At 70.2% G+C, this 55793-nt stretch carries 61 protein-coding genes and 1 pseudogene (2 of these 62 cut by a window edge); 44 read left to right on the top strand and 18 right to left on the bottom strand.

The features are described 5' to 3' along the window. The 15 genes in view from ABZW30_RS12415 to ABZW30_RS12345 are tightly spaced (at most 56 nt apart) and all read left to right on the top strand, a layout consistent with a single transcriptional unit that may run on beyond the window. On the top strand, positions 1-484 hold the 3' portion of the coding sequence (locus ABZW30_RS12415) for a hypothetical protein (protein WP_355671020.1). It extends 86 nt beyond the left edge of the window; only the last 484 of its 570 coding nucleotides appear in the window; the start codon falls outside the window, past its left edge; the stop codon is at positions 482-484. 12 nt (positions 485-496) lie between these two features. After that, positions 497-1102 (top strand): hypothetical protein, encoded by a 606-nt coding sequence (locus tag ABZW30_RS12410; protein ID WP_355671019.1) that lies wholly within the window; start codon positions 497-499, stop codon positions 1100-1102. After that, on the top strand, positions 1102-1596 hold the full coding sequence (locus tag ABZW30_RS12405) for a hypothetical protein (RefSeq protein WP_355671018.1): 495 nt from the start codon (positions 1102-1104) through the stop codon (positions 1594-1596). Before ABZW30_RS12410 ends, ABZW30_RS12405 begins: the two co-directional genes overlap by 1 nt. A 9-nt stretch (positions 1597-1605) precedes the next feature. Then, the gene (locus tag ABZW30_RS12400; RefSeq protein ID WP_355671017.1) at positions 1606-1824 is read left to right on the top strand and encodes a hypothetical protein; all 219 of its coding nucleotides are present in this window, start codon (positions 1606-1608) and stop codon (positions 1822-1824) included. After that, positions 1824-2789, top strand: a complete 966-nt coding sequence (locus ABZW30_RS12395) for a phage tail tube protein (RefSeq protein ID WP_355671016.1) — start codon at positions 1824-1826, stop codon at positions 2787-2789. Before ABZW30_RS12400 ends, ABZW30_RS12395 begins: the two co-directional genes overlap by 1 nt. Next, entirely contained in the window at positions 2786-3247 is a 462-nt protein-coding gene (locus ABZW30_RS12390; RefSeq protein WP_355671015.1) for a hypothetical protein, read from the top strand. The genes ABZW30_RS12395 and ABZW30_RS12390 overlap by 4 nt, the downstream gene beginning before the upstream one ends. A 17-nt stretch (positions 3248-3264) precedes the next feature. Next, on the top strand, positions 3265-3453 hold the full coding sequence (locus ABZW30_RS12385) for a hypothetical protein (protein WP_355671014.1): 189 nt from the start codon (positions 3265-3267) through the stop codon (positions 3451-3453). Next, on the top strand, positions 3443-3928 hold the full coding sequence (locus ABZW30_RS12380; RefSeq protein WP_355671013.1) for a hypothetical protein: 486 nt from the start codon (positions 3443-3445) through the stop codon (positions 3926-3928). Before ABZW30_RS12385 ends, ABZW30_RS12380 begins: the two co-directional genes overlap by 11 nt. A gap of 34 nt (positions 3929-3962) precedes the next feature. Continuing rightward, on the top strand, positions 3963-6554 hold the full coding sequence (locus ABZW30_RS12375) for a phage tail tape measure protein (RefSeq protein WP_355671012.1): 2592 nt from the start codon (positions 3963-3965) through the stop codon (positions 6552-6554). Positions 6555-6567: 13 nt separating this feature from the next. Beyond that, a complete protein-coding gene (locus ABZW30_RS12370) occupies positions 6568-9390 on the top strand; it encodes a hypothetical protein (RefSeq protein ID WP_355671011.1) in 2823 nt (940 codons plus the stop codon). 14 nt (positions 9391-9404) lie between these two features. Continuing rightward, the gene (locus tag ABZW30_RS12365) at positions 9405-9938 is read left to right on the top strand and encodes a hypothetical protein (protein ID WP_355671010.1); all 534 of its coding nucleotides are present in this window, start codon (positions 9405-9407) and stop codon (positions 9936-9938) included. Continuing rightward, on the top strand, positions 9935-10240 hold the full coding sequence (locus ABZW30_RS12360) for a hypothetical protein (RefSeq protein WP_355671009.1): 306 nt from the start codon (positions 9935-9937) through the stop codon (positions 10238-10240). Before ABZW30_RS12365 ends, ABZW30_RS12360 begins: the two co-directional genes overlap by 4 nt. After that, positions 10240-11202: a glycoside hydrolase family 25 protein gene (locus ABZW30_RS12355; protein ID WP_355671008.1), complete on the top strand. Its 963-nt coding sequence runs from the start codon at positions 10240-10242 to the stop codon at positions 11200-11202. Before ABZW30_RS12360 ends, ABZW30_RS12355 begins: the two co-directional genes overlap by 1 nt. A 3-nt stretch (positions 11203-11205) precedes the next feature. Next, the gene (locus tag ABZW30_RS12350) at positions 11206-11535 is read left to right on the top strand and encodes a hypothetical protein (protein ID WP_355671007.1); all 330 of its coding nucleotides are present in this window, start codon (positions 11206-11208) and stop codon (positions 11533-11535) included. A 56-nt stretch (positions 11536-11591) separates the two neighbouring features. Further along, complete coding sequence (locus ABZW30_RS12345; RefSeq protein WP_355671006.1) at positions 11592-11798, top strand: hypothetical protein; 207 nt, start codon at positions 11592-11594, stop codon at positions 11796-11798. Positions 11799-11852: 54 nt separating this feature from the next. Here ABZW30_RS12345 and ABZW30_RS12340 read toward each other — a convergent pair whose 3' ends face one another. Then, a complete protein-coding gene (locus tag ABZW30_RS12340) occupies positions 11853-13199 on the bottom strand; it encodes a transcriptional regulator (protein WP_355671005.1) in 1347 nt (448 codons plus the stop codon). Between the two features lie 136 nt (positions 13200-13335). Here ABZW30_RS12340 and ABZW30_RS12335 point away from each other — a divergent pair, with 136 nt between their 5' ends. Continuing rightward, positions 13336-13920: a hypothetical protein gene (locus tag ABZW30_RS12335; protein WP_355671004.1), complete on the top strand. Its 585-nt coding sequence runs from the start codon at positions 13336-13338 to the stop codon at positions 13918-13920. Between the two features lie 417 nt (positions 13921-14337). Here ABZW30_RS12335 and ABZW30_RS12330 read toward each other — a convergent pair whose 3' ends face one another. Further along, positions 14338-14952, bottom strand: a complete 615-nt coding sequence (locus ABZW30_RS12330) for a GntR family transcriptional regulator (protein WP_355671003.1) — start codon at positions 14950-14952, stop codon at positions 14338-14340. 494 nt (positions 14953-15446) lie between these two features. On the opposite strand from ABZW30_RS12330, the gene ABZW30_RS12325 reads away from it, so the two are divergent. Continuing rightward, positions 15447-16313 carry a Bax inhibitor-1/YccA family protein gene (locus ABZW30_RS12325; protein ID WP_355671002.1) on the top strand — a complete coding sequence of 289 codons (867 nt, stop codon included), beginning with the start codon at positions 15447-15449 and terminating at the stop codon, positions 16311-16313. A gap of 80 nt (positions 16314-16393) precedes the next feature. Continuing rightward, a complete protein-coding gene (locus ABZW30_RS12320; RefSeq protein ID WP_355671001.1) occupies positions 16394-16762 on the top strand; it encodes a hypothetical protein in 369 nt (122 codons plus the stop codon). A gap of 92 nt (positions 16763-16854) precedes the next feature. Here the strand turns inward: ABZW30_RS12320 and ABZW30_RS12315 are convergent, their stop codons facing one another. From ABZW30_RS12315 to ABZW30_RS12305, 3 genes are all read right to left on the bottom strand, one after another. Continuing rightward, positions 16855-17796: a hypothetical protein gene (locus ABZW30_RS12315; RefSeq protein WP_355671000.1), complete on the bottom strand. Its 942-nt coding sequence runs from the start codon at positions 17794-17796 to the stop codon at positions 16855-16857. Between the two features lie 289 nt (positions 17797-18085). Then, positions 18086-19306 carry an acetyl-CoA C-acetyltransferase gene (locus tag ABZW30_RS12310; protein ID WP_355670999.1) on the bottom strand — a complete coding sequence of 407 codons (1221 nt, stop codon included), beginning with the start codon at positions 19304-19306 and terminating at the stop codon, positions 18086-18088. Positions 19307-19369: 63 nt separating this feature from the next. Then, on the bottom strand, positions 19370-20452 hold the full coding sequence (locus tag ABZW30_RS12305) for an SGNH/GDSL hydrolase family protein (protein ID WP_355670998.1): 1083 nt from the start codon (positions 20450-20452) through the stop codon (positions 19370-19372). A gap of 212 nt (positions 20453-20664) precedes the next feature. Here ABZW30_RS12305 and ABZW30_RS12300 point away from each other — a divergent pair, with 212 nt between their 5' ends. The 5 genes from ABZW30_RS12300 (at position 20665) to ABZW30_RS12280 (ending at position 25844) form a co-directional block, all read left to right on the top strand. Further along, positions 20665-22065, top strand: coding sequence for a cystathionine beta-synthase (locus ABZW30_RS12300; RefSeq protein ID WP_355670997.1), 1401 nt, complete (start codon positions 20665-20667; stop codon positions 22063-22065). Positions 22066-22554: 489 nt separating this feature from the next. Next, on the top strand, positions 22555-22890 hold the full coding sequence (locus ABZW30_RS12295; protein ID WP_355670996.1) for a hypothetical protein: 336 nt from the start codon (positions 22555-22557) through the stop codon (positions 22888-22890). 187 nt (positions 22891-23077) lie between these two features. Next, positions 23078-24352, top strand: a complete 1275-nt coding sequence (locus tag ABZW30_RS12290) for an Ig-like domain-containing protein (protein WP_355670995.1) — start codon at positions 23078-23080, stop codon at positions 24350-24352. 65 nt (positions 24353-24417) lie between these two features. After that, positions 24418-24969, top strand: a complete 552-nt coding sequence (locus ABZW30_RS12285; RefSeq protein WP_355670994.1) for a SigE family RNA polymerase sigma factor — start codon at positions 24418-24420, stop codon at positions 24967-24969. Next, a complete protein-coding gene (locus tag ABZW30_RS12280) occupies positions 24966-25844 on the top strand; it encodes a hypothetical protein (RefSeq protein WP_355670993.1) in 879 nt (292 codons plus the stop codon). Before ABZW30_RS12285 ends, ABZW30_RS12280 begins: the two co-directional genes overlap by 4 nt. A 15-nt stretch (positions 25845-25859) precedes the next feature. On the opposite strand, the gene ABZW30_RS12275 is transcribed toward ABZW30_RS12280, so the two are convergent. Next, the gene (locus ABZW30_RS12275) at positions 25860-26222 is read right to left on the bottom strand and encodes a cupin domain-containing protein (protein ID WP_355670992.1); all 363 of its coding nucleotides are present in this window, start codon (positions 26220-26222) and stop codon (positions 25860-25862) included. Between the two features lie 129 nt (positions 26223-26351). Further along, a complete protein-coding gene (msrA, locus tag ABZW30_RS12270; protein ID WP_355671076.1) occupies positions 26352-27014 on the bottom strand; it encodes a peptide-methionine (S)-S-oxide reductase MsrA in 663 nt (220 codons plus the stop codon). Between the two features lie 106 nt (positions 27015-27120). Here msrA and ABZW30_RS12265 point away from each other — a divergent pair, with 106 nt between their 5' ends. Beyond that, entirely contained in the window at positions 27121-28275 is a 1155-nt protein-coding gene (locus tag ABZW30_RS12265; RefSeq protein WP_355670991.1) for a cystathionine gamma-synthase, read from the top strand. A 112-nt stretch (positions 28276-28387) separates the two neighbouring features. Here the strand turns inward: ABZW30_RS12265 and ABZW30_RS12260 are convergent, their stop codons facing one another. Next, entirely contained in the window at positions 28388-28870 is a 483-nt protein-coding gene (locus ABZW30_RS12260) for a MarR family transcriptional regulator (RefSeq protein WP_355670990.1), read from the bottom strand. Positions 28871-29211: 341 nt separating this feature from the next. On the opposite strand from ABZW30_RS12260, the gene ilvA reads away from it, so the two are divergent. The 3 genes from ilvA (at position 29212) to ABZW30_RS12245 (ending at position 32593) form a co-directional block, all read left to right on the top strand. After that, entirely contained in the window at positions 29212-30423 is a 1212-nt protein-coding gene (ilvA, locus tag ABZW30_RS12255; RefSeq protein ID WP_355670989.1) for a threonine ammonia-lyase, read from the top strand. Between the two features lie 231 nt (positions 30424-30654). After that, the gene (locus tag ABZW30_RS12250; protein WP_355670988.1) at positions 30655-31734 is read left to right on the top strand and encodes an ATP-binding cassette domain-containing protein; all 1080 of its coding nucleotides are present in this window, start codon (positions 30655-30657) and stop codon (positions 31732-31734) included. A 37-nt stretch (positions 31735-31771) separates the two neighbouring features. Then, complete coding sequence (locus ABZW30_RS12245; RefSeq protein WP_355671075.1) at positions 31772-32593, top strand: ABC transporter permease; 822 nt, start codon at positions 31772-31774, stop codon at positions 32591-32593. Positions 32594-32728: 135 nt separating this feature from the next. Here ABZW30_RS12245 and greA read toward each other — a convergent pair whose 3' ends face one another. Together greA and ABZW30_RS12235 are read right to left on the bottom strand one after the other, a co-directional pair. Further along, positions 32729-33229, bottom strand: coding sequence for a transcription elongation factor GreA (gene greA, locus ABZW30_RS12240; protein ID WP_355670987.1), 501 nt, complete (start codon positions 33227-33229; stop codon positions 32729-32731). A 275-nt stretch (positions 33230-33504) separates the two neighbouring features. Then, positions 33505-33918: a DUF4307 domain-containing protein gene (locus ABZW30_RS12235; protein WP_355670986.1), complete on the bottom strand. Its 414-nt coding sequence runs from the start codon at positions 33916-33918 to the stop codon at positions 33505-33507. Between the two features lie 240 nt (positions 33919-34158). On the opposite strand from ABZW30_RS12235, the gene mca reads away from it, so the two are divergent. The 4 genes and pseudogenes from mca to ABZW30_RS12215 all read left to right on the top strand — a co-directional run. Further along, positions 34159-35064: a mycothiol conjugate amidase Mca gene (mca, locus tag ABZW30_RS12230; RefSeq protein ID WP_355670985.1), complete on the top strand. Its 906-nt coding sequence runs from the start codon at positions 34159-34161 to the stop codon at positions 35062-35064. Between the two features lie 49 nt (positions 35065-35113). After that, positions 35114-35305: a hypothetical protein gene (locus ABZW30_RS12225; RefSeq protein WP_350515052.1), complete on the top strand. Its 192-nt coding sequence runs from the start codon at positions 35114-35116 to the stop codon at positions 35303-35305. Positions 35306-35452: 147 nt separating this feature from the next. Beyond that, positions 35453-35575 carry a hypothetical protein gene (locus ABZW30_RS12220; protein ID WP_355670984.1) on the top strand — a complete coding sequence of 41 codons (123 nt, stop codon included), beginning with the start codon at positions 35453-35455 and terminating at the stop codon, positions 35573-35575. 24 nt (positions 35576-35599) lie between these two features. Next, positions 35600-35761, top strand: a pseudogene (locus tag ABZW30_RS12215) (DUF255 domain-containing protein); the annotation flags it as partial. A gap of 30 nt (positions 35762-35791) precedes the next feature. On the opposite strand, the gene ABZW30_RS12210 reads toward ABZW30_RS12215, so the two are convergent. From ABZW30_RS12210 to ABZW30_RS12200, 3 genes are all read right to left on the bottom strand, one after another. Then, positions 35792-36199, bottom strand: coding sequence for a PIN domain-containing protein (locus ABZW30_RS12210; RefSeq protein WP_355670983.1), 408 nt, complete (start codon positions 36197-36199; stop codon positions 35792-35794). After that, positions 36196-36468, bottom strand: a complete 273-nt coding sequence (locus tag ABZW30_RS12205) for a hypothetical protein (protein ID WP_355670982.1) — start codon at positions 36466-36468, stop codon at positions 36196-36198. Before ABZW30_RS12205 ends, ABZW30_RS12210 begins: the two co-directional genes overlap by 4 nt. A gap of 118 nt (positions 36469-36586) precedes the next feature. After that, complete coding sequence (locus tag ABZW30_RS12200) at positions 36587-36856, bottom strand: hypothetical protein (RefSeq protein WP_355670981.1); 270 nt, start codon at positions 36854-36856, stop codon at positions 36587-36589. 123 nt (positions 36857-36979) lie between these two features. On the opposite strand from ABZW30_RS12200, the gene ABZW30_RS12195 reads away from it, so the two are divergent. Then, positions 36980-37192, top strand: coding sequence for a hypothetical protein (locus tag ABZW30_RS12195; protein ID WP_355670980.1), 213 nt, complete (start codon positions 36980-36982; stop codon positions 37190-37192). A 148-nt stretch (positions 37193-37340) separates the two neighbouring features. On the opposite strand, the gene dnaN is transcribed toward ABZW30_RS12195, so the two are convergent. The 5 genes from dnaN to ABZW30_RS12170 all read right to left on the bottom strand — a co-directional run bounded on the left by dnaN (position 37341) and on the right by ABZW30_RS12170 (position 44489). Further along, a complete protein-coding gene (dnaN, locus tag ABZW30_RS12190; protein WP_355670979.1) occupies positions 37341-38477 on the bottom strand; it encodes a DNA polymerase III subunit beta in 1137 nt (378 codons plus the stop codon). Between the two features lie 102 nt (positions 38478-38579). After that, positions 38580-39341 (bottom strand): SDR family oxidoreductase, encoded by a 762-nt coding sequence (locus tag ABZW30_RS12185; RefSeq protein ID WP_355670978.1) that lies wholly within the window; start codon positions 39339-39341, stop codon positions 38580-38582. A gap of 170 nt (positions 39342-39511) precedes the next feature. Continuing rightward, positions 39512-42691, bottom strand: coding sequence for an amino acid adenylation domain-containing protein (locus ABZW30_RS12180; protein ID WP_355670977.1), 3180 nt, complete (start codon positions 42689-42691; stop codon positions 39512-39514). A gap of 69 nt (positions 42692-42760) precedes the next feature. Then, a complete protein-coding gene (locus ABZW30_RS12175) occupies positions 42761-42988 on the bottom strand; it encodes an acyl carrier protein (RefSeq protein ID WP_355670976.1) in 228 nt (75 codons plus the stop codon). Positions 42989-43004: 16 nt separating this feature from the next. Next, positions 43005-44489 (bottom strand): amino acid adenylation domain-containing protein, encoded by a 1485-nt coding sequence (locus tag ABZW30_RS12170; protein ID WP_355671074.1) that lies wholly within the window; start codon positions 44487-44489, stop codon positions 43005-43007. Positions 44490-45182: 693 nt separating this feature from the next. Between ABZW30_RS12170 and ABZW30_RS12165 the strand changes: the two genes are divergently transcribed. The 12 genes from ABZW30_RS12165 to ABZW30_RS12110 all read left to right on the top strand — a co-directional run. After that, positions 45183-45458 (top strand): phosphopantetheine-binding protein, encoded by a 276-nt coding sequence (locus ABZW30_RS12165; protein WP_355670975.1) that lies wholly within the window; start codon positions 45183-45185, stop codon positions 45456-45458. Further along, positions 45455-46225 carry an alpha/beta fold hydrolase gene (locus ABZW30_RS12160; protein ID WP_355670974.1) on the top strand — a complete coding sequence of 257 codons (771 nt, stop codon included), beginning with the start codon at positions 45455-45457 and terminating at the stop codon, positions 46223-46225. Before ABZW30_RS12165 ends, ABZW30_RS12160 begins: the two co-directional genes overlap by 4 nt. Positions 46226-46344: 119 nt before the next feature. Beyond that, a complete protein-coding gene (locus ABZW30_RS12155) occupies positions 46345-46560 on the top strand; it encodes an MbtH family NRPS accessory protein (RefSeq protein WP_355670973.1) in 216 nt (71 codons plus the stop codon). Between the two features lie 42 nt (positions 46561-46602). Further along, positions 46603-47877 (top strand): MFS transporter, encoded by a 1275-nt coding sequence (locus ABZW30_RS12150; protein ID WP_355670972.1) that lies wholly within the window; start codon positions 46603-46605, stop codon positions 47875-47877. Then, entirely contained in the window at positions 47874-49415 is a 1542-nt protein-coding gene (locus tag ABZW30_RS12145) for an amino acid adenylation domain-containing protein (RefSeq protein WP_355670971.1), read from the top strand. The genes ABZW30_RS12150 and ABZW30_RS12145 overlap by 4 nt, the downstream gene beginning before the upstream one ends. Continuing rightward, entirely contained in the window at positions 49412-49711 is a 300-nt protein-coding gene (locus tag ABZW30_RS12140) for an acyl carrier protein (protein ID WP_355670970.1), read from the top strand. The genes ABZW30_RS12145 and ABZW30_RS12140 overlap by 4 nt, the downstream gene beginning before the upstream one ends. Positions 49712-49785: 74 nt before the next feature. Next, positions 49786-50838, top strand: a complete 1053-nt coding sequence (locus ABZW30_RS12135) for an N-acetylneuraminate synthase family protein (RefSeq protein ID WP_355670969.1) — start codon at positions 49786-49788, stop codon at positions 50836-50838. Continuing rightward, positions 50835-51611, top strand: a complete 777-nt coding sequence (locus tag ABZW30_RS12130) for an SDR family oxidoreductase (RefSeq protein WP_355670968.1) — start codon at positions 50835-50837, stop codon at positions 51609-51611. The genes ABZW30_RS12135 and ABZW30_RS12130 overlap by 4 nt, the downstream gene beginning before the upstream one ends. A gap of 44 nt (positions 51612-51655) precedes the next feature. Further along, a complete protein-coding gene (locus tag ABZW30_RS12125; RefSeq protein ID WP_355670967.1) occupies positions 51656-53563 on the top strand; it encodes a transketolase C-terminal domain-containing protein in 1908 nt (635 codons plus the stop codon). Between the two features lie 44 nt (positions 53564-53607). Further along, entirely contained in the window at positions 53608-54282 is a 675-nt protein-coding gene (locus tag ABZW30_RS12120) for an RraA family protein (RefSeq protein WP_355670966.1), read from the top strand. Continuing rightward, positions 54279-55190: a dTDP-4-dehydrorhamnose reductase gene (rfbD, locus tag ABZW30_RS12115; protein ID WP_355670965.1), complete on the top strand. Its 912-nt coding sequence runs from the start codon at positions 54279-54281 to the stop codon at positions 55188-55190. Before ABZW30_RS12120 ends, rfbD begins: the two co-directional genes overlap by 4 nt. After that, on the top strand, positions 55187-55793 hold the beginning of the coding sequence (locus tag ABZW30_RS12110) for a D-arabinono-1,4-lactone oxidase (RefSeq protein ID WP_355670964.1). The gene runs 734 nt beyond the window's last position; only the first 607 of its 1341 coding nucleotides appear in the window; its start codon is at positions 55187-55189; its stop codon lies beyond the right edge, outside the window. The genes rfbD and ABZW30_RS12110 overlap by 4 nt, the downstream gene beginning before the upstream one ends.

Genomic DNA, 55793 nt, shown 5'->3' with positions numbered 1-55793 from the left:
CCCGCGCCCGCTCGTCCTCAACGACAGCGCCATCATGACGAGCGGCATCATGCTGGCCACCGCTTTGCCGCTGTACGCCGGCGACACCGTCACCAGCCTCACGTTCGCCTCCGGCGCCACTGCGGCCGGCACCCCCACGAACTGGTGGGTCGCCCTCTACGACACCGCTGCGACGCCCAACCTGCTCGGGCAGAGCGCCGACCAGCTCACCGCGGCATGGGCGGCGACGACCTCGAAGACGCTGCCACTCTCGAGCCCAGTGCAGATCACGCAGACCGGCATCTACTACGCGGCACTCATGGTCAAGGCCACCACCCCGCCCAGCCTGGTCGGTCTGGCCACCCTGACCGGCGCCGTCACCGGCATGGTCACCGGCGACAAGACCCTGACCACCGTCAGCGGGTCCGGCCTGACCGGCACCGCGCCGGCCACGATCGCCACCCCGTCCGCGAGCGCGTTCGTGCCGCGCGTGGTCGCCACGTAGCGAGGAGGTCCGGTGAGCATCGTCGACCTCGCCTCGGTCAAGCTGCACCTGAACATCCCCAGCACCGACACCCGGCAGGACACCGAGCTCGCCCGGTTCATCTCCACCGCCGACGACCAGGCCCGGTACGTTTGCGGGCCAATCACGGCGGAGCTGCACACCGAGTGGCACGACGGCGGCCGGCCGGTGATCTCCCTCGACTGGCAGCCCGTCTCCTCGGTGACGAGCGTGACCGAGTACGTCGCCTCGTCGACGTGGAACTTGACCGAGCAGCCACTCGGCGGCGGGGGGATGGACTCGTACGGCTACACCACGGATCTCGACCGGGGGACGATCACCCGGCGGGCAGTCGGCATGGACGTGCCGTTCCCTGCTGGGCGCAAGAACGTCAAGGTCGTTTATACGGCGGGCACGGGCGCTGTGCCGCCGACCGTGTTCCTCGGCGCCCTCGAACTCGTCCGACATCTCTGGCAGATGACCCAGCAAGCGGGGCGCCCGCGGTTCGGCTCCGCGGGTGGCCTCGATGCCGACGGCGCCCTCGTGCCGATGGGATTCGCGCTCCCGGCGCGGGTGCTGGAGTTGTGGGCGCCGTTCCGCCGGCCGCCGGGGGTGGCCTGATGGCCATCCCCTCCAGCTCCGTCCCAGCCGCCCGGCTGTGGCTGTTCAACTCCCTCAAGGCCGCGCTCACTCCCGACCCGGGCGTCGCCTCGGGCCAGGGCTCGTACGGCGACGCGAACGCGTCGCTGCTGGTGTGCCTGGACGCTCCGGGCACCTACCAGCCCGAGGATATTGTCGCCGTTGGCAAGGTCGACCGGACCATCAGCATCTCCTCCATGGTCGGCAGTGGTGGCGCTGGCTGGCTCCAGGAGCACTACACCATCGAGATCACCGTCGAGTGTGCCCGCGCCACCGACGACAGTCAGTCCGCGTTCGAGCGCGCCGCTGCCCTGATCGACCAGACCACCGCTGTCGTCCGCACCGACCCCACCCTCGGCGGCATCGTCCTGTGGTCCCGGCCGACGCGTTCCGACCTGGAGACCGTTTGGGCGGACGACCACTCCCACTGGGTCGCCACTGGCACCCTCACCGTCGAGTGCAACCAACGCATCTAGGAGGCTCCCTTGCCCCGTCTCACGTATCAGGGCGAGGAGGGCCGCTACTACCCCTCCCTCGCCCTGACCCCTAACCCCGGCACCACGTACGACCTCGACGCCGATCCCTGCGACGGCCGGTGGACGCCGGCCACCGACGCCGGAGCGTGGACGATGCAGCCCGGGTTCGAGCCCGGCGTCGCCGCACCCGTCGAGGCCGAGCCCCACGACACCACCGGAGGTGAGTGATGCCCCAGCCCACCGCCCGCTCATTCCTCGGCATCGCCAAGGAGGCGACGTTCGGCACGCCGGTGGCCGCGACCGCCTTCCTTGCGGTGCGCGATCTGAAGCCCAAGGAGAAGCTGAGCCTCCTCCCGGACAAGGGCTACCGGGGCTCCATGGTCGAGATCTACGACGAGATCTCCGGCCCGATCTGGGCCGAGTACGAGTTCGGCGGCGACGTCTTCCCTGACACTCTCGGCTGGGTGGCGACCGGCGTCCTCGGCGACCTCGCCACCACCGGTGCGAGCGCCCCGTTCACGCACACGGCGGCCGTCCTCAACGCCGGCACCGCCCAGCCGCCGTCCTACACGCTCTCCGACTACTACGCGATCAGCACTAGGCAGTTCGCCGGCACCAAGTTCTCCGAGCTGGGCCTGAAGTTCAACGGGGATGGGCTGTTGGAGTACTCGGCCAAGGCGGTGACGCTCGCGTCCGCGACGACCTCCGCGCCGACGCCGTCCTACACCGCGGTCACGCCGATCGCCGCGTGGCAGGGCGCTGTCACCATCGGCGGCACGACGGTCACGACCCTGATCGACGGCGAGTGCACCATCAAGCGGCCCGTGACGCCGATCCACACCGCCGACGGCACTCAGGCCCCGGCCGCCCTGTGGTCCGGCCCGGTCAGCGTCAGCGGCAAAATGACGCTGATCATGGAGGACGACTCCCAGCTGACCAACTACCTGACGAACGCGAAGCCGTCGCTCGACTTCAACTTTGCCCAGGGGAGTGGCGCTTCGGCGGTACAGGTCAAGCTCCACATGTCCAAGGTCGCCTACTCCAGCGCCGAGATCAGCCGCGGCAAGGACTACATCGAGCTGTCCGTCAACTACGAGGCGCTCGCCAACACCTCGGACGTCGGAACCTCCGGCGGCTACAGCCCCATCAAGGTCACCCTCCAGAACGCCATCACCTCCGGGACGTACAAATGACGATCGACATCACCACCGCCAGTCGTATCCCGCTCCCCGGGGGCGCCTGGGCCGACCTGCGGCCTGTACAGGACATCACCGAGCGGCACCGGCGTCCGATCCGCAAGCTGTCCACCGGTCTGCTCGGGCACGCGGACTTCGCGGCCGCCGTCGCCGAGATGCAGGCCTCGGGCAAGGACCCGTCCTCGCTGTCTCCGGATGAGCAGCTGCGCGTCGCAGCTGGCATGGGCAGCGCGTTCGACGACCTGGAAGCCATCCAGGACCTCCTCGTCGTCGCCGCCGTGCGCGGCTGGTCGTTCGACGCGATCCCGGTGTCGGTGGACAGCCTCCTCGACCTGCCGGGCCCCGCACTGGACGCCCTGCGCGCCGCCGTCGCCCCCTACCAAGGCGCCCTCAACCCGAACCTCCGCGAGCCGAGCCCGGACCCGCAGTCCCCTACCGAGCCCTCCAGCGCCTGAAGAACGCCCTGGAGGGGATGGCGGTCGACCCGGCCCGGATCCCGGCCGAGGAGTACCGCATCTGGCGGCTGTGCACCCTGCTGCACTGCACGCCGTCGCAGCTCGACGACGAGGCGGCGCTCACCCTCGACTGGCTCATTGCCGTCGACGACACCGTCGCCAAGGCGAGGGCCACCCTGGAGAGGAGGGCGGCCGATGCCCGGTGAGATGCGCGCCGTCGTTCGCGGCGTGAAGGAGGCCGAGGCGGCGCTGGTGAAGATGGACGCGAACATCGACGTCGCCACCCTCAAAGCACTGAAGGCCTGCCAGGGGCTTGCGAGGAAGTCCATCAAGGGGCAGCTGCGCGGTCGGCCGCGTTGGGACCACCGCGGCAAGTCCAGCCGGACCGGCGACACCGTGCGGCTCAACCTGAACCCGCACGTCGTCGCGAAGTCGGGCGGCCCCGGTCGTCTGACCGGGGCCCTGTCCCGGTCGATCCGCTCCAACAAGAAGCCGATGCCGCTGCCCGGCGGAGGCTTCAACGGCGTCGTGTTCGCCGGCGGCCGAGGCGGACCCCAGAACCTCTACAAGGGCCAACTCGAGGGACAGTTCCCGTACTTCAAGCCAGGCGTGGACAAGGCCGAACCGAAGATGGCTGGCATCTGGGCTGCGGCATGGGGCCGAGCCACCGAGAAATTGTGACCCATCTGAACAACTGAAGCAGGAGGTGGCATGGATGGCCGGGCTGCCTCCCGTCTTTATCGAGTTCATCGGCTCCAGCAAGGGCGTCAAAACAGCCATCGCCGACACGAAGGCTGCCCTCGCCGAGGCCGACTCCGCCGGGGCGGGCGCGTTCGCCAAGACCGGCATGCTCGGCAAGGCCGCCCTCGCGGGCCTCGGCCTGGCGGCGTTCGAGGCCGGCAAGCACGCCATCGAGGCCGCCGGCGACTTCCAGGCGCAAATGACTCGCGTCCGCACTGGTGCGGGCGAGGCTGCCGAGAACATGCAGATGGTCTCGAACGGCGTGCTGGCCATGGCCGGCCAGGTCGGCCAGAGTACCGAGCACCTCACTGCCGGCCTCTACCAGATCGAGTCTGCGGGCTACCACGGCTCCGCCGCCCTCGAGGTTCTGCGCAACAGCGCGATGGGCGCGAAGGTCGGCGCCGCTGAACTCGGCACTGTTGCCGATGCGGTGACGACCGCGATGAACGCCTACAAGATGAGCGCGGACCAGTCGGCCCAGGCTACGAATGCGCTCATCGCGACCGAGTCCGAGGGCAAGACCAACATGGAGGCCCTCGCCGGGTCCATGTCGAAGATCCTTCCGACGGCTGCCGCCGCGCACGTCGGCCTCAACGAAGTCCTGGGCGCGATGGCCACCATGACCGCGCAGGGCACCAGCGCCGACGTGGCCGCCACCTACCTGCGCCAGACCATCGGCAACCTCTCCAACCCCTCGGGCAAGGCAGCCCAGGAGATGAAGTCCTTGGGCCTCTCCTCGGTCGAAGTCTCGCAGAACCTCGGCAAAAACGGCCTGGCCAGCACGCTGGAGATGCTGACCGACGCCATCCAGTCGAAGATGGGCCCGGCCGGGACGGTGCTGATCGAGCACCTGCGGGCGGCAGCGAAGGACACCAACGCCTACCAGAAGGTTCTGGCCGGGCTGAAGCCCGACCAGCAGACCTACATCGGCGCGCTGGCGGACGCGGTCGGCGGCACCAAGTCGATGATGGCCGCGCTCGAGCTGACCGGCCCGCACATGCAGGACTTCAAGAACAATACGGCGGGCATCAACGAGCACGTCAAGGCCGGTGGGAAGTCGATCGAGGGCTGGGCGGACGTCCAGCAAAACTTCAACCAGAAGCTCGACTCCGCGAAGGCGAGCGCAGGTGCTCTGGCAATCCAGATCGGCCAGTACCTCATGCCCGTCGCCCAGAAGGTGGCCGGGGCCTTCGCGGACGGCGCCCGCTGGATCACCCAGCACGAATGGGCCGCCAAGGCCGCAGCGTTCACCATCGGCGGCGTCCTCGTCGTCGCCCTGGTCGCCCTCTCAGTAGCCCTGTGGAACGTGGCTGCGGCGGCGCTCGCCAACCCGGTGGTCTGGATCATCGTGGGGGTGCTCGCGCTCGTCGCAGCACTCGTCGTCCTCGCGATGCACTGGCGGGCCGTATGGGACTGGATCCGAGGCGCCGGCCACGAGGTAGCGGCAGTCGTCGTCGCCGCCTGGCACTGGCTCGGCGACGAGACCGATGCCGCCTGGCAGTGGGTCTCCACCCACGTCCAGGACGCATGGCACGCCATCGCCAACTTCTTCATCAGCGCCTGGCACACCGTCACGGACCCGATCGTCGCGGCCTGGAACTGGGTCGTCGGCATCACCACGACGATCTGGAACGGCATCCACGACTTCTTCGCGAAGTGGTGGCCGCTGTTGCTGGTGATCTTCTTCCCGGTCCTCGCGATCATCATCGCGATCTGGAACCACTTCCACGAGCAGATCACCGGCACGGTGATGACCGTCTGGCACGCGGTCAGCGACTTCCTCAGCGGCATCTGGAACGGAATCGTCTCCTTCGCCCAAGGCACGTGGGCGGAGGTCCAGACGTGGATCGTCCAGCCCTCGGGTGAGGCACGCGACTATCTCGTCGGCCTGTGGGACGAGGCCTCCGCGTGGCTGTCCGGTAAGTGGCACAGCATCGAGAACACGGCCAAGTCAGTCTGGCACTCGATCCATTCGGCGATCGTCAGCCCGGTCGAGGACGCCGCCGACGCGGTCGGCGGGGCCGTAGACCGGGTCGCCTCCACGGTCAAGAACGGCATCTCCTCGGCCTGGAACGCCGCCAAGGAGAAGGCCAAGGAGTTTGCCGACATCGGCATGGAGATCATCAACGGGATCATCAAGGGCATCTCAGACGGCTGGAACTGGCTCAAGAACAAGGTCAAGGATCTGGCCAACGACGCCCTCAACGCGGCGAAGTCGTTCCTCGGCATCTCCAGCCCGTCAAAAGCGTTTGCCGAGGGCGTCGGGCACTGGATCCCGCACGGTATCGCCGCCGGCATCCAGGCCAGCGCCGGAGTCGCCCTCGCCGCGGTCACCTCCCTGTCCGGGGCCGCAGTCGACGCGGGCGCCCTCACCGCCGCGCAGGTTCAGCCCGCGGTCTCCCTCCCGGGCGCCCCCGCCGGCAGCGGCCAGATCATTCAGCACATCACCAACGTCAACGTCGGGGGCAGTGTGCTGGCCGAACGCGACCTGCGCGACCTCGTCCGGCAGGAGAACTTGCGCGACGGCGCCCGCAACCTCGGCACCTACCAGCCCTACAACCGCTGACAGGAGGCGCCCCATGGCCACCCCGAACCCCAACTGGCCGTTGGTCGAGGAGGCGTGGGGCCCCTACTGGCAGCCCTACGGCGGCCTCATCTCCGCGAACCGCTGGTCGGAGATCACCAGCCGCGTACGCGGCACCGTCTCCCAGAACCGCGGCCGCCAGTACGAGCTGGACCAAGTGCGCGCCGGTGAGCTGCGGTTCAGCCTCGACGCTACCGACGGCGTATTCGACCCCTCGAACGCGGCGTCCCCTTTCGCGGGGCGCGTGCTGCCGATGATCCCCGTCCGGCGCCGAGCCCAGTGGCCGCCCACCATCAACCGGCTCAGCCAGGGGCAGGCGACCGGAGGCGACGTCGGCGGCTGGCCGCTGGGCAGCCTCGACTTCACCTCGACTCAGGTCGCCAGCGACACCGGGACCGGATCGGTCGCGACGGATGCCACCGCCTACCGGGGCGGCCGAGTCCTCCAGTTCCCCGTCCCCAGCACGGCCACCGCAGGCCAGCGCATCGTGCAGACATCCGAGCCGGCTGGCGAGGCCGGGGCCACCTACACGGTGCAGATGCGCGTCCGCAACGTCACGCCGGGCACCACAGTCCAGGTCAAGGCCCACGTGGGCTGGTACCTCACCCCGGCTGGAGCGGCCACCGCCTACGCGTACGGTGCAACCACCACCCTCACCGGCTCGGCCACCGCCGCATGGACGCAGATCACCTGCACCGCCACCCTCCCGGCCAACGCGCTCGCGATCAACGTCGGCGCCAGCGTGGCCGCGGCTCCCGCCGCCACCGTCACCGTGCAGGTCGACGAGTGGCAGCTGGAGAAGAACGCCAGCGCCTCAGCGTGGGTACAGCCCGGAACCTGGTATCCGCTGTACGGCGGGTTCATCGAGCGCTGGCCGCAGTCCTGGACCGACCCCAAGTACGCCCTGGTCAACCCCGTGGCGACAGACACTTTCGCGGCGTTCTCTCAGCTCACCCTCCAGGGCGCGTTCGGCCAGGAGGTCACCGCCCGCGGCCTACGCTTCATGTACACCCTCAGCGACCCCCAGGGCTCCACCGTCGCTGCGGACGCCACTGGCCAGTGCCCGCCCGCCATCGTCACCAACAGCGCCAGCGGGTCTGCGAGCCTGACATTCGGCACCCAGATCACCTCTGCCAGCGCAGGAGGGGCCTACACCGGCGCGCCGGGCACCGTGTGCACCATCACCGGCCAATATCCGGGCAGTGGCCTCCAGGGAGGGCTGACCTACCTGTCCCTGTCGCAGGGAAGCGTCACCGGCCCCGCCAACCCCGCCGAATGGATCCGCATGATTGCGTTCCGGTGGACCGGCGGCGCAATCTCCCCAGCCGCCAACATCTGGGTCTGCCAGGACGGGAACACCAACCCGTCGGCGAACAGCCACACCACCCTCTACCTGGACTCAAGCGGCCACCTGAATCTCACCGTCGCCTCTCCTACCACCAACGCCGGCACGTTCGCGGCCTACCCTGCCACCAACCTCGCGGACGGCAACTGGCATCTGGTGGTGTTCGGGTACTCGGCCAGCTCCAGCTACGTCGTCCTCTCCGTGGACGGCTCCCCCAACGCCTTCCCGGCCGCTCCCTCCACCGCCGCGCCCACGGGCCTCATCTCCGACGTCATCGGCGGCTACGTCGACCCCCGCCTGGGCAACACCGCCTACTACGCCTGGCAGGGAGACCTCTCCTACGCCACCGAGTTCCAGAGCTCCGTCGCCGCCAGCATTGACTCGCCAGCCCTCACCACGATGTACAACGCGTGGAAGAACGCACTCGCCGGGGAGTCCACCGACAGTCGCTACAACCGCGTCCTGTACTGGGCTGGCTACAACGGCGGCAAGTCCGTTCAGACCGGCCGTACCACTGCCATGGGACCCGCCGCCGCCGGTACCGTCCTCCAGCTGCTCCAGGACATCGTCACCACCGAGGGCGGCGCCCACTACGTCGACCGAGCCGGCAACGTTGTTTTCAAGTCCCGCGCCGACCGCTACAACGCCACCACTTCCGCCTACACCTTCGGCGACGGCCCCGGCGAACTGCCGTACGAGCCCGGTTTTGGCACGGACTTCGACCTCACCCGCGTCGCCAACATCGTCACCGCCGCCCAGCCCGGCGGCCAGCCCTTCACCGCCCGCGACAGCACCAGCATCAACCAGTACTTCCCCCATACCGCCACACGCACCATCAACTCCCAGAGCGCACTTGAAGTCCAGGACGCCGCGAACTACCTCCTCAGCAGGTACCGGCAGCCCGCGACGCGGGTCACCTCCCTCACCCTCAACCCCGCCGCCAACCCGGCGCTGTGGCCCGTGTGCCTCAGCCTGGAGCTCGGCATGAGGGTCACGGTCAACCGGCGCCGCGCCGACGGGTCACTGATCTCGTTGGCGTGCTTCGTCGAGAACATCCAGACCGACATGGCCAGGGACACCGCACGGTGGGTGCTGCAGCTCAGCCCGGTCGACACCACGCCGTACGGCCTGTTCGCCTCGTTCCACACCAGCCTGAACGGGTCCCCGGCCGCCGGCGTCACGAGCATCACCATCAACGCCGGCGCGGACAACACCAACCCCGCCGCCGCCCAGCTCGGCCAGGGGCAGCAGCTCGTTCTCGGCCTCGGCACGGCCAATCAGGAGACCGTGACCGTCCAGTCCGTCGGCACCACCACCGCCGGGTGGACCACCGCGGTCATCACCCTCACCGCCGCCACCGTCAGCGCCCACACCGCAGGCGACACCGTGTGCGAGCCACTCCCAGCTGGCGTCACCGATCCCACCACCTGGGACAACGTCGCCAAGTTCGATGCCGCCGCCTTCTCCTACTGACGAAAGGGGGCCCCGTGACAGGCCTCGCCGTCCCCACCCCCGCCAGCGTCGTCCCGGGCGGCTACGACACGGCCGCCCTCTGGAACGCCAACGTTTACAACGGCCTCCAATTCCTCCTCAACCCGCCGCTGTTCGAGGGCTACCAGTCGGCCGCCCAGTCCGTCGCCAACGGATCCGTGACCGCCATCGGGATCGATACCACCACGATCGACACGTACGGCGGCCACTCCAACACCACCAACAACTCCCGCTACACCTGCCAGACTGGCGCGGCCGGCTGGTACCAGGTCATCGCGTGCCTGGGATTCGCCGCCAACGCCAATGGCAGCCGTGCGCTGGAGCTCCACAAGAACGGCACCGTCATCAAGCTGGGCTACGACGGCAGCGACAACACTCGCATCGACATCGCGGGCGCCCTCCAAGCCACTGCGCTCATCCAACTCGCCGTCGGTGACTACGTCGAAGCATTCGCCTACCAGACCTCCGGCGGGTCCCTGGCCACCAACGCCGTCGCCACCGGTATGACCGTCATCTGGAAGCACGCATGACCACACCCACCCCTGCTGGCGCTCCCGGCTGCATCGCCGCCAGCTGCACCAACCCGGCCACCGTCCAGTGGAAGCGCCGCACCGACCCAGGCCACGTCGTCGCCGTCTTCAGCTGCGACAACCACGCCATCAGCCTCGACGCCGCCGCACACGTCCACGCCACCACCTGCGCCGCACCGGGCCCCACCGGCTGCACCTGCACCCCAGAACCCATCCAGCCCAGCACCCCCGCGCAGGCCACACCCCCGAACCTGCCGCCCGGCTGGGTGACCCCCGCGACCTCACCAACTGGAGCCGCCTGATGGGTATCTACGGCCAGGACTGGGCCAGCTACCAGGACTCTCAGCCCGACACCTCGGGTCTCTCGTTCGTCTTCACGAAGGTCACCGAGGGCACCGGCTACATCAACCCCCGCTGGGTCGCCCAACGCGACCACGCCAAGGCCAACGGGCTCGTGTGGGGCGGCTACCACTACCCGCACATGGCGAACTCGCCGCAGGCGGAAGCCGACTACTTCCTCTCCCAAGTCGCGTGGCAGCCCGGTGACCTGATCGTCCTGGACTGGGAGGGCTACGACCAGGCCAACCAGAACGTGAGCCGGGCCGACCAGGCCGCGTACAAGGAGGCGTGGCTCCGCTACGTGAAGCAGCGCATGCCGAACACCCCGGTCGGCATGTACTGCAACACCGACTACTGGCGGAACGTCGACAAGACCAGCTACGCGGGCGATTTCCTTTGGATTGCCACCGCTGGCCGTGCCGCGGGCGACCCCGGCATCCAGGCCAACTGGCTGTTCCACCAGTACAGCGACCAGCCCGTCGACTCCGACTACTGCCACCACGGCAGTGTCGACGAACTCCGAGCCTGGGCCAGCTCGTTCGCCAGCCCCAGCACTCCCACCCCGCAGACCCCGGAGGCCGACATGCCCCTCAATGACGCCGATAAGCAGATGATCACCGACATCGTGCGGAACACCGTGCGGTCCGGGCCGCCCTCGGACCGCGACGCCTACGCGGTCGCGAACTTCTTCGCTTACGCGCTTGCCGGCCAGGTGCCGCCCGGCGGGGACAGCGGTGTGGCCCAGATGGCCGGTTGGCTGCACCAGACCACCCAGACCTGCATGGGCGCGGTAGTGGACGACCGGCTGACCGCCTTCAACCTGGAGCAGAAGATCGCCGACGCGGTCGCCGCGGCGGTCGGTCCCGCTGTCGCCAAGGCCTTGTCCGCCGGGATCCAGCTGACTGTCACCCCGAAGGGAAACTGACCCATGTCCGACTCCGCCCGCCGCACGGTCCGCACGATCGTCGCGCTCGTTCTCGGCGCGCTGCCCGGCCTGCCGCTGCTCGTCCACACCGCCGGGCTGCCCTCCACGCTACCCGGCCTCGGCACCGTCCTCGCGGCGGCCGCCGCCATCACCCGCATCCTCGCCCTCCCGGCGGTCGACGCCTGGATGCCGTCCTGGCTACGGATGACCCCGCCGAAGGCCGAGCTGTCTCCGATCACCGCGCCGCTGGTCGTTGACACAGCTGCCGTGGTCGACGCCCTCACAAAGGGCATCCAGGCGCCGCCCGTCCCGCCGACCGCGAGCCGCGAGTGACCAGCCCGGCCCCGGACGCTGGGGTGTACATAAGCCCGGCGCAGACGCACGCGGAGGTGAGGCGGATCGCCGACGGCCAGATCCGCATGGAGGCCAAGCTTGACGCGATCCTCGGTGACCAGCGCGAGCACCGGGAGACGATCGCGGACCACGAATCCCGCATCCGGCACCTGGAGGCCAACAGGTGGCCCCTCCCCACCATCTCGGCCATCGGCGCCGTCGTCGCCGTCATCGCCTCCGTCGCACCCATGATCAGCCGCTGAACCACCACGCCCCCGCTCTCCTCCGGGAGGGCGGGGGCGCTTCGTCGTGTCTGGCTAGGCCGCGGTCAGGACGCGCGCCCGCTCGGCGAAGTCGGCAACCAGCCGGTGACGTCCGAACGGTTCCATGCGCTTCTGCAGATCAGCCACCGCTTCCACGGCTCGGCTGCTCTTGACCTTGCCCGCGAGAGAGAGCGTCCGCAGCCCGGCAGCATGGGCCTGCTCCAAATCACGCCGCTGGAGATGGGTAGAAGCGAGCGCGGCCTGAGAGAGAGCGCCCCGGCGGGCCCGATTCTGCTGGCGTGCGTGATCGATGCTCCACTTGGCGTGATCAGCGGCTCCGGCGTGATCACCAACGTCCCGGAGCGTCATGGCGTGCTCGCCGTGTAGGTAGGCCGGGTCGATGAACAGCGCCCATTCAGGCTCGCGTTCGTGGTCGATCTGCTCAGCAGCCACCTCGGACTGGGTCACAGCGGCCACCGCCCCAGTCTTGTCACCCAGGGCCGCAAGCGCCCGACCTTCGAGGGCCCAGAGGTCGGCGAGTGCGGCGGCGGAGGACCCGCGCAGGCCGTGCCGACCGGACTGGGCGAGCCGCAGGCCCTCTTCGGGGTGCCCGAGGAGGGTGGCCTGGTCGGCCATCCCCGCGAGGACGTGCGCGCCGAGGGGCACGTTCGCGGATTCCTGGGCAAGTCGCAGGGACTGGATGAGGTAGCGCTGGGCAGTACCGTGCTCGCCGTTGTCGTAGGCCATCCACCCAAGGAGGTAGGTCTGTTCGGCGGCGGCCTCGCAGAGGGCCCGGCGTACGTCATCGGCTTGCGGGCGTCGGAGAAGCGGGTAGACGTGAACGTTCATGTAGGCAGCGAGGACGAGCCGGCCGCTGCCACCACCCTGGAAGATGTCGATCCGCTGGAACTCGGAGAACATGTTCTTGACGGCGGTGACGTCTTCAAGGCGGACGCGCGGGCCCGGTTCGGGCTGCTGGTCGAGGGTGGCGAGGAGCCAGTCCCTGGACGGGCCGGTTGCGGCGACGGCGGCGAACGGTGCGGCGGCCAAGAACTTCCTGCGGTCCACGTCTGCTCTCCCCAGGTCAGAGACGGTCTCCACCGTAACCACCCAGTCCCGGTTGTACAGCAGAGAGCGGTCCTCGGCCGGGCTTTCACCGAGTCCGAGATCGGTTGATGTGACCCGATATCCGACCTCGGCCGAAATGACGTCGGCAGCGATTCCGGGCAGCGGTCGACGCGGCTGATTGCCCTCCAGCCAGCGCCGGATCGCCGTGCCATCTGTCGAGATTTGGGCCTGTCCAGCCTCGTGAGCTGCGTCTTTGATCCGTCGGGCGAACTCGCGGTTGCTCAGGCCGGCACGCTTGAGCCACTCCGCGAGCTTGAGGTTCGGCTCCTTCATGGCTCCTACCTACCCTCCATTGCCACGTCGCGCAGAAGTGCCACCCTGTGCCACCCCCGAGGTGATCGCGTGCGCTGTCGTCTGGGGTGTTGCCTAGGCGTGATGGTAGACCCGGAGCTCTAGGAAGGGGCCCGTGTTGACGGCCGCCGAACGCAACGTATCGGACCTGTCGTTATCGGCATGGACATGGATCGATTCCACGCCCGATGGGCTGGTCGCATTCATGATGATCACCCCGTCCAGTGGCGAGGCTCGCGGGCTTCGATCGCTCGCGACCACCGCAGGCCTGGCAGCGCCGGACATGCCGCTGCCGTCGCCCGGGATCCGCATGGTTCTCGACGGCCCGGACGCGCTCGTACTGCTGCCCGGGGTGGCTGGCGCCATCCGGGTCCCTGCGAACGATGGGTGGGCGGACTTCGTGCGCCGCGGCGGCGCCATCGTCCTCATGATGGGGCAGCGCTACCTCGCCTCCAGCGCTCGCCGGATTGACGTCGAGGAGTACCTGCAGCAAGCGCTGCTTTCGCGTCAACTCTGGCTCGGGAAGACCACGCTGGCCGCCGACTACACCGCCCAGCAGTGCCGCGGCGAGGCCTGCATCTGTTGCGGCCGAGCCGAGCCGCCACTGCGATCGGTCGGCCACGCCTATACGCCCACATCCGGGGCCCCGCTCGGCTGGGCTGTCATGGCCCATCCTCAGTGCGTTGAGACGGAGACGCAGTGATCATCGTTGCCCCGCGTCCAGGTACCCCGACCGACGTTGTCATCAGTCTGGACATCGACCGAGCCGGACGGTACATCAGTGCCGAGTGTCAGTTCGAGGCGCACTGGGCCTGTCCCGGCGGCCTACAGGGCGAAGCCGGAGCCCCGCCGCTGCTGTGCACGTGCGGGACGCCCGAATGCTCCTGCGCTCGCAACCTGCCTGGCGGGTCCCAGTGAGCGCCGCTGGCTACTGCCGCGAGTGCGGCCAGTATGGGCGGGGAAACTTCGACGACATCCGCACATCCCTGACGGACTGGATCGTCGACCACGTCGGCTGCCCGGGGCCGCCGGAGCCCGCTTTGGAGGATGGCCCGGATGCGGACCCGCCGAAGTAGCCCAGCTCCCTGGCCGGCCGTACGGCGGTGCGGTCGGCCAGGGCCTACCTCAGCCGGACACGCCAGCGGTCGGCCGGCAAGGTGATCTCTGCGTACTCCACCGGTCTCCCGGCAGCAGTGCGGACTAGTTCCACAACGAGAGCAGGTAGACCGGCAATGAGGCCGAGGTCAGTCCCGTCAGCATCACTCAGCTGCCGGAACACTACGTCGGCGGTCGAATCTGTCCATGTCGGATGGGCGCTCGACGCACGCCATGTAGTGACCAGATGCGACGGGCGGCCGTCGGCGTCGAGCATCTCGATTCGCTCCCGGTATACCCGTGTGCCGCGGGATAACCCGAGCCGGGTGGCCACGTCAAGCGGGGCCAGGATGCGACTCGACCAGCTGTCGCCCCGGTGCGGCCACGGGGCGTCCGGATCGGAGAGAGTGCGCACGGCAACAGGATGGGACACGGTTAGCCGCCGCCGCGCTGGCCCTTCGATTTTCCCGGCGAGCCGGAGCGTTGTGATTGCGTCCCGAACGGCCCCCTCGCCGACACCGTACATGCGGGTCATCTGCCTGCGAGAAGGGAGCTGATGCCCAGGCGGCCACTCGCCGTCGGCGATTCGGCGGCGCACGTCGGTGACGATGCGCTGGTAATCAGCGTCCGGCATCGACATCCCTGGTGATCATGGGTCTGGGCATGGCCAGGCTATGGATCCGGGGATAGGCTGGGACCTCCCAGATTTGGCCATGATCAACACGGAGCGGCGCAAACGCCACCCTCGACCAGCTCCAGTCCGTGCTCCGCAAGGCTGAGAGTGGAGCTGACCAGCAGGGCCTTGACCTCGACGGGGGTTGGGGCCCTGCTGCTATCTGCGGTGTTCCCTGCGGTGTTCCCCTGGGAACACGGTCCACGGATGACATCGGTTGAAACGGCCTGAGACCTCCCGAAGCAGCTCGAAACCCGCAGCGTGTGACGTTGTGCCAGGTCAGAGGGCTGTACGGGTCGGGTTCGAGTCCGGCTCCGGGCACCACTCGACCCGCGGGGACGCCGTCGGCGTCCCCGCCGGGAGTCGTTCACCGGATCATCCTCGCGGCGTATCCCGAATGTTTTGCCAAGCCATTACCCTGGTGTGCGGGCGGTGCAGTGCCGCCACGGAGGGAATGAGCAATGAGAAGCAGCAACCCGGTCTTTGCGCGGGAGGGGTCCTTCACCCGCGAGCCCGGCTACGCGGGGTTCGGTACCACCGCGCAGGCCGGGGGTCCGTACGGCAACCCCTACGCGGGCACCCCCTACGCCCAGCCGCAGGGGCAGGGCCCGCTGACGGACGAGCAGCTGTACCAGATGTACAACGGGCCGTCGGCCGGCCCGGCGGCCACCGGGCGGATGACGCTCGACGACGTGGTCGCCCGCACGGCCATGACGCTGCTCACCCTGGTCGCCGCCGGCGCGGTGGCCTGGTTCACGCTGCCGTTCGAGAACTTCGGCTTCGCGATCGGCGCCAGCCTGGTGGCCATGGTGGTCGGCCTGGTGGTCTCGTTCAAGCGCAGCGTCAGCCCGCCGCTGATCCTGCTGTACGCGGCCCTGGAGGGCTTCGCGCTCGGCGCCGTCACCCACGCCCTCAACACCATGCTGAACGGCATCGCGATCCAGGCGGTGCTGGGCACGGCGGCGGTCTTCGGGACGATGCTGTTCGCCTACAAGAGCGGCCGGATCCGGGTCACCCCGCGCTACACCCGGATCGGCATCGCGGTCGCGATGGGCTTCGTGCTGCTGATGCTGATCAACGTGATCGCGATGGCCTTCGGCGCCGACATGGGCCTGCGCTCCGGCCCGCTGGGCGTGGTGGTCGGCCTGATCGGCATCGGCCTCGGCGCCTTCTTCCTGTCGCTGGACTTCGCGGAGATCGAGACGGCCATCGCGCAGGGCGCCCCGCAGCGCGAGTCCTGGCGGGCCGCCTTCGGGCTGACCCTGTCGCTGGTCTGGATCTACGTCGAGATGCTGCGGCTGATCGCGATCCTGCGCGGCGACGACTGACGCACCGCCGGTCGTCACCCACTGCCGCCGGGCCCCGGAGCGAACTGCTTCGGGGCCCGGCGGCGTTTAGGCTCCTCTCCATGCATGACGTACAGCCCCTGGTCGAAGCCGTGGACTCCCTGGCGGATCGTTTCCGCTCGCTGCCGCAGAGCAAGCTGCTGGGCGCCGTGCCCGGGCACGCCTCGCGGGCGGCGGCCGTGCTGGCGCTGGCCCGGCGGCTCGCCGCGCTGGCGCTGGCGGCGGAGGGCGGGCCCGAGCGGGAGTTCCCGGACGCCGGGGCCTTCGCGGTGGGGGACCAGCTGGCTGTCGCCGGGCACGACCTGGCGGTCGCGCTGACCGCCCTGCCGGAGGACGCCGAGCTGGCGCTGCCGGACGGCCCGGTGGCGGCGGCCGAGGTGCTGGCCGGGGCGGTGGCCGCGGTGCACGAGACGACCGAGCTCTGCGCCTGAGACCTCCCGGAGCCGGACATGACGAAGGCCGGCCGGGTCCGCAACCCCTGGACCCGGCCGGCCTTCGGCCGTGCTGCGCGGATGAGTCGGCGTCAGATGCTGGCGACCACCCGGTCGGCGAGCACGTAGACGGCCTCCTCGTCGGTGGAGAAGGTCAGCGAGTACGAACCGGAGAAGCGCGAGCCGCCGAGCAGCCGGACGTGCTCACCGGCGCGGACCGCGTCGATCAGCCGGTAGGCGGCCTCCCGGTCGCCCGGGGCCACGCACAGCGTGGTGCCGTCGGCGAAGGCGTACACGTCCAGGGTGCCCAGCGGGCCGGGGCGGACGTCGACCAGGGCGACGGCCTCCTCGGCGAGGGTGGCCAGCCGGGTGTCGGTCCACTCGCGGGACGGCGCCTGGCTCGGCACGAAGTCGGGGTGCGAGGGGTGGCGGCGCGGGTCGGGCACGGCGACCGGGGCGTCCTCCACGGTCGGTTCGGCGTCCAGCAGCCCGGCCTCCAGACCGGTGGCCAGCAGGTCGGCCTCGCGGCGGGCCCGGGCGTCCTTGGCGGTCTCGCCGACAGGGTGGCCGGGGCGCAGCGGCGCGCCGCCCTCGGTGCCGGGCTCGGCCGGGCCGGTGCCGCCCTCGTTGATCAGGTCCTCCAACGCGGAGCGCAGCGCCTCGCCGAACTCCGGGTCCATCGTCCCGGCGTTGTCGGCGGCGTCCTGCGGGCCGGTGGGGCGGGGGAAGAACAGCGGCCACTCGTCGGTGCCGGTGAACACCCCGGTGAAGGGGGAGTCGAACAGCGGTGCGTCCTCGGCCGCGCGGGCCTCCTGCTCGGCCCAGAACGCCCGGGCCTCGGTGATCTCCCGTTCGCGGTCGGCGGCGAGCGCCTCGGCGACGGCCCGGCGTATCGCGGCCTCGTCGACAGGTGCGGGCGCGGCCTGGGTCGCGGCCTGCGCGTCCAGTCGGCGGGAGAGTCCCCGGAGGTGGAGCAGCACGGCGGTCGACACGGCGATCAGGGTCAACAGCAGGATGGTGTAGACGGCGCTCACGGAACGTACTCCTAGCGAGGAGCGGAACGGGGTTACGTGTCCACACTGCCGCATTCGGGGGTGTTACCGCAGTGGCGAATGTCTAATTCGTCCAGAACTTTCGCTCTTGTCCCCAAATTGTTAGGTAACACCGTTCTACGCAGTGGAGTTGATCCGCTCCGCAGTGTCGATTTCCGGACCGGAAGTGAACGGGAAGAGGGCCGGATCGACCTCGCGGTGTGATCCGGCCCTCAATTACGCTACGTCACTCCAAGTGGGTGGTCTAGACCTTTGAAGCGGTTCGGCGGGGTCAGCTGAGGCGCTCGATGACCATGGCCATGCCCTGGCCGCCGCCGACGCACATGGTCTCCAGGCCGAACTGCTTGTCATGCCACTGCAGGGAGTTGATCAGCGTGGTGGTGATCCGGGCGCCGGTCATGCCGAAGGGGTGGCCGACCGCGATGGCGCCGCCGTTGACGTTCAGCTTGTCGATGTCGATGCCGAGGTCACGGTAGGAGGGGATCACCTGGGCCGCGAAGGCCTCGTTGATCTCGACCAGGTCGATGTCGTCGATGGTCAGGCCGGCCCGCTTGAGCGCCTGCTTGGAGGCCTCGACCGGGCCGTAGCCCATGATCTCGGGGGAGAGTCCGCTGACGCCGGTGGAGACCACCCGGGCGAGCGGGGTGATGCCGAGCTCGCGGGCCTTGGTGTCGGACATGATGACCAGCGCGGCGGCGCCGTCGTTCAGCGGGCAGCAGTTGCCGGCGGTCACGGTGCCGTCGGGGCGGAACACCGGCTTCAGCCCGGACACACCCTCCAGGGTGACGCCGGCGCGCGGGCCGTCGTCGGTGCTCACCACGGTGCCGTCCGGGAGCGTGACCGGGGTGATCTCGCGCTCCCAGAAGCCGGCCTTTATCGCCGCCTCGGCGAGGTTCTGCGAACGCACGCCGAACTCGTCCTGGTCGGCGCGGGTGATGCCCTTGAGCGCGGCCAGGTTCTCGGCGGTCTGGCCCATCGCGATGTAGGCGTCCGGCAGCAGGCCGTCCTCGCGCGGGTCGTGCCACTCGCCGCCGCCCTCCTCGGCGCGCTTCTTGGTGCGGGCCTGGGCCTCGTCGAAGATCGGGTTCATGGTGCCCGGCAGGCCGTCCGAGGTGCCCTTGATGCTGCGCGAGACGGTCTCGACGCCGGCCGAGATGAAGACGTCGCCCTCGCCGGCCTTGATCGCGTGCAGCGCCATCCGCGTGGTCTGCAGCGAGGAGGAACAGTAGCGGGTGATGGTGGCGCCGGGCAGGTAGTCCATGCCCATCTGCACGGCCACGATGCGGGCCAGGTTGTGGCCCTGCTCGCCGCCCGGCAGGCCGCAGCCGAGCATCAGGTCGTCGATCTCGCGCGGGTCGAGCTGCGGGACCTTGGCCAGGGCGGCCTGGATGATGTGGGCGGTCAGGTCGTCCGGGCGGACATCCTTGAGTGAACCCTTGAACGCCCGGCCGATCGGCGAACGGGCGGCGCTGACGATGACGGCTTCGGGCATGGCGGGCTCCTTGCTGAGTGACGACGGACTGGCGGTCCGGGAGGTAAGCTACCGCTTGGTAGTTCAGGCGTCACCGGCCTCAGCGTGTGAGCTGGCCGACGTATCCCCGGGGTCCGCGCCGGGGTCCGTGCCTGGCCCTTTCCCGTTCTCCGGGCCCGGCAGGCCGATCCGCAGCCGATGCCTCAACAGGGCCCAGCGCCGACCCGCCTCCTCCGTCTCCACGGCCGCCACCTCGGTGCCCGCGCGTCCGGCCGCGGCCGCGGCGGCCACCGCGACCGGCAGCACGGTCTCGCCGGGGAGGGGGGCGGTCGGGCGCTCCTCCTCCGGCCACAGGCCGAGTGCCGCGCAGACCGAGGGCAGGACGGCCATCGCGGCGGTGGCGTAGCCCTGGGCGGAGGGGTGGTAGCGGTCGGAGGCGAACATCTCCGGCCGGGCGGCGAACTCCGGGCCCAGGAGCGAGCCCAGCGAGACGGTGCGGCCGCCCGCCTCCACCACCGCGATGGTCTGCGCGGCGGCCAGTTGGCGGCTGAGCCGCCGGGCCACCCAGCGCAGCGGCGGGCGGACCGGCTTGATCGTCCCGAGGTCCGGGCAGGTGCCCACCACCACCTCGCAGCCGTTGGCGCGCAGGGCGGCGACGGCCTCGCCGAGCTGGCGGACGGCGACCTGGGCCGGGCTGTGCCGGGTCACGTCGTTGGCGCCGATCATGATCACCGCGACGTCGGGGTGGTGCGGCAGGGCCTGTTCCAGCTGGCCGGAGAGGTCGGCGGAGCGGCCGCCGGAGCGGGCCACGGTGACCAGCCGCACCGGGCGCTCGGCCACCGAGGCCAGGCCTGCGGCCAGCAGCGCGCCCGGGGTCTCGCGGGCGCGGGCCACGCCGAGGCCGGCGCCGGTGGAGTCGCCGAGGACGGCCAGTACCAGCGGCCGCTGCGGGGCGGCGGTGCCGTCGGCGAAGGCCTCGCCGTAGACGCCGTCGGCCTTGGGCGGGTGGGTCTCCAGGATGCCGATGGCCTGGATGGCGAGTTTGCTCTCGGTCAGCAGCAGGCCGACCAGGCCCACGCCGAGCAGGCCGAGCCCGCCGCCACCGTACGCCGCCGCGGTGGCGATCCGGCGGGCCACCCGCGCCCGCGAGTCCGCTGTGCCTGGCATCCGTGCCCCCTCGCGTCCTCGTGCCGCCCCGGCGGGGACACGGCCGTGCCTGCACAGCGGTCTTACCCGGATGGGCGGCGGGAGTACCGGAGGTGGCGGTGGGGGTGGGCCATTGGGGGAGGCGTGCCAGAGGGGAACCCCGGGGCGCCGCCCACGCCCTAGGCTTTGCAGTACCGAATGCACTCGCATGCCCAAAGACCGGGAGGACCCCCGTGCGGTACCACAATTCGATCATCGACCTGGTCGGCAACACGCCCCTGGTCAAGCTGAACAAGGTCACCGAGGGCATCAGCGCGACAGTGCTGGCGAAGGTCGAGTACTTCAACCCCGGCGGCTCCGTGAAGGACCGCATCGCGATGCGCATGATCGAGGCCGCCGAGGCCTCGGGCGCCCTCAAGCCGGGCGGCACCATCGTGGAGCCGACCTCGGGCAACACCGGTGTCGGTCTGGCGATCGTGGCCCAGCAGAAGGGCTACAAGTGCATCTTCGTCTGCCCCGACAAGGTGTCCACCGACAAGATCAACACCCTGCGCGCCTACGGCGCCGAGGTGGTCGTCTGCCCGACCGCCGTCGCGCCGGAGCACCCGGACTCGTACTACAACGTGTCCGACCGCCTGGTCCGCGAGACCCCGAACGCCTGGAAGCCGGACCAGTACTCCAACCCGGAGAACCCGGCCTCGCACTACCACTCCACCGGCCCGGAGCTGTGGGAGCAGACCGAGGGGAAGATCACCCACTTCGTGGCGGGCGTCGGCACCGGCGGCACCATCTCCGGCACCGGCAACTACCTGAAGGAGGTCTCCGGCGGCAAGGTCAAGGTGGTCGGCGCCGACCCGGAGGGCTCGGTCTACTCGGGCGGCACCGGCCGTCCGTACCTGGTCGAGGGCGTCGGTGAGGACTTCTGGCCGACCGCCTACGACCGCAACGTCGCGGACGAGATCGTCGCCGTCTCCGACAAGGACTCGTTCCAGATGACCCGCCGCCTGGCCAAGGAGGAGGGCCTGCTGGTCGGCGGCTCCTGCGGCATGGCCGTGGTGGCCGCGCTGGAGGTGGCCCGCGAGCTCGGGCCGGACGACGTCGTGGTGGTGCTGCTGCCGGACGGCGGCCGCGGCTACCTGTCGAAGATCTTCAACGACGACTGGATGGCCGACTACGGCTTCCTGCCCTCGTCCACCGACGAGGCCCACATCGGTGAGGTGCTGGCCCGCAAGGAGGCCATCGAGCAGGGCGGCATCCCGCAGTTCGTCCACATGCACCCCAACGAGACGGTCGCCGAGGCGGTCCGGGTGTTGCGCGAGTACGGCGTCTCCCAGATGCCGGTGGTCTCCCCGGGCGCCGGGCACCCGGACATCATGGCCGGCGAGGTGATCGGCTCGGTGGTGGAGAAGCTGCTGCTGGAGGGCGTCTTCGCCAAGGACATCGAGCTGACCGACACGCTGGACAAGGTGATGTCCAAGCCGCTGCCGGTGGTCGGCTCCGGTGAGACCGTCACCAACCTGATGACCGTGCTGGAGAAGGCCGACGCGGCGGTCGTGCTGGTGGAGGGCAAGCCGCAGGGCATCGTCACCCGTCAGGACCTGCTGGGTTTCCTGACCACCCGCGCCGCCCACTGACGATCGGTCACCGTGCTTCGCCCGTGGACGGATCCGGTGGGTTCGTCCACGGGCGAAGTGGTACACCGACGTCACCTGCCCGCAGCACGTGGTTAACAACGCTCCGGCATCGTGGTGGTCAACGGCAAGACGCCGAGCGAGACGGCAGCGGCCACCGGGAGCGGCTCCCCGGCGGGCGCGGTCGGCTCCGGACACGTAGGACGGTCCTGACCCGGTCCGCCGTGTCCGCCCTCCCCGACCGGCATCGGAGGGAGGGGCCCTCCGCGGGAGGCGCCGTCGTCCCGCCCCTGTCCGGCTCCGGCCGGTCGACAGGGTGCGGCGGCTCCCGCGGTGCACACCGCGCCGTACGGCGCGTCTCCGCGGCTCCCGGGTGGGGGAGTCGACGCGGAGAGACGGTGGGGCCGGTCCTTCTCCGAGGGGCCGGCCCTTCCCGTGTGCCCCGGCCCTTCCGGTGCGCCGGGCGGCCCGGCGTCCCGTACGCTCGCACGCATGACCAGCACTGAAACGACCGAGGACGCCCCGCGCTACGTCAAGCTCAGGATCGAGCTGATCGCGGAGATCACCGACGAGGGCGCGCTCAAGGCCGCCGCCCTGAAGCAGGTCGCCGAGGACGAGTACCTCGACGACGAGGAGCGGGCCCAGTCCGTCGAGGCCATCGAGGTGGACCCGTCGGGTTCGCTCGCCCACTTCATCGACCCCGTCGCGCTGCTCGGCGAGGTTCCGGGCGTCGAGCTCGCCTCGGCCACCTGGGAGTCGGCGCAGACCGAGTTCGACCCCGAGAACGAGGAGTGGGACGAGTACACCGTGGACGCGTCGGCCGAGTAGCGGCCGCCCGTACCGTCACCGCTCGTGAACGCCCGGTCCGCTTCGGCGGGCTGGGCGTTTTGTCCATGTTCGTCGGGAAGTTGGGTCATCTCATACGATCGCTTACCCTTCGGTGATGGAACCGTGGGCGGGTGGATTGCGTTTCTGTATCCGTAAATGCCCGGGATGATCAGCAGGGAGACGCGACGTGACGGCACGGGACGGTCAGGGGCGGGTGGCCGGAGGGAACTGGAGCCGACGCGGAGTGCTCGCGGGCCTGATCGGTGCGCCCGTGCTGCTGCTGGCGGCCTGCAACGACAACAGCGGCAGCGGGGGCAGCGGCGGTTCCGGCGGCTCCGGTGCCAGCGGCACCCCGGGCGCGGGCGGCGGAAGCGGCGCCCCGAAGACCTCGGCCGCCGTCATCACCGTCAGCCCGGCGGACGGCACGACCGGCGCCAGCTTCAGTGAGCCGGTCAAGGTGACCGTCGGCAACGGCACCCTGGGCACCGTCAAGGTCACCGACTCCACCGGCAAGGAGTTGGCCGGCCAGCTCTCCTCCGACAACACCAGCTGGACCTCGGCCGCGGCCCCGGCCAGCGGCACCAAGTACTCCGTCACCGCCACCGCCGTCGACAAGGACAAGCTGGAGGCGGACGCCAACGCCACCTTCACCACGGCGACCCCGGCCAACACCTTCGTGGGCTACTTCACCCCCGAGGACGGCTCGACGGTCGGCGTCGGCATGCCGGTCTCGATCAACTTCAGCAAGCCGATCACCGACCGCAAGGCCGTCCAGCAGGCGATCACCGTGATAGCCGAGCCGGGCGTCGAGATCGTCGGGTACTGGTTCTCCAGCACCCGGCTCGACTTCCGGCCGCAGGACTACTGGGCCAAGGGCACCAAGGTCACCCTCAAGCTGCGACTCAAGGACGTCGAGGGCGCGAAGGGCGTGTACGGCACCCAGTCCAAGGACGTCAGCTTCACCATCGGCCGTGCCCAGACCAGCGTCGCCGACCTCGCCACCAGGAAGCTCACCGTCACTACGGACGGCCAGGTCAGCGCCGTCTACAAGATCTCCGGCGGCGCCCCCGAGCACACCACCTGGGGCGGCAAGATGGTCATCTCCGAGCAGTTCACCCAGACCCGGATGAACTCGCAGACCGTCAACCTGGGCAGCGAGTACGACATCGCCGATGTGCCGCACGCCCAGCGCCTCACCACCTCGGGCACCTTCATCCACGGCAACTACTGGTCCTCGCCGTCGATCTTCGGCGGCCAGAACACCAGCCACGGCTGCGTCGGCCTGCAGGACGCCAAGGGCGCGCAGGACAGCAGCACGGACGGCTACAAGTTCTACAAGTCCTCGATGGTCGGCGACGTGGTCGAGGTCGTGAACTCCGGCGACAAGACCGTCGCCCCGGACAACGGCCTGAACGGCTGGAACCTGAGCTGGGCCGAGTGGAAGGCCGGCAGCGCCGCCTGACCGTCACCTGAAAATTCTCCTCGGGCGGACCGAACCTCGCGGTCCGCCCGAGGAGTCAGGTAGGTGTGAAACGCGAGCAGAGGCAGCGACAGGACGCCGAGTTCAGCGCGTTCGTCTCCGGGAGCGGCCGTCAACTGTTGCGGCTGGCAGAGCTGTTGACCGGCGACCCGGACCGTGCCAAGGACATCGTGCAGTCGGCGCTCGAACGCGCCTACCTGCACTGGCACCGGATCACTGGCGACGACCCCACCGCGTACGTCCGCCGGATCGTGGTGAACCAGCACCGCGACTGGTGGCGCCGGCTGCGCAACCACGAGCTGCCCACCGACATCACCCCCGACCGGCCGCTCGACGAGGACCTCGCCGAGCGCCAGGCCCAACGGGCCCTGCTCCAGCAGGCGTTGGGCACGCTCACCCGGCGGGAGCGCACCGTCGTCGTGCTCCGCTACTACGGGGACCTCACCGAGTCCGCCATCGCGGCCGAACTGGGCATCGCGCCCGGCACGGTGAAGAGCACGCTGCACCGGGCGCTGTCGAAGCTGCGCGCACTCCCCGAACTCGCCGACCGCACCGGCGGAGCGGCGGGCCTCACGACGGACATCGAGGTGACGGTATGAGCTTCGAGGACAGGCTCGGACAGCTGCTCAAGGACGAGGACCCACTGGCGGCCGGGCCGGACCCGGAGGCGGTCGTCGTCGGCGCCCGGCGCCGCCGGGCCCGGCGCAGGACGGGGGCCGCGGCGGCCGCGCTCGCGGTGGCCCTGGTCTGCGGGGTGACGGCGGTGACGGCCGGCAGCGCCCGGCACGTCGGGGACGTCACGGCCGAGGCGGGGGCGGCGATGACCCCCAAGGCGGGGGCGACCGCCCTGGTGCCGGAGGCCGCCCCGACCCCGACGGCGACCGCGCTGCCGCTCTCGCCGGTCCGGCGGGTCGCGGTCGGGGAGAAGGTGCAGGTCACCGATGGCTCCCGGATGTGGGTGACCGAGACCCAGCGTTGCGACGAGCAACTCGGCCCGAACGGGAAGTGGTACTCGGCGTTCGGCTGCAGGGACGTCACCAGTGACAACCTGGACCATTCCCGGCCGCAGATCTACTGCCAGGGCAGTGGCGACGGACAGCATCTGGTGTCGCTCTGCTTCTACCTGGGCCCGACCCCGAGCAAGATCATCTTGTTCGAGGACGGCAAGCCCGTCCCGGCCACCCTGGTCACCGCTCCGGAGATGAAGAACTGGACGGCCTTCTACCTGGTCAGGCCCGTCAAGCCCCAGCCGACGCAGACCGGCCCCCAGGGGTGGCCGGCCGACCCGATCGGCGTCTACGACGCCCAGGACCGGCTGCTGACCGAATCCCCCGGCCGGACGGCGGACCACAAGTCGGTTCACGCGCCGGGCGCCACCGAGACCACCGTGCAAGCGGGGGCCGGGTGGTTCTACGCGCCGGGCGCCACCGGGGCCACCGCGCCGACGGTGCCGGCCGCGCCGACCGCTCACTGAGGCGGTCGCGCCGCCTCACCGCTTCGCGTAGTCCGCGAAGCCCTGCCAGTCGACGATCACGCACGGCTCGTCGCCCAGGATCCAGGCGTCGTGGCCGGGCGGGCAGATCATGTAGTCGCCGGGGCCGAACTCGTCCTCCTGGCCGTCGTCCATGACGATCTTCATCCGGCCGGAGACCACGTACCCCGTGTGGGCCGCCTGGCAGCTGTCGGTCCTGGCGATCGGCTTCACGTGCTTGGACCACTGCCACCCCGGCTGGAACACGGCCCTGCCGACCGGGCCGCCGTCCAGGTCGACCAGGCGAAGCTCCCCCATGCCCTCCTCGAAGAGGCGGACTTCCTCGGGAGCGTCGAAATTCTTGCGGACCAGACCGGACATGGCGAACTCCTCTCCACGAGGAACGGCCCGGCCACCAGCGCGGTGGCCGGGCCGCCTTTGCTGGGCCCTTCCAGTCTGCGCCCGGCCCCGGGGGCGGTCACCCTGGGTCGCCGCCCCGGCCGCACCCGGTCAGCCCTGGGTGCGGGCCACGCCGATCGGGCAGGAGGCGCCCGTGCCGCCGAGACCGCAGTAGCCGTTGGGGTTCCTGGCCTCGGACAGGTACTGCTGGTGGTACGGCTCGGCCGGGTAGAACGGGCCGGCCGGGGCGATCTCGGTGGTGATCGGGCCGTGACCGAGCGCGGTCAGCGCGGGCTGGAAGGCGTCCCGGGTGGCGGTCGCGGCGGCGGCCTGGGCGGGGGAGTGGGTGTAGAGCGCGGAGCGGTACTGGGTGCCCACGTCGTTGCCCTGACGGTTGCCCTGGGTCGGGTCGTGCGCCTCCCAGAAGGCCTTCAGCAGCCGCTCGTACGAGATCAGCGCGGGGTCGAAGACCACCCGGACCGCCTCGGTGTGCCCGGTCAGGCCGCTGCACACCTCCTCGTACGTCGGGTTCGGGGTGTAGCCGCCCTGGTAGCCGACCAGCGTCGTCCAGACGCCGGGCAGCCGCCAGAACGTGCGCTCGGCGCCCCAGAAGCAGCCCAGCCCGAAGTCGGCCACCTCCAGCCCCTCCGGGTACGGCCCGGTGAGCGGGTGGCCGAGCACGGTGTGCGGCTCGGTCAGGGTGAAGGCGGGGGCCTCGCGGCCGGGCAGTGCCTGGTCGGCGGGGACGAGCGAGGTCTTGTGGCGGTTGAACAGCACGGCCTGCTCCAGCGGGGTAGGGACGGTTGCCCAGCGTTCAACGCATCGGGCGGTCCGCGGATTCCGGCGAGCGTGCCGGCGTACGGCCACTAGGCTCGGAGCCATGACCGAGCACCAGCTTCCCCAGGGCTTCGAGACCCTCGCCATCCACGCGGGTCAGGAAGCAGACCCCCAGACCGGGGCCGTCGTCACGCCGATCTACCAGGTGTCCACCTACAAGCAGGACGGGGTGGGCGGCCTGCGGGGCGGTTACGAGTACAGCCGCAGCGCCAACCCGACCCGCACCGCGCTGGAGGAGTGCCTCGCAGCGCTGGAGGGCGGCGCCCGCGGCCTCGCCTTCGCCTCCGGCCTGGCCGCCGAGGACACCCTGCTGCGCACCATCCTCAAGCCGGGCGACCACATCGTGATCCCCAACGACGCCTACGGCGGCACCTTCCGGCTGTTCGCCAAGGTGCTGACCCGCTGGGGCGTCGAGTTCTCCGTCGCCAACACCCAGAACCTGGACGAGGTCCGGGCCGCGCTGCGCCCCAACACCCGCGCGGTGTGGGTGGAGACCCCGTCCAACCCGCTGCTGGGCATCACCGACCTGGCCGCGCTGGCCGAGGTCGCGCACGGCGCCGGGGCGCTGCTGGTGGTCGACAACACCTTCGCCAGCCCGTACCTGCAGCAGCCGATCGCGCTCGGCGCGGACGCGGTCGTGCACTCCACCACCAAGTACATGGGCGGCCACTCGGACGTGGTCGGCGGTGCTCTGGTGCTGGCCGAGGCGGGCCTGGGCGAGGAGGTCGCCTACCACCAGAACGCGATGGGCGCCGTCTCCGGCCCGTTCGACGCCTGGCTGGTGCTGCGCGGCATCAAGACGCTGGGCGTCCGGATGGACCGGCACAGCTCCAACGCGGAGAAGGTCGCCGAGCTGCTGGCGAGCCACCCCAAGGTGAGCCAGGTGCTGTACCCGGGCCTGCCCGAGCACCCCGGCCACGACATCGCCGCCAAGCAGATGAAGGCCTTCGGCGGCATGGTCTCGTTCCGGGTCGCCGGCGGCGAGGAGGCGGCCGTCGAGGTCTGCAACCGCGCGCAGCTGTTCACCCTGGGCGAGTCGCTGGGCGGCGTGGAGTCGCTGATCGAGCACCCGGGCCGGATGACCCACGCCTCGGCGGCCGGTTCGCCGCTGGAGGTGCCGGCCGACCTGGTGCGCGTCTCGGTCGGCATCGAGTCGATCGACGACCTGCTGGCCGATCTCAAGCAGGCGCTGGGCTAGGCGCAATGCCGGTGACTTTGCGTTCTGCCACGGCCCTCTGCCCGAAGCATCGCCACAGGTCAGCGGCTCGCGATCGCCGTTAAGTCAGTGGCATTGGGGCTAGGCGAGTCGGTCACTGCCCCTGCTGGTCCGCCGTGTACGACTCCATCGCGTGGTTGAAACGGGCCAGCAGGGCGCAGAACGCCTGCTGCTCCTCGGGTGGCCAGTCGGCCGTCAGGCGGCGGGTCAACTCGGCTCGGCCGTCCCGGACTTCGGCGAGCCGGCCGGCGCCGCCCGGGGTCAGCGCGAGCCGCACCGCGCGGCGGTCGGCCGGGTCCTGGACCCGGCCGACCAGCCCGGCCGCGACCAGCGGGGCGACCTGGCGGGTCACCGTGGAGGAGTCGACACCGAGCGCCTCGGCCAGCGCCTTGACGTTCGCGGGCCCGTGCCGCTCCAGGCGTTCGAGCAGCAGGTAGGCGGCCCGGTCCAGCGCCCCGACGCCGCCGCCGGAGGTTCGGACCTGTTCCATCCGGCGGGCGAACACCGCCAGCTGGTACTGGAGTTGGGTGTGCACGGGCTCGGTTCGGTCGGTGGCCTGGGGCGAGGTCGTCGTCATCGCGGCTCACGATCGTCGTGCGGTGAGGGAGGCTCAGAAGCAGCAGCGTACGCGGGCGGGGCGGGCCCGGGAACAGCCCCGGCGTCCCCGATTGACGGTGTCGGCACCCGGGGGCGCTCCATGGGATCAGGCCGGGCGCGCGGCGTCGGGGCACGCACCTCGCCGCGTTGTCGTCAGCCGTCGGTGGCCCCCGGCCTTCGGCCGGGAGGCGCCCCCACCGCACGGACTCTCCCCCGGCCCGGCGGCTGGGAGGTGCCCCCGTCCTCCGCCTTGCGGTGCACGCGTTCCGACGCAGCGCGCTGATCCGGCCTGCCCCACATGGAGCGCCCTAGGCTGACGTCATGCACAACTGGCCGGTCACCCTCGACGACGTCCGCGGGGCCCAGAAGATGCTCGCCGGGGTCGCCCGGGTGACCCCGATGGAGGGCAGCCGGCACCTGTCCGGGCTGATCGGTGCACCGGTCCACCTGAAGTGCGAGAACCTGCAGCGCACCGGCTCCTTCAAGTTGCGCGGGGCGTACGTGCGGATTGCGGGGCTCTCGCCGGTGCAGCGGGCCGGCGGGGTGGTGGCGGCGAGCGCCGGGAACCACGCCCAGGGGGTGGCGCTGGCGGCCTCGCTGCTGGGGGTGCACTCCACCGTCTTCATGCCGGTCGCGGCGCCGCTGCCGAAGGTCGCGGCCACCCGTGAGTACGGTGCCGAGGTGCGGCTGTACGGCACCACCGTGGACGAGGCGCTGCAGGCCGCGCAGCGGTACTCGGAGGCGACCGGCGCGGTGTTCATCCACCCCTTCGACCACTGGGACATCGTCACCGGCCAGGCGACCGTCGGGCTGGAGATCCTGGAACAGTGCCCCGAGGTGCGCACCATCCTGGTCGGGGTGGGCGGCGGCGGGCTGCTGGCCGGGATCGCGGCGGCGGTCAAGCCGCTGCGCCCGGACGTCCGGGTGATCGGGGTGCAGGCGGCGGCCGCGGCCGCGTACCCGCCGTCGCTGGCGGCCGGGCGGCCGGTGTCGCTGGAGCAGTTCAGCACCATGGCCGACGGGATCATGGTCGGGCGCCCCGGGGACATCCCGTTCGAGGTGATCAACACGCTGGCGGACGGCATCCGCACGGTCTCCGAGGACGCGCTGTCGCGGGCCCTGCTGCTCGGCCTGGAGCGGCTGAAGCTGGTGGTCGAGCCGGCCGGGGCGGCCCCGATCGCGGCGCTGCTGGAGCAGCCGGACTCCTTCGAGGGCCCGGTGGTGGCGGTGCTGTCCGGCGGCAACATCGACCCGCAGCTGATGCAGCGGGTGCTGCGGCACGGGCTGGCGGCGGCCGGGCGCTACCTGTCGCTGCGGGTGCGCCTGGCGGACAAGCCCGGTTCGCTGGCGGACCTGCTGGGCGTGCTGACCAGGGTGGACGCCAATGTGCTGGACGTCGCGCACGTGCGGATCGACCCCCGGCTGGGGCTGGCCGAGGTCGAGGTGGACCTGCACCTGGAGACCAAGGGGCCGGAGCACTGCGCGCTGGTGGTCGGCGAGCTGCGGGATGCGGGGTACGTGGTCTCGGGCTGAGGCCGTCCGGCCGGCGTGGCGCTCCACCGGGACGGCGTCGTTCGGCCGGGATCGCACGGATCTCTTCGTTTCTCTTCGTTCGAACCCTCTTGACGCGATGTATCGCAAGTTGTCAGACTCGCGATACATCGCGTTCTGTGTCGGTGGTCGGGAACCGAGTAGCCCGCGTGCCTTAAATCCGGGCAAGGCGTGATAGATCGCTCATATTCGTCCAAGGAGATGAGGCAGGCCATGGCGCCAGCCATCCAAGCCGAGAACCTGGTGAAGACCTTCGGAGACGTGCGGGCCCTGGACGGCGTCAGCCTCGACGTCCCCGAGGGCACGGTGCTCGGGCTGCTCGGCCCGAACGGCGCCGGCAAGACCACCACCGTGCGCGTCCTCACCACCCTGCTGCGCCCCGACTCCGGCCGCGCGGTGGTGGCCGGCGTCGACGTGCTCAAGCACCCGGACAAGGTCCGCAGTCTGATCGGGCTGTCCGGCCAGTACGCGGCGGTCGACGAGTACCTGACCGGCTTCGAGAACCTCACGATGGTCGGCGAGCTCTACCAGATGAGCACCCGCGCCGCGAAGGCCCGCGCGCTGGAACTGTTGGAGTGGTTCAACCTCACCGAGGCCAGGAACCGCACCGCCAAGACCTACTCCGGCGGGATGCGCCGTCGGCTCGACCTCGCCGCCGCGCTGGTCGTCCGGCCGCCGGTGATGTTCCTGGACGAGCCGACCACCGGCCTCGACCCGCGCAACCGGCTCGCACTCTGGGAGGTCATCGAGACCTTGGTCGAGCAGGGCACCACGCTGCTGCTCACCACCCAGTACCTGGAGGAGGCCGACCGGCTCGCCCACGACATCGCGGTGGTCGACCACGGCCGGGTGATCGCCCGCGGCACCGCCGACCAGCTCAAGGCGCAGATCGGCGGCGAGCGGATCGAGGTCGTGGTGCACGATCCGGGCCTGGTCGCGGACGCGGTCGCGGCGCTGTCCGGCTACGCGCAGGGCGAGCCCGCGGTGGAGAAGAACACCCGGAAGATCACCGTGCCGGTCAGCGGCGGCGCCCGGGTGCTCGCCGACGCCATCCGCGAACTGGACGGCCGCGGCATCGAGATCGACGACATCGGCCTGCGCCGCCCGACCCTGGACGACGTGTTCCTCACCCTCACCGGCCACGTCGCGGAGACGGCTGAGGAGGACGGCGGCGAGGACCCCGAGGGCCGCGGCCGGGGCGACCGGGGGCGCGGCAAGGGGACCGGCCCGGACGGCGCCGGGAGCCGGGGGCCGGACCGGCAGCAGGCCGTCACGGCCGGAACGGAGCGCTGAGATGGTCACCGCCACCGAACACGCCATCGGCGCGGCGATGCCCACGCGACGCCGGGGCCTGAACGCGACCCTGCACGACTCCTGGGTGGTCGCCAAGCGGAACCTGCGCCGGATGTCCCGGATCCCCGAGATCGTGGTGTTCGGGCTGATGCAGCCGGTTATGTTCGTGCTGCTGTTCTCGTACGTCATGGGCGGGGCGATCAAGATCCCCGGGGCGAGCTCCAGCACCGACACGTACATCCAGTACCTGATGGCCGGCATCTTCGCCCAGACCGTCACCTTCGCCACCGCCGGCGCCTCGGCCGGCATCGCGGAGGACATGACCAAGGGCCTGGTGGATCGCTTCCGCTCGCTGCCGATGGCCCGCTCGGCGGTGCTGGTCGGCCGCACCCTCGCGGACCTGTGCCAGACCGCGTTCACCGTGGTCGTGCTGGCGCTGGTCGCGCTGGCGGTCGGCTGGCGGATCCACAACGGGGCGCTCAAGGCGCTCGGCGCCTTCGGCCTGCTGCTCCTGCTCGGCTACGCCTTCTCCTGGATCGGCGCGCTGATCGGCCTGTCGGTGCGCAGCCCCGAGGCTGCCACCTCGGCCGGGCTGATCTGGCTCTTCCCGCTGACCTTCGTGTCCAACGCCTTCGTGCCGGTCAGCTCGATGCCGGACTGGCTGCGGGCGATCGCGTACTGGAACCCGTTCAGCGCCACCGTGCAGGCCTGCCGGGACCTCTTCGGCAATCAGGTCGGGCCGGTGGACAGCGCCTGGCCGATGCAGCACGCGGCGCTGGTGTCGGTGCTGTGGTCGCTGGTGATCACGGCGGTGTTCTCCTGGTTGTCGGTGCGCAAGTACCGCTCTGCCGTGGGGTGAAGCGATTCTGCTGTCGCGTTCGGGAGCTGCTCTCGGGAGCAGCTCCCGGGTGTCGCCTCCGAGCGCGGAACGCTTGAGGGCGGTCGCCGGGTCCCAGGACTCGGCGACCGCCCTCGGCGGCGTTCAGGGGCCGGATCAGCCGGCGTGCGGAACGACCTTGACGATCTTCACCATGGCCGGCTTGCCGTTCGGCAGCTCGTAAGTGGCCTCGTCGCCGATCTTCTTGCCGTCGATCGCGCGGCCCAGCGGCGACTGCGGCGAGTAGACGTCCAGGTCGTCGGCGCCCGCGACCTCGCGGGAGGCGAGCAGGAACTCCATCAGGTCGTCCTCGTCGCCGTCGAAGGCGACCGTGACGATCATGCCCGGGGCCACCACGCCCGAGTCGGCCGGGGCCTCGCCGACCTTGGCGCGCTCCAGCAGCTGGGTCAGCTGGCGGATGCGCAGCTCGGTCTTGCCCTGCTCCTCCTTCGCCGCGTGGTAGCCGGCGTTCTCCTTGAGGTCGCCCTCCTCGCGCGCCGCCTCGATCTTCTGGGCGATCTCGATGCGCCAGGTCCCGGTCAGATGATCCAGCTCGGCCTTGAGCTGGTCGTAGCCGGCCTGAGTGAGCCAGGTCACGTTCTCGCTGGTCTGGGTCACGGGTGCTCCTCGTAGGTGCTGGGGCTGTGCTGAGGGTGTGAGTCGTCAGCAGGGTCGTCGGTGATATCGGTCTTAACTACAAAGCAACGCCCGCTCCCGTACCATCCGGTGCGGAAGGGGCGAAACCACGAGCCTAACAAGTCCTGCCGACAAGTGGGAGAGGCGTTGTCGCGTGATTGACGACGGCGTTACGCGGTGGTGTACGGGGACCGGGTGCGGGACCCCTTACGGATGCCCGTTCTCCCGAATGAATATGCCTTTCCGCGCCGTTCCCCCTACTTCGCCGGGGTGCAGCCCAGCAGCTCGGCGGTGGTGCCGCGGGCAGTGGTGCGCAGGGTGACGGTGGCCTCGTAACTCGACCCGGCCGCCGGGACCGGGAAGTCGGCCACCCCGACCACCGCGTGGTCGTCGCCCTGCGAACGGACCGTGCAGGTGCCGGCCGTGCCGTCGCTCTTGCGGACGGTCAGCTGCAGCTGGACCTCGGAGTCGGACACCACCTGGAAGGTCGGCACCGAGCCGTTGATCTTCGACTCGCGCAGCAGGTAGGAGCCGCCCAGCCAGGCGATCAGACCCAGGCCGAGCACGCCGCAGACCGCGCCGACCACCTTCAGGCGGCGGTCCGACTCGCTGTTCCCGCTCCGGCCGTAGCGCCCTTCGGGCAGCTGGGCGGCGGTGGTCTGTGCAGTCATCGGACTTCGTCCTTTCCCGGGGAGGGGCCGCGCGGGCGGTGCGGGGGAATGCGACGCTCCTCCAGTCCGTCACTATAGGAGGGGCACGCCCGCGGCCGGTCCGGCGGGGGCGGGGCCCGGCCGTGCCGGCCACCGGCCGGAGGCCGGCCTTGCGGCGACGCGGTCCCGAAGTGAGCGGTTCGTACGGTGGGCAGACCGGACTTCGCGGAACGCCCGATGATGTGGAAGGAACGCAAGGCGTTGACTGAGCAGTTGCGACTGATGGCGGTGCACGCCCACCCGGACGACGAGTCCAGCAAGGGCGCGGCCACCATGGCCATGTACGTCGAGCAGGGCGTGGACGTACTCGTGGCCACCTGCACGGGGGGCGAGCGCGGGTCGGTTCTCAACCCCAAGCTCCAGGGGGACCCGTACATCGAGGAGAACATCCACGAGGTCCGGCGCAAGGAGATGGACGAGGCGCGGGCGATCCTCGGCGTCAAGCAGGCCTGGCTGGGGTTCGTCGACTCCGGCCTGCCGGAGGGGGACCCGCTGCCCCCGCTGCCCGAGGGGTGCTTCGCCCTGCAGGACGTGAAGGAGGCGGCCGAGCCGCTGGTCCGGCTGATCCGCGAGTTCAAGCCGCAGGTCATCACGACCTACGACGAGAACGGGGGCTATCCGCACCCGGACCACATCATGACCCACAAGATCACCATGGTGGCCTTCGATGCCGCGGGTGATCCGGACGCCTACCCCGAGGCCGGCGAGCCCTGGCAGCCGCTGAAGCTGTACTACAACCACGGCTTCCCGATGGGCCGGATCCGGGCGCTGCACCGGTACCTCACCGAGCACGACCTCGACTCCCCGTACGGCGAGTGGATCGCCGGCTGGGAGAAGAGCGGCCGCAAGGAGCGCGAGATCACCACCCGGGTGCGCTGCGACGACTGGTTCGAGACCCGCGACCGCGCGCTGATCGCCCACGCCACCCAGATCGACCCGGACGGGCCGTGGTTCCGCGTCCCGCTGGAGGTTCAGCGCGAGGTCTGGCCCACCGAGGACTACGAGCTCAGCCGTACCCTGATCGATGTGGACCTGCCGGAGGACGACCTGTTCGCCGGCCTGCGCACGCCCAGCCTGGCGGCCGAGGTCGCCGACGCGCGCGACTGACCCACCCCCCGACGGCCCGGCTCGACGTGAGCCGGGCCACCATAGAGATATGAGTGCCCCCGTGAACCTCATCCACCTCGCCGCTGACCTCGCCGTCGACGACGCCAAGGTCACCCCCGGTCTCCTCGGCTTCGTCGTCTTCGCCGCGCTCGGCGTGGCGACGTGGTTCCTGGCCAAGTCGATGAACCGGCAGTTCAAGAAGGTCGACTTCGCCGAGGAGCCGGAGGCACCCAAGGAGTGACCCACTCCGGCCCGGCCGTCGTCCGCGCTCGCGAACGGCGGCCGGGCCGGAGCCGCTTTCCACGAAGTCGGTCCGGTGCGCCGCCGGGCTCCGCAGGATCCCGAACCATGACGTGGTCGTGGCACACCGTGGCGCGCAGGGCGCCGGGTGGTCTTCCTCGCCGACGGCCGGATCGTCGACGAACTCGCCGCGCCCACCCCCGACCGGGTGCTCCGGCGGATGTGCACCTTCGACACCAACCTCGGGATCAGCCGCTGGTCCGTGCCGTAGCCCCGGATGCGGGAGGATGGGGGCATGCCGAACCGTCTTGCGGACGCGACCTCCCCCTACCTGCTGCAGCACGCCGAGAACCCGGTCGACTGGTGGCCGTGGGGGCCCGAGGCCTTCGCGGAGGCGGAGCGGCGTGGAGTGCCGGTGCTGCTGTCCGTCGGCTACGCCGCCTGCCACTGGTGCCACTGAACTCGCAAACCCAGTAGTCGGCGGTGCTCACACCTCTCTGATGATCACGCGCTTCCCGCAGAGCTTCGACCAGTCGTCCCGGTCGGAGGTCAGGACGACCACGGGGGCCGGGGCGCGGAGCGCGAGCGCGGCAACGAGGGCGTCGATCGCGTACTTGTGTCCGTGCAGCCCGCCTGCGTCCTGAAGCAACGCCACTGCGGTCAGGGAGTCCTCCTGGCTGACCGGTTCCACTCGTAGCCGGGAGAGCACCCACTTCAAGCGCGCAAGATCGGTCTTCCCCTGTACGGCTTCAACGATGGTCAGCGCAGACACGAGGACGGGAACCCCGACCTGCCGGGATGCCTCGATGCGAGCCGCCATACCGCGGTCGTTGCGTAGGAGCAGAGAGAGCGCCTCGGAGTCGAGCACCAGCGAGCGGGCTGGCTGCTCCTTCACGCGGCGCCCTGCTCGACATCCTCGGCGGTCACGTCTCCGAACAGCTCGCGGCGAGCGGCTTCGATCTCCTGCTCTGTTAGCGCGCCGTGCTCTTCCTCGTGGGCCGCGACGATCTCGGCGAGCCCGTCCATGGCGAGCTGGTGCCTGACAGCTTCGGTGATGTAGCTGGACAGGCCGCGGCGGCCGGTTCGAGAGCGGAGCTCGCTGACTAGCTCGGTGGGCATGGACACGGAGATGTTCTCGGTGGTCCCGGCTCGGATCGGCTTCATAGCCTCAGTGTAAGACAGTATCTATTACAGGATGTGGGCTTTCAGTGCTCCGCGCCTGTTCGCGGGAGGCAGTTCTGTCGCAGCGCTTGCCCGACCGGGGTCGGGCAAGCGCTGCGCATCAGCCGCCGTGCTCGCGTAGTAGTTCGATCATGTTGCGGAGCATCGGTATCGCCGAATCGCCGGCCTTGTCCTTGTCGTTGAAGTGCATCAGCTCGTTGCGGATCTCCCGGAGTTCGTCGAGGCGGGCCGTGAAGGACTTGCGGTCCAAAGGCCAGTTCAGCCTGTCCCACTGTTTCTGATTGCTCAGGACCTGCTGGTAATCCCCGTAGGACAACTGGTCGAAGGCGGTGAGCTTCCGGAGTCCGTCCGGATCGCAGAGCGCGATCACCTCTGCAAGGTCCAGACCTTCCGAGACGACCCGGCGTAGTTGTCGGTCAAGGTCACCTATGAGCAGGAACGGCCGGGCCTACTCCACCCCCTGCATTCACGAACACGCTTGCCTGCCTGTCCGATGCACTGGCCCGACCCCGCTCAGCGCACTCGGATCGAGGAGATCCGCGACAATCTCCTCGCCCGCATCGACGAGGCACGACGCGAGGGCTGGCTCGGCGAGGTCGAAGGACTCCAGGTCAGCCTCTCCGGCGCCAACGACAAGCTCGCCCAGATCGATCGCCAGTCACGCCGCGCTGTCGACCTCGGCATCCCGTCCCCACGGACCCCCTGAACAGAGCAAAATCACGAGTTCAGGGAATCCGCCACCGTATCCTCCTCCCATAGTCATCACTCACCGTTGCCGCCGACTACGGGCCAGAGCCACTCGCTGGACAGATCCCGAAAGTCGGGGTCCGGTGAGCGCTCGAACCGGCGGCTGCTCAGACGGGGCGCAGCGGCATGAACAGGTAGCGGTAACTCGGGTCGTGCTCGGCGTCCAGAGCGGTCCGGGCCGTAAAGACGGCGGGCTTGGTCGGCGTGGTGAAGCTCAGCTCCAGGTAGGGGGCATCGATCACCGTCAGGCCCTCGACTATGTAACTGGCGTTGACGGGAAAGCAGATGCCCTCCCCGTCGTAGTGGGCCGGCACGGTCTCCCGGCCACGTGCCTCGACGCTGCTGCCGGCGTCCACCGTGATCTGACCCGGCGTGAGCGTCAGTCGCATCCGCGCGCTCCGCTCGGTCACCAGGGAGACGCGCTTGGTGGCTTCAAGCAGTGCGACCCGGTCGATGACCGCGCTGCCAACGTACGTCTGCGGGAAGACGGACTGGTACTTGATGAAGTCGGACGCCAGGAGTCGCGACGTGGCACGGCGGGGGCCGGCCCCGAATCCGATCAGCGCGGCACCGGAGGACTTGTCCATAGAGAGTCCGATCGACACCTCGTCGCCCTTGCTGAGCGACCGGGCGATCTCGTGCAGGCTCTTGGCCGGGACGAGCGCGCCCTCCTTCAGCTCAGCCTGCGGGTCGGCGGGGCGCCAAGCCACATCGCGCACCGCGAGACGGTAGCGGTCAGTGGAGGCCATCCGCAGGGTGGAGCCGTTGATCTCGATGTGGACCCCGGTGAGGACGGGCAGGCTGTCGTCCCGCCCGGCAACGACGGCGACCTGGGCGACCGCCGAGGCGAAGACGGCCCCGTCGATCGTGCCCAGGAACGGGGGCATCTCGGGCAGCTTGGGGTAGTCCTCTATCGGGATGGTGGGCAGCTCGAAGTGCGACGCCCCGCAGGTCAGCACCGCGTAGGTGCCATCGGTGCTGAACTCGACCGGGAGGTCCGGCAGCGACCGGGCGATCTCGGACAGCAGTCGGCCGGATACCAGTACCGAGCCCGGCTCGAGGACCTCCGCCTCGGCGTCGAACTTCGCCGAGACCTCGTAGTCGAAGCCCGAAACGGTGAGTCTGTCCTCCGCCGCCGTCATCAGGAGGCCGGCGAGGACAGGCACGGGAGGGCGTGCGGGAAGGGCGCGCGCCGCCCAGGTCACGGCTTCGGCCAGGGCGTCGCGCCCAAGATGGATCTTCACTGGTTGCCTGCTTTCATCAGGTCGGACCGGGGGTCGTGATCAAGCACGTTTGCAGGGAGTCCCGTCCGGGGGCGGAGTCCTCGCGGTTCGGCGCCGGCTGGTTCAGAGCCCACGAAGTGCGCCGCCGTCCACGGGGACCGTGATCCCCGTGAGATAGGAAGCCGCCGGCGAGAGCAGGAAGGCGGCCACGCGCCCGAATTCCTCGGGACGACCATAGCGGCGCAGCGGGATCGCGGCCTCATTCCTGGCACGGACGGCGACCTGGTCCCCGCTCAGCGCATCGAGCTCCTGCACCCGTTCCGTATAGATCTGATTGGGCATCAGTCCGATGACGCGCACGCCGCGGGGGCCGAGTTCGTCCGCCAGGCCCTTGGCGGCCATCGCCAGGCCGGGCCGCAGGCCGTTGGACAACGCCAGGCCGGACGCGGGCTGTCGGACCGTACCGGAGAGCACGAAGCCGACGACCCCGCCGTCGCCGAGGACTTCGGACGCGGTCCGGGCCAGCCGGATCGCGCCGAGGAAGACGGACTCGAAGGAGGTGCGCCACTGGGCGTCCTCAACTTCTGTGACCTGGCCCGCCGGTGGCCCGCCCGAGCTGATGAGCACGCCGTCCAGTCGGCCGAAGCGCTCCATGGCGGCATCGACCAGCGACCGCGCGGCATCGGGGTCGCCGTTGTCCGCCACCAGGCCCAGCGCCACATCGCTTCCGCCGAGCGCCGCCACAGCCTTGTCCACGGATTCCCGGGTACGTCCGGTCACCAGGACCCTGGCCCCCTCCGCCACCAGCTGCTGCGCCGCGGCGAAGCCGAGACCGCGGCTGGCGGCCGTTATGAGGAACGTCTTTTCTCGAAGTCCAAGATCCATGGGCTACATTCTGCCCGCTTCGCGGTGATGGCCGCAGGTGGTCGAACAACTCGTGTCGCGGCCGGAGTTCAGGGGTGCGCTTCTTCGTGACGCACAGCACGGTGTACCGCTCGAATGATATTCGAGCGGTACACCGGAGCGGACGCATAGATACTGACGATGCGCCAGCTCTATCGGGAGCCGGGCTCTCCCATGGCCGCAAGGCGTTCCTGGATCAGCCCCTCCACGTGCTGGGCGAGGGCCCTGAGGCGGGGGTACTGGAAGACGATCGTGACGGGCATGGCCAGCTTCAGCCTCTTGCGCATAGCCGCCACCACGCGGGTGGCGTGCATCGAGTGGCCGCCGAGGGAGAAGAAGCTGTCCGACGGCCTGACGGAGTCGAGGCCGAGGACCGTCGTCCAGATCTCACCGATGAGCACCTCGATCGGACCCGAGAGGGCGCCGTCCTCCTCGTCCGAGTCCGGCATCACCGGGTCGGGCAGCCGGTCCGTGTCCACCTTGCCGCCGGGACCGGTCGGCAGATCGTCCATCAGCACGATCATCTCCGGCACCATGTAGGCGGGCAGGCGCCGGGCGGACTCCTTGCGGACCACCTCACGGTCCGGCCGTACATCCTCCGCACCCGTGCAGTAGGCGACCAGCCCCGGACCGCCGGGCAGTTCGCGCACCATGGCGATGACGCGTCCGATGCCGGCGATCGAGGACAGCACCGACTCGACCTCGTTGAGCTCCATCCGGAACCCGCGCAGCTTGACCTGCCGGTCCCCCCGGCCGAGGTACTCCAGGCAGCCGTCCGGCAGCCACCGCACGCGGTCACCGGAGTGGTAGAGCCGCGAGCCGTCGACGCGGAACGGGTTCGCCCGGAAGGCGCCTGCCGTCTGGCCGGGGCGGCCACCGTAGCCGCGGGCGACACCGGCACCGCCGATGAGCAGTTCGCCGGGCACGCCGGGGGGCACCGGCCGACCCGACTCGTCCACGACGGCCACGGACACCCCTCGCAGGGGGCGGCCGATGTGCGGGACGTCGCCGGTGATCCATCCGGCGGTGGCGTCGACCGTGGTCTCCGTGGGGCCGTACACATTGATGCCCCGGATCGCCCCCTCGTCCGTCAGAGCGGTGATCTTCCGCCAGAGCGCCGGGCTGATCCGCTCGCCGCCGATGAGGAGGTGGAGCGGGCCCGCGTCCGTGGCCTTGAAGGGCACGTGGTCGATCATGAGGTCGAGGTGGACCGGGGTGATGTCCAGGTGCGTGAGCTCCGCCGACTCGATCAGCTCGCCGAGGAGGACCGGGTCCTGTCGCTCGTCGTCGCTGACGACCACCACGGTGTCTCCCCGGCCGAGCCGGATCCACTGCTGCACTGACGCGTCGAAGGACGGGCTGGCGTTCCACCCCACCCGGTTGTGACCGGGCCCGGCGGCCCCGGCCTCCTCAAGGGCGGCCAGCAGGTTGGCGGCGCCGCGGTGCGTCACCTGGACGGGCTTGGGCGTGCCGGTGGACCCCGACGTGTAGATGGCGTACGCCAGGTTGTCCCTGGTGAGCGCTGCCGCAGGCGCCTCTTCGCACCCGTCCGCGTCGGTCACCGGTACGAGCTGGACACCCGCCGGGTAGACGAGGCCGTCCACCGCCACATCCTGGTCCGTCAGGACGACCCGGGCGCCGCAGTCCTCGATCATGCCCTGGAGACGCTGCGCCGGATAGGCGGGGTCCATGGGCACGTAGTACCCGCCGGCCTTCAGGACGCCCACGATGGCCGGCGCCAGGGAGACCGAGCGACCCATGAGGATGCCCACGGGCGACTCGACGCCGACTCCGTGCGCGCGCAGCAGTCCGGCGATCCGGCCGGCCCGCTCCTCCAGTTCGGCGAAGGTGAGGGAATCCGTTCCTGCCCTCACCGCGAGGCGGTCGGGGTGCTCGGCGGCTCGGGCGGAGATGGCCTTGTGGAGCGGCACGACGTCGCTTCCGGTGGCGGGCCCCTCGCTCCACTCCCGGATCTGCCGCTCCTCCTCGGGGGTGAGGGTGTCGATGCCGGACATCGCCGCGTCGGGCGAGGAGAGCAGTCGGCCGAACGTGTGCACGAAGCGCTGCAGCAACGCGTCGATCGTGTCGCGGCGGAACACGTCGGTGGCGTAGTTGGCCTCCACCTTCAGGCGTCCATCGCTCAACGGGCAGTAGTAGAAGGTGAGGTCGAACCGCACCGAGTCCGGGCGTGAACTGATGTACTCGACGTCCAGGCCACCGAGGTGGAGATCGGGCGCGGGTTCCTCGGTGAGCGTCACCTGGATGACGGTGTTCCGGGTGGGTGTGCGGTCGGGCGAGATCTCCTCGACGATCCGGTCGAACGGCACCAGGAGGTGCTCGTACCCGTCCAGGGTCGTGTCCCTTACCTGCCGCAGCAGCTGCCGGAACGACGCGGCCTCGTCGACCTGCGTGCGCAGCGGCAGCATGTTGGTGAACGGGCCGACGATGTCCTCGGTGCCGGGCACCGACCGGTTGGCCGCGGCCGTGCCGACGATGAGGTCCTTCTGACCGGTCCACCGGGAAAGCGTCAGCTGGAAGGCCGCGAGCAGCACCATGAAGAGCGAGGCGCTCTCTTCGTGCGCCAGGCCCTCGGCCCGCTCCCGCAGCTCCTCGGCGGCCAGATGCGAGACCCACTGGCCGCGGAATGACTGCTGGGCCGGCCAGGGCTGGTCCACCGGGAGGTCCATGGTGGTCTTCGCGTTCCCGAGCTGCTTGCGCCAGTAGGCCAGGGCCGACTTGGCACTGGTGCCGGCGAGCCACCGCGCCTGCCACTCGGTGTAGTCCCGGTAGCGCAGCTCCACCGCCTTGAGCTCCGCCTCCTCGCCCGCCGCGTAGGCCTTGTATGCCTCGGCGAGCTCCTGCATCAGAATGCCGTTGGAGAATCCGTCCGTGGCCACGTGGTGGATCGCCAGCACCAGGGCGTGGTCCGTGTCGGAGAGCTGGAGCAGGACGGCCCGCAGCGCGCGCCCGTCATCGAGGTCGAACGGGCGGTTGACGAACTCGTGCACAGCCTTGGGCAGCGACGCCTCGTCGGCCACGGGGCAGGGTGTCAGGTCGAGGCCGTACGCCGGTTCGATGATCTGCCACGGAACGCCTTCCCGGGAGGTGATGCGGGTCCGCAGCACCTCGTGGCGCGCGATCAGCAGCTCGATCGACCGCTGGAGCGCACCAACGTCGACCGGGCCGCGCAGCCGCAGGCCGGACGAGTAGATGAACTGGAGACCACTCTCGTCCAGCTGGTCGTTGAACCATATGCGGCCCTGCTGCGGCGACGCCCGCAGTTCACCCGATTCCCTGGCCGGAATGATCTCGTATTCGTCCACAATGTCCATCTTGCTCTTCCCTTCGGGTAATCCGAGGTCGTGTTCGTTGTCGGCGGCGGCCGTCGGCCGGCGACCTCTTTATTTCCTGTCGGGATGTGCTTCCTCGACATGGGCTATCAGCTGCCGCAGCGTGACGTTGTCGAAAATTACATCCATCGAGAGTGCGGCACCGGTCTCCTTGCGAATGCGCCCGACCAGTCGAGCGGCCACGATGGAATCGCCGCCGAGCTCGAAGAAGCCGTCGTCCTCGTCGATTCCTTCGATCCCGAGCGTCTCCTGCCATGCACTCGCGACAGTCGTCTCCACGCTTTGGAATTCGCCGCTAAACATAGATCGCCCGCTCTCGCCAGTCAGGAACAGTAAGTGCCCTTCGATCCACTTTCCCGTTCGGTGTCAACGGGAGGTGGTCGATTTCCACGAAGGCCGCCGGAATCATGAAGTTTGGTAGAACTGCCGTCAGGTGGCGCCGGAGGTCCTTCCGGTCGATGCCGCCGGGTCGCGCGAGCACCATCCACGCGACGAGCTTGTCGTCGCCGAGATGGTTGGTCCGGCGCGCGACCGCCGCCTGCCTGACACCGGAGTACCGCACGAGGGCGTGCTCGACCTCGCCCGGCTCGATGCGGCGGCCGTGCAGCTTCAACTGCCCGTCGATCCGGCCGAGGTATTCCAGCAGGCCGTCCGGGCGCCGGCGCACCAGGTCGCCGCTCCGGTACACCGGCCCCCGGTCGTCGTGGGTGAACTTCTCGGCCGTGAGCTCCTCGCGGCGCCAGTACCCCCTGCCGACCCCTTGGCCGCCGATCCACAGCTCGCCGGTGGACCCGTCGGCCACGTCGTCGCCGTCCTCGCCGACCACGCGTACTCGGACGTTCTGAATCGGCTGGCCGATGGGAACGGAGTCCGCGAGCGCCTCGTCCGCACCAACGCGGTGGCAGCAGGCGAACGTGGTGGTCTCCGTGGGGCCGTAGCCGTTGACGAGGACGGTTTCCGGGGCGGCCTCGCGCAGTTTCCGGACATGCGAAACGGACAGGACGTCGCCGCCGGCGAGCACCGTACCGACACCGCGCAAGGCGTCGACGTCCACGTCCACCTGCCTGTGCAGCAACGCGGCGGTCAGCCAGAGCTTCGTGACGCCGTGCTTCCGAAGGAGGTCGCCCATCGCGTCGGGCAGGACCTGACCGGGCGGCGCCATGACGAGGCACCCGCCGTTGAGCAAGGGGCCCCAGATCTCGAAGGTCGCGGCGTCGAACGCGATCGGAGCCAGCTGGAGCACGCGGTCGTTCTCGTCGAAGTCGCAGTAGGTGGGGCGTGTGACGAGGTTGACCACGTTGCGGTGCTCGATCATCACCCCCTTCGGCCGCCCGGTGGAGCCCGAGGTGTACATGAGGTAGGCGAGGTCGCCGGGGCGGAGCCCGATGCTCCACGCGGACTTCGCCGTCGCGCCGGAGTCCGCCGGGTCGAACGCCGCGAGCCCCAGTTCGCGGACGAGGTCCACGTCCACCGGGTCGCAGATCGCCGCCTTCGCACCCGTGTCGTCCGCGATCAGGGCAAGGCGCTCCACCGGTTCTCGGGCGTCGAAAGGTACGTAGACGGCACCGGCCTTCAGGACGGCCAGCAGCGCGACCGGCAGCAGCACCGACCGCTCCATCAGCACGATGACGCGGTCCCCGCGGACCACTCCACCCTCATGCAGTGCGGCAGCGAGCCGGTCGCTGCGACTGCTGAGGTCACGGTAGGTCAGACAATCGCCGTCGGTGACGACGGCGTCCGCGTCGGGAGTGTGTGCGGCCTGGTTCTCGAATGCCTCCACGATCGTGGAGACGTCAGTTTTCACGTGGAGATCCCCCAACTCCGGATGAGGATGGCGCCCTGGGTTTTCGGGCGACTTCCGTGTCCTCGCCCCCCCCGCACGGCCGCCCGGGCGAGCCGCGCCGGAGCCAGCCAACCTGCCGGCGGTTCGACTGCGAGGAGAATAGGCCCTTGCGGCGCCCGAGCGGCTGCTGGCGAGGACGTCACGAAAAGGTAGCGGGATCCCGCCCAGCGCCGGGACAGGACTCGTCCGCCATGACGGCTGCTGAGCTGCAGTCTTTACCCCCGCCGATCCAGAAGTCAACAGGATCGATTCCGTCCCCGCCCACGACAGTTCGCCACATAACTTGATGGCCCGTCACCTGTCAACCAAGTTCAGATCAAACGTCGTTCACACGGTCAACCGCGCCAACGCGGAGCCGACGTCCCTGCCGGATCTTCCCAACGCGGCGCCTGAATGTCACCGAGCATCCCGATTTCTGCCCCTCGCGGATGCGCCAGGCGGGGATACGGCCCCCGAGGCGCTCGCCAATGTTTCCGTTCGTCGTGCAGACTGCTCGGCAGTCGAACAGGCGTACGTCAACTCGGATGTGACGCCACTGGCGTCTGCCCGCAGCGGCGGACCGCGATCCGACCGGCCCCGCACCACGTCCCGCCGTCCGCTCCCGGCCGGCGCCAAGCCCTGGAGACCGCTGTGCCCACTCCATTCGACCGGAACGAGATCATGCTCGCTGTCGTCGACGCCTGGCGCAGTGCGCTGAACGTCGAGACGGTCTCACCCACCGACGACTTCTTCGATCTCGGCGGGAACTCGATGAGCGCCCTGCGGGTGTGCAGTCACCTCTCCGGTGAACTGGGCCTGCAGCTGTCCATCAGGACCCTGTTCGAGCACAGCGACATCGCCGACTTCGCCGGTGAACTGGAGGTGCTTGCCGCCCGGTCGGCCGCTCCGGCGGGGGCGGACCGATGACCGGCGGTACCCTGCTGCGACAGGCACCGACCGCTTCGCCCTGGTTGTACGAGCTCAAGGCCGCCACCCAGGCCGCCACCTCGACCGTGCTGATGCTGCCCCACGCCGGAGGCAGTTCAAACGCCCTGGCCGAACTGGCCCAGGAGCTCCCGGGATCCGTGCGGGTGCTGTCCGGTCAGTACCCGGGACGGGGACCGAGGGTGGCGGAGCCCCTCGCCCCGGCGCTCTCGGATCTGGTCGAGCCCCTGGCCGCCGCCGTCACCCAGCACGTGGCGGGCCCGCTCGTGGTCTTCGGACACAGCCTGGGCGCCATGGTGGGGTGGCAGCTGGTGCGGCTCCTGGAGTCGCGTGGGCGTGGGGTACGAGGATTCATGCCCGCCAGCTGCCACCCCCCGCACGTGGCCCGTCCGGCCGGCGGCGGCGAGGTGCCGCTGCGGGAGAGGAGCGAGGTGCTCGCCTTCCTGCGGCGTCTGGGCGGACTGCCCGAGGAAGTGCTCGACGAGCCCGAACTGCTGGATCTCGTCCTGGACGTCGTCACCGCGGACTTCGCCGTCACCCAGGACTACCCGACACCGGGCCGAGTGCGGCGCATCGCCTGCCCGGTCATGGCCATCGGGGGTGAGGACGACACCGACGTGCCGTCGGACCAGCTTCGGCGCTGGGCCGACTGCACCGACGCGCAGGCGGACTGGCGGACCTTCGGCGGCGGACACTTCTTCTACCAGGAGCACCTGACCGAGATCGCCGGACTCCTCGCGTCCTTCTGAATCCCGCCGCGCCCGGCCATCCCCGGTGACCGGCCTCTCCTTACGGCCGGACGCCCACCGCCCTCCAACCGTGGGCGGCCCCGAGCGCTCAGTTCCCACCAACGTCAAGGAGTCACATCATGTCTGAAGACAACACCCTGGCCTGGAAGGTCCTCATCAACGGCGAGGAGCAGTACGCGCTCTTCCCGGCGCCGCTGAGCACGCCGGGCGGCTGGCGGGAAGCCGGGTTCACCGGCAGCGAGGAAGCCTGCGCCGCGTACGTCGACACGCACTGGACGGACATGCGGCCCCGCAGCCTGCGGGAGGCGATGGATGGAGTCGAGAACGCCGCCTGAGCCTGAGCAATCTGTCCGCGCCCGACGGAAGAAACCTCGAACATGCTTCCCTACGCCTCCTTCAGATCACTGCTCGGGATCCGCGACTTCCGCCGGTATTACCTGGGTCAGACCATGTCGGTCTTCGGTGACTCGCTGACCCCGCTGGCGATCGCCTTCGCGGTGCTCGAACTCACCGGCTCACCGGGTGCTCTCGGTATCGTGGTGCTGAGCAGCCGGCTTCCGATGATCCTCCTCGCGCTGCTTGGCGGCGCGGTGGGTGACAGGGTCTCACGGCGCCAGGTCATGCTGATAACGGACTGCGTCCGGGCCGTCTCCCAGGGCGTCACGGCGGTGCTGCTGCTCACCGGGCACGCCAGCGTGTGGATGATCGCCGTACTGCAGCTGATCGCGGGCGCGGGCTCTGCCTTCTTCAACCCGGCCGCCCAGGGCCTGGTCGCCTCACTGGTGCCCAAGGACAAGCTGACCCACGCCAACTCGCTGCTGGGGATCTCTCGGAGCACCGGCCAGATCCTGGCCCTGGGTATCTCCGGCGTGCTGGTGGCGACCGCGGGCTCGGGCTGGTCCATCCTCATCGATGGCCTCACCTTCGCGGCCAGCGCGTCCTTCCTCTACCGGCTGCCGCGCACCCTGGCCGCCGAGCGGCTGGACCGCCGTACCGGGCTTCTCGGCAGCGTCGCCGACGGGCTGGCGGCCGTCCGTACGCGAGGCTGGCTGTGCATATGGATCCTGCACGTCTCGCTGGCCAACATGCTCGTCATCGCGCCGACCGTGGTCCTCGGCCCCTTCATCGCCGATGAGTACCTGGGCGGGGCGCCATCCTGGTCGGCGATCGGTATCTGCTACGCGATCGGCGGGTTGGTCGGAGGCGTCGTCTCCGCCCGCGTCAAGCCGCGTCGCCCCCTGGTGGCCGCCACGCTGTGGTTCTTCCTGATGGCACCCTTCCCTGCCTTCCTGGCCCTTCCGGGCTGGGTGCCCCTGATCGCGGCCGCTGGACTCGCGGCCGGTCTCCAGCAGTCCGTGTACGCGGTGCTGCAAACCGTGACCCTTCAGCAGAACGTGCCGGGTGAGCTGCTGGCCCGCGCCAGCTCGGTCTCCATGATGGGCGCCCTCGTCGGCACCCCCATCGGCATGGCTCTGGCGGGCCCGGCGTCGGTGCAGTTCGGCGCCCGTACCGTCCTGGTCTTCTGCACGGTGACGGTGCTGGTCATCTCCACGGTGGCACTGCTGATCCCGGCGGCCTGGCGACTGGTCGCGGAGAAGCCTGAGGAACCGGCGCCCCTGGACGACGCCGAACAGAAGAAGGTCGAGGCATGAGCGGGGAACACGCCGGAATGCCGGTGGAGGAGCGGATACGCCTCCGGGCCCGGGAGACACCGGACGCGCCGGCCCTGGTCGACGAGGACCGTCTGCTGACATACGCACAGCTGGACGGGCTCACCGATGCCCTCGCCGCGCGGATGCGTGGTCTGGGTGTCGGCCCCGAGCGGGTCGTGGCCGCCTTCGTCCACCGCAAGCTGGAAGCCGCCGTGACGCTGGTCGCGGTACTCAAGGCCGGCGGGGTGTACCTGCCGCTGGAGGCCGGGGCGCCGGTCGAGCGCAAGGCACTGATGCTCGCGGACAGCGACGCGGCGCTGCTGCTCGTCGGCAGTGGCGTGGACGCCGACGGGCTCGACGTGCCGATGCTCCACTGGCAGAAGCCGGAGGACGTACCGGCCGCGCCGGCCGAGCCCCATCGTGCCCGGCCGGGCAACGCCGCGTACGTCCTCTACACCTCGGGGACCACCGGCCGCCCCAAAGGCGTGGTCATCGCCAGGGACCTGCTGGCAGAGCAACTGCGGGCCATCACCGCGAGCTTCGGGCTGCTCCGCGAGGACCGGATCCTGCAGTTCTCCCCCATGCACGTGGACACGGCGATCGAGCAGGCCCTCTGCGCGCTCACGCTCGGGGCGACGCTGGTGATCAACGACGAGACGCTCAGTGTCACGGGGATGCTGGAGTTCCTGGAGCGGCACCGGGTCACGGTGGCGCACCTGGCGACCGGTTACTGGCACGCGATCGCGAACTCCCTGGAGTGGCGGGACTGGCCCGGGCTGCCGCTGCGGCACATGATCGTCGGCGGCGACCGGATGTCCGTCAAGTCCGCCGAGCTGTGGCAGCGCAAGGCGGGCATTCCGCTGACCAATGCGTACGGTCCGACCGAGACCGTGATCACGCCCACCATCAGCCCGGTGACCGCGATCGACGAGGAGCTCGGCGCGCCCCTGGGCGCGCCGATCGGGGACCGCACCGCGTACATCCTGGACGAGGACCTCAGGGAGTGCGGCGAGGGCGTCGCCGGTGAACTGCACCTGGGCGGGGGACTGTTGGCCAGAGGCTACCTGGGACGGCCGGGGCTCACCGCGCGTTCCTTCGTCGTGGACCCGTTCAGCGACGTGCCCGGGGCGAGGCTGTACCGGACGGGCGACATCGTCCGGCGCATGCCCGGCGGGGAGCTCTACTTCATCGGACGCAAGGACAGCCAGGTGAAGGTCCGGGGTCACCGGGTGGAACTCGGCGAGATCGACGCGGTGCTGGCCGCCCACCCGGCGGTGCGGGAAGTCGCGGTGGTGGCGCGCGAGGACAGCCCGGGCAGTCAGCGGCTGGTGGCGTACACGGTGCTGCGACAGGACACGGCCACCCCGGCCGAGCTGCGGGCGCATGCAGCCTCCCGCCTCCCGGCGCACATGGTGCCCACGGTCTTCACCTTCCTGGACGCCCTGCCGCTCACCTCCAACAGCAAGGTCGACCGTCGCGCCCTGCGGGGTGAGGCGTTCCGGCCGGCCGACACCAGGCGTAAGGGGTCAGCCGGATGAGTACCCGGGACGTTGAAGCGGTCGGCTCGCGGGAAACCGTCGAGGAGGAGGTCACCGCGATCTGGGAAAGCCAGCTGGATCTTCAGGGCATCGGCCCGGACGAGGACTTCTTCGACCTCGGCGGGCACTCCTTGCATGCGGTGGAGATCATCTCCCGGCTGGAACACGCCTTCGGGGTGGCGGTCCCGCTGCGGGACTTCTACCGGACGCCGACCACCGCCGGCGTCGCCGCGGTCGTGATCTCGATGAAGGGGCCCGACCCCCAGCCGAGTACGACGCATCAGCTTCCGACCTGACCAAGGTCACACCTTCCCTTCGCCGCCCTGTCATGGCGGCGAACTGCGAGCCGAAATCCGGGGGTTCCTCCACCATGCGTTCCATCGAGATCTCTGGACGTGCCATTGGTGACAACACCGATGGCTACACCATCGCCGAGATCGGCCACAACCACGGCGGCAGCGTCGAACAGGCCGTCAAGCTCTTCCAGGCCGCGGCAGCCGCCGGCGCGAGCGCCGTCAAGCTGCAGAAGCGCGACAACAAGAGCCTCTTCACGCAGGCGATGTTCGACGAGCCCTACACCAGCGCCAACAGCTACGGGCCCACCTACGGGGAGCACCGCGAGGCGCTGGAGTTCGGCCAGGCCGAGTACGAGTACCTGCGCTCCGTGGCCGGCGAGCTGGGCGTGGACTTCTTCTCCACCGCCTTCGACGTGGCCAGCGTGGACTTCCTGGCCGAACTGGGGCTTCCGGCCCTCAAGATCGCCTCGGCCGACATCACCAACACGCCCCTGCTCGCCCACGCCGCCAAGACCGGGCTTCCGCTGATCGTCAGCACCGGAGGAGCGAGCCTGGACGACGTGCGCCGGGCCTGTGAGACGGTGCTGCCGATCAACCCCCAGCTGGCGCTGCTGCAGTGCACGGCGATCTACCCGGCGGCACCGGACGACCTGCACCTGTCGGTGATCACTGCCTACCGCGAGGAGTTCCCCGAGGTCGTGATCGGCTTCTCCGGCCACGACCTCGGTCCGGAGCTCAGCTTCGTCGCCTACGCGCTGGGCGCGAGGGTCATCGAGAAGCACTTCACGCTGGACCACGCGGGCAAGGGGAGCGACCACCACTTCTCGCTCGACCCGGCCCAGTTCACCGCGCTGACCGAGGGTCTGAGCCGCACGCGTGCCGCGCTCGGCTCGCCGCGCAAGACGCTGGGCAGCCGTGAGGCGGTCGCCGTACGGAAGATGGGCAAGAAGCTCGTCGCCGCCCATGCGCTGCCGGCGGGGCATGTGCTCACCGAGGCCGATTTCGCGTGCAAGTCCCCGGGCGACGGCCTCAAGCCGTACCAGCTGGGTGAACTCCTCGGGTGCCGGCTCGCGCGCCCCGTGGCCGCCGACCAGGACTTCGCCCTCGATCTGCTGGACGCCCGGTGATCCCCGATCTGTCGGGTGAGGTCGCCGTCGTCACCGGCTCCTCCGGCCGCCTCGGGCAGGTGTGGACAGCGGCCCTGGCCGGCGCAGGGGCGACGGTCCTCGGCCTGGACCTCGAACCGGGCCAGGCCGCCGCGGGCGGCCCGCACCTGTCGCTCAGCGCCGACGTGACGGACCGCGAGTCCCTGCGGAGGGCGCTGGCGGAAGCCGTCGAGCAGGTCGGTCCGCTCACCATCCTGGTGAACAACGCGGGGATCGACCAGCCGCCCAGCGCCGAGACGGGCAGCTGGCTGTTCGAGGACATCCCCGACCACCTCTCGGCGCGTGTGCTGGAGGTCAACACCCTGGGGGTACTCCGGGTCTGCCAGACCTTCGGCGCGGACATGGCCCGGCGTGGCCGCGGCAGCGTCATCAACATCGGCTCCCTGTACGGGAACGTCGCACCCGATGCCCGGCTCTACGAGCACATCGAGCTGGACCCGCCGTTCCTCAAGCCTCCGGCGTACGGAGCCTCCAAGGCTGGGGTGAGCGCGCTCACCCGCTACCTGGCCGCGTTGTGGGGGCCGCGCGGGGTCCGTGTCAACACGCTCTCCCCGGGCGGCGTGCTCGGCGGCCAGGACGCCACATTCCTGGAGCGCTACACCAGCCGGGTCCCCATGCGCCGGATGGCCGAACCCGACGACCTCACCGGCCCGTTGCTCTTCCTCGCCTCCGGCATGAGCAGCTACGTCACAGGCCAGGAGCTGCTGGTGGACGGCGGGTTCGTGTGCTGGTGACCACTGACAACGATCCGGGAACCCCCCGTACGACTGGAGAGTCCGTGCCCCATCCGCTGCGCCGGGTCCCTGTGCGCGAGTTCGAACGTGTGCTGGACGCCATCGGTGAACCGAACGAGCGGGCACGCGCCTTCGCGGCGCTCTGCCGCATGAACACCCTCTACATGGTGACCAGGGCTGGCTCCGGGCACCTGGGGTCCAGCTTCAGTGCCGCCGATCTGGTCGCCCAACTGCTGCTCCAGGAGATGCACGAGCCCGGTACCGACGACGGCGACGTCTACTTCTCGTCGAAGGGCCACGACGCTCCCGGCCTGTACGCCGCGCTGATCGGACTCGGGATGCTCCCGGAAGAGGACCTGCACCGGCTACGGCGCCTCGGCGGGCTGCCTGGCCACCCAGACGTACACACACCGCACATGCCCTTCAACACGGGTTCGCTCGGTATGGGTGTCTCCAAGGCCAAAGGCCTGATTCTCGCCGACCGGCTGCGCTCCCTGCGGCGCCGCGTCTTCGTCACCATGGGCGACGGAGAACTCCAGGAAGGCCAGGTCTGGGAGTCGCTGGCGGGTGCCGTGCACCACCGGATGGACGAACTCACCCTCATCGTCGACCACAACAAGATCCAGTCCGACACCTGGATCCGGGACGTGAGCGACCTGGGTGACCTGGAGGGCAAGTTCCGCAGCCACGGCTGGGGGGTGCTGCGCTGCGACGGCAACGACGTGGCCGCACTCGCGGTCGCCTTCGGCGAGCGGCGCGAGCGGTTCACCGGCGTGCCCGTGGTGCTGATCGCCGACACGGTCAAGGGCGGCGGGTGTGCCACCTTCGCCGCCACCTCCATGCCGGACGACGAGTGGCGCTACCGCTTCCACAGTGGCGCGCCCTCCGAGGAGGACTACCTTAGCGCCCACGCCGAGCTGGTGGAGGTGGCCGGGACGATCCTCGCCCGCAACGGGCTCGGCGAACTGGAGCTGGTGTCCGAGGAGCCGAGGGTGGCGCCCCGTCCGGCCGGCGAGCGGCTGCCCGAGGTCTACGGTGAGGTGCTGCTGGACCGGGCCGGAACCCATCCCGGGATCGTCGCCCTCGACGCCGACCTGGTCCTGGACACCGGACTGATCCCGTTCTCCCGGGCGTACCCGGACCGCTTCTTCGAGTGCGGGATCGCCGAACAGGACATGGTCTCGACGGCGGGCGGCCTCGCGGCCGGTGGACTGCTGCCGTTCGTCCACTCCTTCTCCTGTTTCCTCCACGCCCGGCCCAACGAGCAGATCTACAACAACGCCACCGAGGGCCGGCGGGTGGTCTACGTCGGTTCGCTCGCCGGGCTCCTTCCGGCGGGCCCCGGTCACTCGCACCAAGCGGTCCGGGACGTCGCCGCGTTGGGGGCGGTCCCCGGCCTGGTGATGCTGGAGCCCGCCAACGCGGAGGAGCTGACCGCCGCGGTGGACTTCTGCCTGGAGTCCGAGGAGAGCGTGTACCTGCGGCTGGCGAGCGTGCCCGTGCCCGCCGAGAGCGCGGCCATTGGGAGTGGCCCGCTCCGGGCCGGTCGCGGACGCACCGTCCGCGAGGGCGACCGGGTCGTGGCCGTGGCCGCGGGCCCGGTGGTGCTGACGCAGCTGCTGCGGGCCGCCGATCTCCTCATGACCGACGGCATCCGGCTGCGGGTCGTGAACCTGCCCTGGCTGAACCGGGTGGACGAGCAGTGGCTGACTGAGCTTGCCGCCGAGGCGGACACGCTGGTGGTGGTGGAGAACCACTACCGGCACGGTGGCCAGGCCGACACCGTGGCCCGGGCCCTCCTGGAGGCGCGGGTGCCCCGACTGCCGGACTTCCACGGCATCGGTCTGACCGAGGTTCCGGTCTGCGGCACCGAGGACGAGGCCCTCGACGCACACGGCCTCAGCGCACCGCGCCTTGCCGAGCAGATCCTCAAGGCCGTCCGCTCCCGCTGATCCGCACACGTCCAGCAGACCCCCCTCACAAAGGAGTTCCACCAGTGGAGACCATCCGCAATGTGATGCAGCGCCCCGATCCGGCTCTGCTCAATGCCTTCCGCGAGGTGCTGAAGGAGTACAGCCCCAGCTGTCTGGTCACCGATGCCCGCCGCCGCGTCGGCGCCATCGGCGGACTGCTGCCGGTGCTTCCGCAGCACAAGATCGTCGGCCCCGCGCTCACCGTGAACCTGTCCATCGACGACCTCGTCGACTGCATGCCGGTGCTGGCCCTCGCCGAGCCCGGTGACGTGATCGTGGTCGCCTGCCACGGCACCACCACCACCGCGATGTGGGGCGGGCTGATGTCCACCCTGTCCCTCAAGGCGGGAATCGCCGGTGGCATCGTGGACGGGGCGGTCCGCGATGTGGACGAGATCCGCGACCTGGGCTTCCCGTTGTGGTACCGGAGCACGGTGCCGAGGCCGTCGCCCACCGCGGTCCACGACCGCACCGAGCCGGTCCAGGTGAACGTGCCGGTCGTGGTCAACGGCCAGGTCATCTCGCCCGGCGACATCCTGGTCGCCGACGAGAACGGCATCGCGGTCGTCCCCCAGCACGGCGCCGAGGACGTGCTGGCCGGTGTACGCCGGCAGATCGACAAGGAACGCGTGGTCCGCGAGCGGATCAACTCCGGCGCCACGGTGCAGGAGCTCCTCGTCGAGTTCGGCCACCTGTGAGCAGCCGGCCCCTGCGGGTCTATCTGACGGGCGCCGACGGGATGCTCGGCACGGCGCTCACCGCCGCCTTGGACGCGGACCCGGCGACCGCGGACTGGCCGCTGCTCGGGGTCTCCATCAAGGACTTCGACATCGGTGACCGTGCCGCCGTGGCCGCCTCCATCGACGCCTTCCGGCCCGACGTGGTGGTGCACACGGCCGCGCACGCGATCGTCGACGACTGCGAACAGGACCCCGCAATGGCGCTGCGGGTCAACGTCGCCGGGGTGCGCCACGTGGCCGAAGCCTGCCGCCGCACCGGTGCGCGCCTGATCTACTTGTCCAGCGACTACGTCTTCGACGGCGAGCACACCCCCGACCGGGGTTACCGCGAGGAGGACCTGCCGGCGCCCCGCAGCGTCTACGGCCTGACCAAGCTTGCCGGTGAACGCGTGGCCGAGATGGCACCCGGGCACGTCAACGTCCGCACCTCGTGGCTCTTCGGGGGTGTGGACGAACGCCTTGACACGGTGCTCTCCGTAGTGCGCGGGATCCAGCGGGGCGAACGTTCCCGGTTGATCGGCGGTCAGTTCAGCTGCCCCACCTACACGGTGGATCTGGCCCGGGCCCTGGTCTTCCTGATGACCGACGGGAGCGACGTCACCGGAACCCTGCACGTGACCAACCAGGGGTCGGCCAGCTGGTATCAGGTCGCCTCGGAAATCCACGCGCTGCTCGGCGCGGACGCGGGTCTGGCTCCCGAGCCCGCGTTCTTCGAGGAAGCGGGGTTCATCGGCGGCCGGCCGAGGGATTCCACGCTGGACACCGCCCGGCTGCGGAGCATCGGGTTCATCCTGCCGAGCTGGCAGGACGCGGTGGCCCGCTACTGCGACACCCTCGTATCGACCCCGGTGGGGGGCAGTCGATGACCAGCACTCTCCGGGAATCCACGGCGGCCTGGAGCAATTGGGCCAGGACCGTACGCTGCGAGCCCCGGTACCGTATCGCGCCCCGGAGCGAGGAGGACATCGCCGCGGCCGTGGCGCTGTCCGCCGAGCGGGGACTCACCGTGCGGGCAGCCGGCTCCGGCCACTCCTTCAACCCGCTCGCGCTGACCGACGGCGTCATGGTCGACCTCTCCCGGTACTCGGGGGTGGAGAGCCTGGACCGGGAGGGGCGGACCATCACCGTGCGCGCCGGGACGTCGCTGGCCGAGATCAGCGCCGTACTGGACCGGGCTGGCCTGGCCCTGGCCAACATTGGCACGCTCGCCGAGCAGACCGTTGCCGGAGCCATCTCCACCGGCAACCATGGCACTGGCCTCAAGCACGGCACCTTCGCGGACCAGGTGGAGGCGCTGCGTCTGGTCACCGCAAACGGTGGCGTGCGCGAGCTGTCCCGGGACGGCTCCGCGGAGTTGCTGCGCTGTGCCCGGACCTCGATGGGCACGCTGGGCGTGATCAGCAGTGTGACGCTGCGCTGCGTGCCCCGCTTCCGGCTCGCCGCGACCGAGCGGACCGAGAGGCTGGACA

This window comes from Kitasatospora sp. NPDC004669 (assembly GCF_040609455.1).
GTDB lineage: Bacteria > Actinomycetota > Actinomycetes > Streptomycetales > Streptomycetaceae > Kitasatospora.
The sequence above is the reverse complement of the archived record's forward strand: the minus strand, read 5'-3'. Positions and strand labels throughout refer to the sequence as shown.

Coding starts and splice junctions, on each gene's coding strand:
- ABZW30_RS12245 (WP_355671075.1), top strand. CDS start 31,772: ATGCCCACGCGACGCCGGGGCCTGAACGCGACCCTGCACGACTCCTGG.
- ABZW30_RS12330 (WP_355671003.1), bottom strand. CDS start 14,952: ATGTCGATGCCGGACGCTGATTACCAGCGCATCGTCACCGACGTGCGC.
- ABZW30_RS12225 (WP_350515052.1), top strand. CDS start 35,114: ATGAGTGCCCCCGTGAACCTCATCCACCTCGCCGCTGACCTCGCCGTC.
- ABZW30_RS12390 (WP_355671015.1), top strand. CDS start 2,786: ATGACGATCGACATCACCACCGCCAGTCGTATCCCGCTCCCCGGGGGC.
- ABZW30_RS12395 (WP_355671016.1), top strand. CDS start 1,824: ATGCCCCAGCCCACCGCCCGCTCATTCCTCGGCATCGCCAAGGAGGCG.
- ABZW30_RS12135 (WP_355670969.1), top strand. CDS start 49,786: ATGCGTTCCATCGAGATCTCTGGACGTGCCATTGGTGACAACACCGAT.
- ABZW30_RS12370 (WP_355671011.1), top strand. CDS start 6,568: ATGGCCACCCCGAACCCCAACTGGCCGTTGGTCGAGGAGGCGTGGGGC.
- ABZW30_RS12320 (WP_355671001.1), top strand. CDS start 16,394: ATGCATGACGTACAGCCCCTGGTCGAAGCCGTGGACTCCCTGGCGGAT.
- ABZW30_RS12295 (WP_355670996.1), top strand. CDS start 22,555: ATGACCAGCACTGAAACGACCGAGGACGCCCCGCGCTACGTCAAGCTC.
- ABZW30_RS12385 (WP_355671014.1), top strand. CDS start 3,265: ATGGCGGTCGACCCGGCCCGGATCCCGGCCGAGGAGTACCGCATCTGG.
- ABZW30_RS12205 (WP_355670982.1), bottom strand. CDS start 36,468: ATGAAGCCGATCCGAGCCGGGACCACCGAGAACATCTCCGTGTCCATG.
- ABZW30_RS12305 (WP_355670998.1), bottom strand. CDS start 20,452: ATGCCAGGCACAGCGGACTCGCGGGCGCGGGTGGCCCGCCGGATCGCC.
- ABZW30_RS12260 (WP_355670990.1), bottom strand. CDS start 28,870: ATGACGACGACCTCGCCCCAGGCCACCGACCGAACCGAGCCCGTGCAC.
- ABZW30_RS12360 (WP_355671009.1), top strand. CDS start 9,935: ATGACCACACCCACCCCTGCTGGCGCTCCCGGCTGCATCGCCGCCAGC.
- ABZW30_RS12180 (WP_355670977.1), bottom strand. CDS start 42,691: ATGGACATTGTGGACGAATACGAGATCATTCCGGCCAGGGAATCGGGT.
- ilvA (WP_355670989.1), top strand. CDS start 29,212: ATGCACAACTGGCCGGTCACCCTCGACGACGTCCGCGGGGCCCAGAAG.
- ABZW30_RS12280 (WP_355670993.1), top strand. CDS start 24,966: ATGAGCTTCGAGGACAGGCTCGGACAGCTGCTCAAGGACGAGGACCCA.
- ABZW30_RS12340 (WP_355671005.1), bottom strand. CDS start 13,199: ATGAAGGAGCCGAACCTCAAGCTCGCGGAGTGGCTCAAGCGTGCCGGC.
- ABZW30_RS12145 (WP_355670971.1), top strand. CDS start 47,874: ATGAGCGGGGAACACGCCGGAATGCCGGTGGAGGAGCGGATACGCCTC.
- ABZW30_RS12250 (WP_355670988.1), top strand. CDS start 30,655: ATGGCGCCAGCCATCCAAGCCGAGAACCTGGTGAAGACCTTCGGAGAC.
- ABZW30_RS12310 (WP_355670999.1), bottom strand. CDS start 19,306: ATGCCCGAAGCCGTCATCGTCAGCGCCGCCCGTTCGCCGATCGGCCGG.
- ABZW30_RS12275 (WP_355670992.1), bottom strand. CDS start 26,222: ATGTCCGGTCTGGTCCGCAAGAATTTCGACGCTCCCGAGGAAGTCCGC.
- ABZW30_RS12350 (WP_355671007.1), top strand. CDS start 11,206: ATGTCCGACTCCGCCCGCCGCACGGTCCGCACGATCGTCGCGCTCGTT.
- ABZW30_RS12185 (WP_355670978.1), bottom strand. CDS start 39,341: ATGGATCTTGGACTTCGAGAAAAGACGTTCCTCATAACGGCCGCCAGC.
- ABZW30_RS12405 (WP_355671018.1), top strand. CDS start 1,102: ATGGCCATCCCCTCCAGCTCCGTCCCAGCCGCCCGGCTGTGGCTGTTC.
- ABZW30_RS12160 (WP_355670974.1), top strand. CDS start 45,455: ATGACCGGCGGTACCCTGCTGCGACAGGCACCGACCGCTTCGCCCTGG.
- ABZW30_RS12235 (WP_355670986.1), bottom strand. CDS start 33,918: ATGACTGCACAGACCACCGCCGCCCAGCTGCCCGAAGGGCGCTACGGC.
- ABZW30_RS12265 (WP_355670991.1), top strand. CDS start 27,121: ATGACCGAGCACCAGCTTCCCCAGGGCTTCGAGACCCTCGCCATCCAC.
- ABZW30_RS12355 (WP_355671008.1), top strand. CDS start 10,240: ATGGGTATCTACGGCCAGGACTGGGCCAGCTACCAGGACTCTCAGCCC.
- ABZW30_RS12155 (WP_355670973.1), top strand. CDS start 46,345: ATGTCTGAAGACAACACCCTGGCCTGGAAGGTCCTCATCAACGGCGAG.
- ABZW30_RS12140 (WP_355670970.1), top strand. CDS start 49,412: ATGAGTACCCGGGACGTTGAAGCGGTCGGCTCGCGGGAAACCGTCGAG.
- ABZW30_RS12195 (WP_355670980.1), top strand. CDS start 36,980: ATGCACTGGCCCGACCCCGCTCAGCGCACTCGGATCGAGGAGATCCGC.
- ABZW30_RS12150 (WP_355670972.1), top strand. CDS start 46,603: ATGCTTCCCTACGCCTCCTTCAGATCACTGCTCGGGATCCGCGACTTC.
- ABZW30_RS12325 (WP_355671002.1), top strand. CDS start 15,447: ATGAGAAGCAGCAACCCGGTCTTTGCGCGGGAGGGGTCCTTCACCCGC.
- ABZW30_RS12380 (WP_355671013.1), top strand. CDS start 3,443: ATGCCCGGTGAGATGCGCGCCGTCGTTCGCGGCGTGAAGGAGGCCGAG.
- ABZW30_RS12375 (WP_355671012.1), top strand. CDS start 3,963: ATGGCCGGGCTGCCTCCCGTCTTTATCGAGTTCATCGGCTCCAGCAAG.